The 54,618-nt window shown below is 61.8% G+C and carries 63 protein-coding genes and 1 pseudogene (2 of these 64 running past the window's edge); 40 read left to right on the top strand and 24 right to left on the bottom strand.

The genetic code is table 11. From position 1 onward, the window contains the following. From tolQ to hisB, 9 genes are all read right to left on the bottom strand, one after another. Nucleotides 1-507, bottom strand: the 5' portion of a protein-coding gene (tolQ, locus tag AC2A1F_RS01915) for a protein TolQ (protein WP_484207087.1). It extends 195 nt beyond the left edge of the window; 507 of the gene's 702 nt are visible here — the first part of the coding sequence; its start codon is at nt 505-507; its stop codon lies off the left edge, out of view. Then, entirely contained in the window at nt 504-968 is a 465-nt protein-coding gene (locus AC2A1F_RS01910; RefSeq protein WP_484207086.1) for a YbgC/FadM family acyl-CoA thioesterase, read from the bottom strand. Before AC2A1F_RS01910 ends, tolQ begins: the two co-directional genes overlap by 4 nt. A gap of 75 nt (nt 969-1,043) precedes the next feature. Then, entirely contained in the window at nt 1,044-1,421 is a 378-nt protein-coding gene (locus AC2A1F_RS01905; protein ID WP_292629812.1) for a histidine triad nucleotide-binding protein, read from the bottom strand. Nucleotide 1,422: 1 nt separating this feature from the next. Then, the gene (locus AC2A1F_RS01900; RefSeq protein ID WP_484207085.1) at nt 1,423-1,746 is read right to left on the bottom strand and encodes a phosphoribosyl-ATP diphosphatase; all 324 of its coding nucleotides are present in this window, start codon (nt 1,744-1,746) and stop codon (nt 1,423-1,425) included. Between the two features lie 174 nt (nt 1,747-1,920). Then, entirely contained in the window at nt 1,921-2,085 is a 165-nt protein-coding gene (locus tag AC2A1F_RS01895) for a hypothetical protein (RefSeq protein ID WP_298174872.1), read from the bottom strand. 101 nt (nt 2,086-2,186) lie between these two features. Further along, on the bottom strand, nt 2,187-2,948 hold the full coding sequence (gene hisF, locus AC2A1F_RS01890; protein WP_484207084.1) for an imidazole glycerol phosphate synthase subunit HisF: 762 nt from the start codon (nt 2,946-2,948) through the stop codon (nt 2,187-2,189). 126 nt (nt 2,949-3,074) lie between these two features. Continuing rightward, nucleotides 3,075-3,800: a 1-(5-phosphoribosyl)-5-[(5-phosphoribosylamino)methylideneamino]imidazole-4-carboxamide isomerase gene (gene hisA, locus AC2A1F_RS01885; protein ID WP_484207083.1), complete on the bottom strand. Its 726-nt coding sequence runs from the start codon at nt 3,798-3,800 to the stop codon at nt 3,075-3,077. A gap of 4 nt (nt 3,801-3,804) precedes the next feature. Next, a complete protein-coding gene (gene hisH / locus AC2A1F_RS01880) occupies nt 3,805-4,434 on the bottom strand; it encodes an imidazole glycerol phosphate synthase subunit HisH (RefSeq protein WP_484207082.1) in 630 nt (209 codons plus the stop codon). Continuing rightward, nucleotides 4,427-5,020 (bottom strand): imidazoleglycerol-phosphate dehydratase HisB, encoded by a 594-nt coding sequence (hisB, locus tag AC2A1F_RS01875; protein WP_484207081.1) that lies wholly within the window; start codon nt 5,018-5,020, stop codon nt 4,427-4,429. The genes hisH and hisB overlap by 8 nt, the downstream gene beginning before the upstream one ends. A gap of 85 nt (nt 5,021-5,105) precedes the next feature. On the opposite strand from hisB, the gene AC2A1F_RS01870 reads away from it, so the two are divergent. The 3 genes from AC2A1F_RS01870 to gmk are packed head-to-tail and all read left to right on the top strand — an operon-like array spanning nt 5,106 to nt 6,741. After that, nucleotides 5,106-5,603 carry an SspB family protein gene (locus tag AC2A1F_RS01870; protein ID WP_484207080.1) on the top strand — a complete coding sequence of 166 codons (498 nt, stop codon included), beginning with the start codon at nt 5,106-5,108 and terminating at the stop codon, nt 5,601-5,603. Between the two features lie 37 nt (nt 5,604-5,640). Next, nucleotides 5,641-6,033, top strand: a complete 393-nt coding sequence (locus AC2A1F_RS01865) for a hypothetical protein (RefSeq protein ID WP_484207079.1) — start codon at nt 5,641-5,643, stop codon at nt 6,031-6,033. A 57-nt stretch (nt 6,034-6,090) separates the two neighbouring features. Then, nucleotides 6,091-6,741: a guanylate kinase gene (gmk, locus tag AC2A1F_RS01860; RefSeq protein ID WP_484207078.1), complete on the top strand. Its 651-nt coding sequence runs from the start codon at nt 6,091-6,093 to the stop codon at nt 6,739-6,741. 190 nt (nt 6,742-6,931) lie between these two features. Here the strand turns inward: gmk and AC2A1F_RS01855 are convergent, their stop codons facing one another. From AC2A1F_RS01855 to AC2A1F_RS01845, 3 genes are all read right to left on the bottom strand, one after another. Further along, the gene (locus AC2A1F_RS01855; RefSeq protein WP_484207077.1) at nt 6,932-7,735 is read right to left on the bottom strand and encodes an SDR family oxidoreductase; all 804 of its coding nucleotides are present in this window, start codon (nt 7,733-7,735) and stop codon (nt 6,932-6,934) included. Between the two features lie 128 nt (nt 7,736-7,863). Then, on the bottom strand, nt 7,864-9,003 hold the full coding sequence (locus AC2A1F_RS01850) for an acyl-CoA dehydrogenase family protein (protein ID WP_484207076.1): 1,140 nt from the start codon (nt 9,001-9,003) through the stop codon (nt 7,864-7,866). Between the two features lie 3 nt (nt 9,004-9,006). Next, the gene (locus tag AC2A1F_RS01845) at nt 9,007-10,167 is read right to left on the bottom strand and encodes an acyl-CoA dehydrogenase family protein (protein ID WP_484207075.1); all 1,161 of its coding nucleotides are present in this window, start codon (nt 10,165-10,167) and stop codon (nt 9,007-9,009) included. A 194-nt stretch (nt 10,168-10,361) separates the two neighbouring features. On the opposite strand from AC2A1F_RS01845, the gene AC2A1F_RS01840 reads away from it, so the two are divergent. The 6 genes from AC2A1F_RS01840 to AC2A1F_RS01815 all read left to right on the top strand — a co-directional run bounded on the left by AC2A1F_RS01840 (nt 10,362) and on the right by AC2A1F_RS01815 (nt 16,705). Then, the gene (locus AC2A1F_RS01840; RefSeq protein ID WP_484207074.1) at nt 10,362-11,210 is read left to right on the top strand and encodes an SDR family NAD(P)-dependent oxidoreductase; all 849 of its coding nucleotides are present in this window, start codon (nt 10,362-10,364) and stop codon (nt 11,208-11,210) included. Continuing rightward, entirely contained in the window at nt 11,207-12,634 is a 1,428-nt protein-coding gene (locus AC2A1F_RS01835; RefSeq protein WP_484207073.1) for an MFS transporter, read from the top strand. The genes AC2A1F_RS01840 and AC2A1F_RS01835 overlap by 4 nt, the downstream gene beginning before the upstream one ends. Before the next feature lie 82 nt (nt 12,635-12,716). Further along, nucleotides 12,717-14,009 carry an acyl-CoA dehydrogenase family protein gene (locus AC2A1F_RS01830; protein WP_484207072.1) on the top strand — a complete coding sequence of 431 codons (1,293 nt, stop codon included), beginning with the start codon at nt 12,717-12,719 and terminating at the stop codon, nt 14,007-14,009. Nucleotides 14,010-14,146: 137 nt separating this feature from the next. Continuing rightward, a complete protein-coding gene (locus AC2A1F_RS01825; RefSeq protein ID WP_484207071.1) occupies nt 14,147-15,235 on the top strand; it encodes a Zn-dependent alcohol dehydrogenase in 1,089 nt (362 codons plus the stop codon). Beyond that, nucleotides 15,232-16,308: a phosphotransferase family protein gene (locus AC2A1F_RS01820; protein WP_484207070.1), complete on the top strand. Its 1,077-nt coding sequence runs from the start codon at nt 15,232-15,234 to the stop codon at nt 16,306-16,308. The genes AC2A1F_RS01825 and AC2A1F_RS01820 overlap by 4 nt, the downstream gene beginning before the upstream one ends. 13 nt (nt 16,309-16,321) lie before the next feature. Continuing rightward, the gene (locus tag AC2A1F_RS01815) at nt 16,322-16,705 is read left to right on the top strand and encodes a reverse transcriptase-like protein (RefSeq protein WP_484207069.1); all 384 of its coding nucleotides are present in this window, start codon (nt 16,322-16,324) and stop codon (nt 16,703-16,705) included. 220 nt (nt 16,706-16,925) lie between these two features. Here the strand turns inward: AC2A1F_RS01815 and AC2A1F_RS01810 are convergent, their stop codons facing one another. After that, nucleotides 16,926-18,299 (bottom strand): class II 3-deoxy-7-phosphoheptulonate synthase, encoded by a 1,374-nt coding sequence (locus tag AC2A1F_RS01810; RefSeq protein ID WP_484207068.1) that lies wholly within the window; start codon nt 18,297-18,299, stop codon nt 16,926-16,928. Between the two features lie 210 nt (nt 18,300-18,509). Here AC2A1F_RS01810 and AC2A1F_RS01805 point away from each other — a divergent pair, with 210 nt between their 5' ends. From AC2A1F_RS01805 to AC2A1F_RS01795, 3 genes are read left to right on the top strand one after another with little or no spacing between them, the layout of a single operon-like run. Continuing rightward, nucleotides 18,510-20,075, top strand: a complete 1,566-nt coding sequence (locus AC2A1F_RS01805; protein ID WP_484207067.1) for a TadE/TadG family type IV pilus assembly protein — start codon at nt 18,510-18,512, stop codon at nt 20,073-20,075. Continuing rightward, the gene (locus tag AC2A1F_RS01800; protein WP_484207066.1) at nt 20,072-20,656 is read left to right on the top strand and encodes a TadE/TadG family type IV pilus assembly protein; all 585 of its coding nucleotides are present in this window, start codon (nt 20,072-20,074) and stop codon (nt 20,654-20,656) included. The genes AC2A1F_RS01805 and AC2A1F_RS01800 overlap by 4 nt, the downstream gene beginning before the upstream one ends. Then, the gene (locus AC2A1F_RS01795) at nt 20,653-21,312 is read left to right on the top strand and encodes a TadE/TadG family type IV pilus assembly protein (RefSeq protein ID WP_484207065.1); all 660 of its coding nucleotides are present in this window, start codon (nt 20,653-20,655) and stop codon (nt 21,310-21,312) included. Before AC2A1F_RS01800 ends, AC2A1F_RS01795 begins: the two co-directional genes overlap by 4 nt. A gap of 94 nt (nt 21,313-21,406) precedes the next feature. Here the strand turns inward: AC2A1F_RS01795 and AC2A1F_RS01790 are convergent, their stop codons facing one another. From AC2A1F_RS01790 to AC2A1F_RS01780, 3 genes are all read right to left on the bottom strand, one after another. After that, nucleotides 21,407-21,988 carry a hypothetical protein gene (locus tag AC2A1F_RS01790; RefSeq protein ID WP_484207064.1) on the bottom strand — a complete coding sequence of 194 codons (582 nt, stop codon included), beginning with the start codon at nt 21,986-21,988 and terminating at the stop codon, nt 21,407-21,409. Between the two features lie 220 nt (nt 21,989-22,208). After that, on the bottom strand, nt 22,209-25,103 hold the full coding sequence (locus tag AC2A1F_RS01785; protein ID WP_484207063.1) for a M16 family metallopeptidase: 2,895 nt from the start codon (nt 25,101-25,103) through the stop codon (nt 22,209-22,211). Between the two features lie 48 nt (nt 25,104-25,151). Next, nucleotides 25,152-25,736, bottom strand: a complete 585-nt coding sequence (locus AC2A1F_RS01780; RefSeq protein WP_484207062.1) for an FKBP-type peptidyl-prolyl cis-trans isomerase — start codon at nt 25,734-25,736, stop codon at nt 25,152-25,154. Nucleotides 25,737-25,861: 125 nt separating this feature from the next. On the opposite strand from AC2A1F_RS01780, the gene AC2A1F_RS01775 reads away from it, so the two are divergent. From AC2A1F_RS01775 to AC2A1F_RS01725, 11 genes are all read left to right on the top strand, one after another. Then, a complete protein-coding gene (locus AC2A1F_RS01775) occupies nt 25,862-26,440 on the top strand; it encodes a NifU family protein (protein ID WP_484207061.1) in 579 nt (192 codons plus the stop codon). Nucleotides 26,441-26,461: 21 nt separating this feature from the next. After that, nucleotides 26,462-27,079 (top strand): tRNA (adenosine(37)-N6)-threonylcarbamoyltransferase complex dimerization subunit type 1 TsaB, encoded by a 618-nt coding sequence (gene tsaB / locus AC2A1F_RS01770; protein WP_484207060.1) that lies wholly within the window; start codon nt 26,462-26,464, stop codon nt 27,077-27,079. A gap of 33 nt (nt 27,080-27,112) precedes the next feature. Then, nucleotides 27,113-27,580 carry a GNAT family N-acetyltransferase gene (locus AC2A1F_RS01765; RefSeq protein WP_484207059.1) on the top strand — a complete coding sequence of 156 codons (468 nt, stop codon included), beginning with the start codon at nt 27,113-27,115 and terminating at the stop codon, nt 27,578-27,580. Nucleotides 27,581-27,761: 181 nt separating this feature from the next. Further along, nucleotides 27,762-28,202, top strand: a complete 441-nt coding sequence (locus tag AC2A1F_RS01760; protein ID WP_484207058.1) for a Ros/MucR family transcriptional regulator — start codon at nt 27,762-27,764, stop codon at nt 28,200-28,202. 97 nt (nt 28,203-28,299) lie between these two features. Beyond that, complete coding sequence (locus tag AC2A1F_RS01755; RefSeq protein ID WP_484207057.1) at nt 28,300-28,722, top strand: Fur family transcriptional regulator; 423 nt, start codon at nt 28,300-28,302, stop codon at nt 28,720-28,722. Next, nucleotides 28,706-29,491, top strand: coding sequence for a lysophospholipid acyltransferase family protein (locus tag AC2A1F_RS01750; RefSeq protein WP_484207056.1), 786 nt, complete (start codon nt 28,706-28,708; stop codon nt 29,489-29,491). The genes AC2A1F_RS01755 and AC2A1F_RS01750 overlap by 17 nt, the downstream gene beginning before the upstream one ends. A gap of 34 nt (nt 29,492-29,525) precedes the next feature. After that, nucleotides 29,526-30,857 carry a tRNA (N6-isopentenyl adenosine(37)-C2)-methylthiotransferase MiaB gene (gene miaB, locus AC2A1F_RS01745; RefSeq protein ID WP_484207055.1) on the top strand — a complete coding sequence of 444 codons (1,332 nt, stop codon included), beginning with the start codon at nt 29,526-29,528 and terminating at the stop codon, nt 30,855-30,857. 100 nt (nt 30,858-30,957) lie between these two features. Continuing rightward, nucleotides 30,958-32,010, top strand: coding sequence for a PhoH family protein (locus tag AC2A1F_RS01740; protein ID WP_484207054.1), 1,053 nt, complete (start codon nt 30,958-30,960; stop codon nt 32,008-32,010). A 164-nt stretch (nt 32,011-32,174) separates the two neighbouring features. Continuing rightward, nucleotides 32,175-32,678, top strand: coding sequence for an rRNA maturation RNase YbeY (gene ybeY, locus AC2A1F_RS01735; protein ID WP_484207053.1), 504 nt, complete (start codon nt 32,175-32,177; stop codon nt 32,676-32,678). 19 nt (nt 32,679-32,697) lie between these two features. Further along, the gene (locus AC2A1F_RS01730) at nt 32,698-33,639 is read left to right on the top strand and encodes a hemolysin family protein (protein WP_484207052.1); all 942 of its coding nucleotides are present in this window, start codon (nt 32,698-32,700) and stop codon (nt 33,637-33,639) included. Between the two features lie 9 nt (nt 33,640-33,648). Then, the gene (locus AC2A1F_RS01725; RefSeq protein WP_484207051.1) at nt 33,649-34,530 is read left to right on the top strand and encodes a LysR substrate-binding domain-containing protein; all 882 of its coding nucleotides are present in this window, start codon (nt 33,649-33,651) and stop codon (nt 34,528-34,530) included. Nucleotides 34,531-34,560: 30 nt separating this feature from the next. Here the strand turns inward: AC2A1F_RS01725 and AC2A1F_RS01720 are convergent, their stop codons facing one another. Continuing rightward, complete coding sequence (locus AC2A1F_RS01720; RefSeq protein WP_484207050.1) at nt 34,561-35,094, bottom strand: gamma-glutamylcyclotransferase family protein; 534 nt, start codon at nt 35,092-35,094, stop codon at nt 34,561-34,563. Further along, nucleotides 35,042-35,821, bottom strand: coding sequence for an inositol monophosphatase family protein (locus tag AC2A1F_RS01715; RefSeq protein ID WP_484207049.1), 780 nt, complete (start codon nt 35,819-35,821; stop codon nt 35,042-35,044). Before AC2A1F_RS01715 ends, AC2A1F_RS01720 begins: the two co-directional genes overlap by 53 nt. 199 nt (nt 35,822-36,020) lie before the next feature. Between AC2A1F_RS01715 and AC2A1F_RS01710 the strand changes: the two genes are divergently transcribed. Together AC2A1F_RS01710 and AC2A1F_RS01705 are read left to right on the top strand one after the other, a co-directional pair. Further along, nucleotides 36,021-36,947, top strand: coding sequence for a helix-turn-helix domain-containing protein (locus tag AC2A1F_RS01710; RefSeq protein ID WP_484207048.1), 927 nt, complete (start codon nt 36,021-36,023; stop codon nt 36,945-36,947). Between the two features lie 41 nt (nt 36,948-36,988). After that, on the top strand, nt 36,989-37,336 hold the full coding sequence (locus AC2A1F_RS01705) for a hypothetical protein (RefSeq protein ID WP_484207047.1): 348 nt from the start codon (nt 36,989-36,991) through the stop codon (nt 37,334-37,336). A 229-nt stretch (nt 37,337-37,565) separates the two neighbouring features. Here AC2A1F_RS01705 and AC2A1F_RS01700 read toward each other — a convergent pair whose 3' ends face one another. Beyond that, on the bottom strand, nt 37,566-38,501 hold the full coding sequence (locus tag AC2A1F_RS01700) for a ribose-phosphate pyrophosphokinase (RefSeq protein ID WP_484207046.1): 936 nt from the start codon (nt 38,499-38,501) through the stop codon (nt 37,566-37,568). A 102-nt stretch (nt 38,502-38,603) separates the two neighbouring features. Here AC2A1F_RS01700 and AC2A1F_RS01695 point away from each other — a divergent pair, with 102 nt between their 5' ends. The 3 genes from AC2A1F_RS01695 (at nt 38,604) to gltX (ending at nt 42,165) form a co-directional block, all read left to right on the top strand. After that, nucleotides 38,604-40,271, top strand: a complete 1,668-nt coding sequence (locus AC2A1F_RS01695) for an NAD+ synthase (protein WP_484207045.1) — start codon at nt 38,604-38,606, stop codon at nt 40,269-40,271. A 78-nt stretch (nt 40,272-40,349) separates the two neighbouring features. Then, a complete protein-coding gene (locus tag AC2A1F_RS01690; protein ID WP_484207044.1) occupies nt 40,350-40,790 on the top strand; it encodes a hypothetical protein in 441 nt (146 codons plus the stop codon). A 46-nt stretch (nt 40,791-40,836) separates the two neighbouring features. Then, nucleotides 40,837-42,165: a glutamate--tRNA ligase gene (gltX, locus tag AC2A1F_RS01685; protein WP_484207043.1), complete on the top strand. Its 1,329-nt coding sequence runs from the start codon at nt 40,837-40,839 to the stop codon at nt 42,163-42,165. A gap of 183 nt (nt 42,166-42,348) precedes the next feature. Here the strand turns inward: gltX and AC2A1F_RS01680 are convergent, their stop codons facing one another. Continuing rightward, complete coding sequence (locus AC2A1F_RS01680; RefSeq protein WP_484207042.1) at nt 42,349-42,804, bottom strand: peptidylprolyl isomerase; 456 nt, start codon at nt 42,802-42,804, stop codon at nt 42,349-42,351. Between the two features lie 111 nt (nt 42,805-42,915). Here AC2A1F_RS01680 and mgtE point away from each other — a divergent pair, with 111 nt between their 5' ends. From mgtE to AC2A1F_RS01640, 8 genes and pseudogenes are all read left to right on the top strand, one after another. Continuing rightward, nucleotides 42,916-44,364 (top strand): magnesium transporter, encoded by a 1,449-nt coding sequence (gene mgtE / locus AC2A1F_RS01675; RefSeq protein WP_484207041.1) that lies wholly within the window; start codon nt 42,916-42,918, stop codon nt 44,362-44,364. Between the two features lie 218 nt (nt 44,365-44,582). Next, nucleotides 44,583-44,990, top strand: a complete 408-nt coding sequence (locus AC2A1F_RS01670) for a DUF1489 domain-containing protein (RefSeq protein ID WP_484207040.1) — start codon at nt 44,583-44,585, stop codon at nt 44,988-44,990. An 81-nt stretch (nt 44,991-45,071) separates the two neighbouring features. After that, nucleotides 45,072-45,338: a ribbon-helix-helix domain-containing protein gene (locus AC2A1F_RS01665; protein WP_484207039.1), complete on the top strand. Its 267-nt coding sequence runs from the start codon at nt 45,072-45,074 to the stop codon at nt 45,336-45,338. Then, complete coding sequence (locus AC2A1F_RS01660; RefSeq protein WP_484207038.1) at nt 45,322-45,651, top strand: type II toxin-antitoxin system RelE/ParE family toxin; 330 nt, start codon at nt 45,322-45,324, stop codon at nt 45,649-45,651. Before AC2A1F_RS01665 ends, AC2A1F_RS01660 begins: the two co-directional genes overlap by 17 nt. 41 nt (nt 45,652-45,692) lie before the next feature. Then, nucleotides 45,693-45,843, top strand: a pseudogene (locus AC2A1F_RS01655) (DUF1489 family protein); the annotation flags it as partial. An 82-nt stretch (nt 45,844-45,925) separates the two neighbouring features. Then, on the top strand, nt 45,926-46,204 hold the full coding sequence (locus tag AC2A1F_RS01650) for an antitoxin of toxin-antitoxin stability system (protein ID WP_484207037.1): 279 nt from the start codon (nt 45,926-45,928) through the stop codon (nt 46,202-46,204). Further along, entirely contained in the window at nt 46,201-46,485 is a 285-nt protein-coding gene (locus tag AC2A1F_RS01645; protein WP_484207036.1) for a type II toxin-antitoxin system RelE/ParE family toxin, read from the top strand. The genes AC2A1F_RS01650 and AC2A1F_RS01645 overlap by 4 nt, the downstream gene beginning before the upstream one ends. A gap of 19 nt (nt 46,486-46,504) precedes the next feature. Continuing rightward, nucleotides 46,505-46,876 (top strand): helix-turn-helix domain-containing protein, encoded by a 372-nt coding sequence (locus AC2A1F_RS01640; protein ID WP_484207035.1) that lies wholly within the window; start codon nt 46,505-46,507, stop codon nt 46,874-46,876. Here the strand turns inward: AC2A1F_RS01640 and AC2A1F_RS01635 are convergent. Genes AC2A1F_RS01635 through AC2A1F_RS01620 form a run of 4 tightly spaced genes read right to left on the bottom strand, consistent with a single transcriptional unit; the run spans nt 46,873 to nt 50,815 of the window. After that, a complete protein-coding gene (locus AC2A1F_RS01635; RefSeq protein ID WP_484207034.1) occupies nt 46,873-47,559 on the bottom strand; it encodes a DsbA family oxidoreductase in 687 nt (228 codons plus the stop codon). The two genes, AC2A1F_RS01640 and AC2A1F_RS01635, sit on opposite strands and share 4 nt — an antisense overlap. Continuing rightward, on the bottom strand, nt 47,556-48,452 hold the full coding sequence (gene nudC, locus AC2A1F_RS01630) for an NAD(+) diphosphatase (protein ID WP_484207033.1): 897 nt from the start codon (nt 48,450-48,452) through the stop codon (nt 47,556-47,558). Before nudC ends, AC2A1F_RS01635 begins: the two co-directional genes overlap by 4 nt. Further along, entirely contained in the window at nt 48,452-49,747 is a 1,296-nt protein-coding gene (locus AC2A1F_RS01625) for a serine hydrolase domain-containing protein (protein ID WP_484207032.1), read from the bottom strand. The genes nudC and AC2A1F_RS01625 overlap by 1 nt, the downstream gene beginning before the upstream one ends. A gap of 3 nt (nt 49,748-49,750) precedes the next feature. Next, nucleotides 49,751-50,815, bottom strand: coding sequence for an A/G-specific adenine glycosylase (locus AC2A1F_RS01620; protein WP_484207031.1), 1,065 nt, complete (start codon nt 50,813-50,815; stop codon nt 49,751-49,753). A 29-nt stretch (nt 50,816-50,844) separates the two neighbouring features. Between AC2A1F_RS01620 and AC2A1F_RS01615 the strand changes: the two genes are divergently transcribed. The 4 genes from AC2A1F_RS01615 to smc form a co-directional block, all read left to right on the top strand. Continuing rightward, the gene (locus tag AC2A1F_RS01615) at nt 50,845-51,435 is read left to right on the top strand and encodes a DUF721 domain-containing protein (protein WP_484207030.1); all 591 of its coding nucleotides are present in this window, start codon (nt 50,845-50,847) and stop codon (nt 51,433-51,435) included. After that, a complete protein-coding gene (locus tag AC2A1F_RS01610; protein ID WP_484207029.1) occupies nt 51,432-52,127 on the top strand; it encodes a DsbA family protein in 696 nt (231 codons plus the stop codon). Before AC2A1F_RS01615 ends, AC2A1F_RS01610 begins: the two co-directional genes overlap by 4 nt. A gap of 319 nt (nt 52,128-52,446) precedes the next feature. Continuing rightward, nucleotides 52,447-53,196, top strand: a complete 750-nt coding sequence (locus tag AC2A1F_RS01605) for a thioredoxin domain-containing protein (RefSeq protein ID WP_484207028.1) — start codon at nt 52,447-52,449, stop codon at nt 53,194-53,196. 29 nt (nt 53,197-53,225) lie between these two features. Then, on the top strand, nt 53,226-54,618 hold the 5' end (the start) of the coding sequence (smc, locus tag AC2A1F_RS01600; protein ID WP_484207027.1) for a chromosome segregation protein SMC. The gene runs 2,048 nt beyond the window's last position; the window shows 1,393 of its 3,441 coding nt (coding positions 1-1,393); it begins with the start codon at nt 53,226-53,228; the stop codon falls past the right edge of the window.

Here is a 54,618-nt window from a genome sequence, read left to right as displayed (position 1 = left end):
CTGCGCGCCGATATTGAAGAAGCTGTCCATGATGCCCCACACCGTGCCGAACAGGCCGACGAACGGCGCGACCGAGCCGACCGTGGCAAGGAAGTTCAAGCGGCTGGCCAGATTGTCGGTTTCCTGTACCACCGCGCCATCAATCGCTGTGGTGAGCCGCTGGCGCGTGCCTTCGCGGTCAATTGCCTTGCCCGCGGTGGAGCGCCGCCATTCGGCAAGGGCCGCGTTGGCCACGCGCATCGAGGGCAGGTCCTTGCCTTTGTGCTCCTTCTGGAACGCATCGATATCGCGCGTTTCCCAGAATTCCCGCTCATACTTGTCGCAGGCGCGCTGGGTGCTGACCATTTTCAGCGAAAAGCCGATGATGATCGTCCAGGTCCACACGCTGGCCAGCACAAGGCCGACCATCACGGCCTGCACCACGTAATCGGCATCAAGGAACAGTTGCACCGGGTTCAGCGAGGTGGGCGCGAAGGAAACGCCATTGGCGAGCATCGGGAGAATCATGCGGCTACTGGTCCTTCAGAGGCGGTAGTGATGGTTTGAAAGGCTGCCACCCATTCGCGCGGCTGGCGGCGCGGGCGGCCATTGGGCGCAACGAACGCAACGCGCACCTTCGCCTCGCACAGAAGCGTGTCTTCCCTGAACGCACGCTGCACGATGCGGCAGGTGGCGGGCGAAAGTTCGGCCACATGGCTGCGGATCAGCACATCGTCGTCCAGCTTGGCCGGGCGGAGATAGCGCAGGTCCATGGCGCTCACGGCATAGGCCCCCTCGCCCGCTTCGTGCGCGGCGCGCTGGTCTATGCCCAGCAGGCGCAGCATTTCGGACCGGGCACGTTCGAACCAGCGCAAGTAGTTGGCATGATAGACCACGCCCGAAAGGTCCGTGTCCTCAAAATAGACACGGACCGGGTAGAGGTGCTGCGGGCCATCGAACAGGCCGGAGGGAGGCTGAGGCAAAAGCATTTGCGCGCGACTCTACCCTTGCGAAGAGTCGTAGGGCAAGGGTTGGTTAACCGCTTACCCCCGCAGTGGTGCTTTTCAGCGCAACAGCATGGGACCGAGCGGCTGCCCGGCGAAAAGATGGACGTGGAGGTGCGGCACTTCCTGATGACTGTCGGTGCCCGTGTTGGCCAGCAGGCGATAGCCGGGCGCAACAAGGCCCAGATCACGCGCCACCTTGCCCACCGCACGAACGAAGCCTGCAATTTCGGCGTCCGAGGCCTTGGCGGAGAAATCATCCCAGCACACGTAAGCGCCCTTGGGGATCACCAGAATGTGCGTGGGCGCTTGCGGGTTGATGTCATGAAAGGCTAGCGCAAAGTCGTCTTCATAGACGGTGCGGTTGGGGATTTCGCCGCGCAGGATCTTGGCGAAGATGTTCTGGTCATCATAGGGAAGCGTTGCATCAACGGCCATTTTACGCGCTCCGGCTGGCTTTTTCAGCGATACCTGATGTGCCCTCGCGGCGTTCGAGTTCGGCCAGCACTTCGGCCAGCGGCACGTCCTTGGCCGAAAGCAGCACCATCAGGTGGAAGATCAGGTCTGCGGCTTCGCCCACCAGTTCCTTATGGTCTCCGGCAAGCGCGGCGATGACGGTTTCGGTGCCCTCTTCGCCCACTTTCTGCGCGATCTTGGCGATGCCCTTGGCGTTCAATTTGGCCACATAGCTGGCCGATGGATCGCCCGCGCGGCGCTGGGCTATCGTGGCTTCGAGCCGGGCGAGGATGTCACCGTGTTCCATGCCGCACGCAATGGCGCGGATGGGGGGCGGTGGTCAAGTGGGGGGCGATTTACCCACATTAGTCATTCCCGCGCAGGCGGGAATCCAGTCCAACAAAAAAGCCGTCGCAGGGCGACGACTCTCTGGGCGCTGGATTCCCGCCTTCGCGGGAATGACGAAGACTGGAAGTTCGCTTCAGCCCCGCCGCTTGGCGATCTGGCGGCCGACGATCAGGCCGACCACGCCCAGCGCAAACAGCGCGCCATCAGTAGGTTCGGGAATGGAAATGCCGCCCGACTGCGCCGCAGCGGGCGCGGCCGTTGCAACAAATGCGAGAAGGGAAGAGACCAGACGTACCACGAGCAAGAGCGACCTTTGCGGTTGTTAACGCCGCAGCCTTGCCAGAAGCCTTGATTCGGTAAAATCCCTTATAACAGATGGTTAATGACCCATCTTGGGACTCAAGACCGCGCGGGCAGCCCCGCAGCGCGCAAGGCGGCGTGCGCCTCTGCAATTGAGTGCGTGCCGAAATGGAAGATCGAAGCCGCCAGCACCGCGCTGGCATGGCCTATAATCACGCCTTCCACCAGATGATCGAGCGAGCCGACGCCGCCGCTGGCGATGACCGGCACCGGCACGGCGTCGGCAATCGCGCGGGTCAATTCAAGGTCATAGCCCTTTTGCGTGCCATCACCATCCATCGAGGTGACGAGCAATTCGCCCGCGCCCAGTGTGGCGAGGTTCACCGCGTGGGCCAGCGCATCGATGCCGGTGGCCTTGCGCCCGCCGTGGGTGAAGATTTCCCACTTGCCCGGCGCAACCCGCCGCGCATCGACCGAGCCGACCACGCATTGCGCGCCGAATTTCTCGGCAATGTCGCGCACCAGTTCAGGCCGAGCGACGGCGGCGGAGTTAACCGCGACCTTGTCGGCCCCGGCCAGCAGAAGAGCGCGGGCATCTTCCACCGCCCTCACCCCGCCGCCGACGGTGAGCGGCATGAAGCAGACCTCTGCGGTGCGCGCCACGACATCGAGCAGCGTCCCGCGCCCTTCGTGGCTGGCAGAGATGTCGAGGAAGCACAGTTCGTCCGCGCCTGCCTTGTCATAAGCGCGGGCCTGCTCCACCGGATCACCTGCATCGCGCAGATCGACGAAGTTCACACCCTTGACCACGCGGCCATCGCGCACATCAAGGCAGGGGATGACGCGGACGCGGACGGTCATATTGTCTGGCTCCGGTAGGGCGTGGGGCTGGCATGCTTCGACAAGCTCAGCATGAGCAGAGTTTTTGCGGTGGGGTTACCCAAAACCCGCTCATCCTGAGCTTGTCGAAGGATGCCCCGCACCATTTCAGGCCTCAGCCATCGCAATGGCAGCAGCCAGATCAAGCCGACCTTCGAATAGGGCGCGGCCAGTGATGACGCCCTCGATCCCGTCAACCTCGTGAATCTTCAGCATGCGGATATCATCGATGCCCTTCACACCGCCGCTGGCGATCACCGGAATGTCCACGCGGCGCGCCAGTTCAACCGTGGCATCGAGGTTCACGCCCTTGAGCAGGCCATCGCGACCGATGTCAGTGAACAGCAGGCTGGCAACCCCCGCATCCTCGAACCGGCGGGCGAGATCGACCACTTCGACGTCGGAGACATCGGCCCAGCCTTCGGTCGCCACCATGCCATCGCGCGCATCGACTGCCACGACGATACCGCCGGGGAATTCCTTGGCCATGTCACGTACGAACTGCGGGTCTTTCAGCGCAGCGGTGCCCATGACAACGCGGCTCACGCCAAGGTCGAACCACCCCGCCACCGCGTCGCGCGTGCGGATGCCGCCGCCCAGTTGCACGTGCCCGGGAAACGCCTTCAGGATGCCTTCCACCGCCTCGCGGTTTTCGGCGCGGCCTGCGAAAGAGCCGTCGAGATCAACGACGTGGAGGAACTTACTGCCAGCTTCAGCAAACAGTGTGGCCTGATGCGCGGGGTTGTCTCCATAGACCGTCGCGCGGTCCATATCGCCTTCAGCGAGACGGACGACTTGCCCGCCCTTGAGATCAATGGCCGGGAAAACGATCATATTTTTATGGCTTCCATTCAAGAAAACGGGCGAGCAGCGCAAGGCCGTAGGCCTGGCTCTTTTCCGGGTGAAACTGCACGCCGAGGATGTTGTCGCGCGCCACGGCGGCGACAATGCCGCCGCCATGATCGCTCATCGCCGCCACGTCTGCGCCCTCTTCGACTACGAAGTGGTAGGAGTGGAGGAAGTAGGCCTCGCCCGCGTCGAGCAGTTCCGCGCCGCCTTTGTGGGGCATGGGGGCAACGTCATTCCAACCCATGTGCGGCACTTTGATGGTGGGGTCCGCCGGTTCGATCGCGCGCACTTCGCCGCCGATCCAGCCGAGGCCATCGGTCACGCCATGCTCCACGCCGCGATCAGCAAGCAGTTGCATTCCCACACAAATTCCAAGGAACGGTGCGCCGCCAACCAGCACGCGCTCCTCCATCGCCTCGACCAATCCTGAAACGCCTCTAAGCGCACCTACGCAGGCCTTGAACGCACCAACGCCGGGCAGAACGATCCGATCTGCGGCGCGAACAACACTGGGATCGGCGGTCACGACAACGCCCTGCGCACCTGCCGCCTTCAGCGCGTTTTCGACCGAGCGGATGTTGCCCGCGCCGTAATCGACCAGCGCGAGGGTCTCAGCCACCGAGGATGCCCTTGGTGGAGGGGACCGCGTCGGCCTTGCGCGGATCGATTGCGATGGCTTGGCGCATCGCGCGGGCGAAGCCCTTGTAGATGCCTTCGATGATGTGGTGGTTGTTCGAGCCGTAGAGGCTTTCGATGTGCAGCGTGATCCCGGCGGCTTGGCTGATCGAGGCGAACCAGTGTTCGAACAGTTCGGTGTCCATCTCGCCCAGGCGGGCTTGCGTGAACGCAGCCTTCCAGATCAGCACCGGGCGGCCCGAAATGTCGAGCGCGACGCGGCACAGGGCCTCGTCCATTGGCGAATAGGTGTGGCCGTAGCGGGTGATGCCCTTCTTGTCGCCCAGCGCCTGCGCAATCGCCTGACCCAGCGCGATGGCGCTGTCTTCGGTTGTGTGGTGCTGATCCACGTGCAGATCACCCTTAACGCGGCATTCCACATCGATCAGCGAGTGGCGGCTGAACTGTTCGATCATGTGATCGAGAAAGCCGATGCCGGTCTCCACCTTGTAGGTGCCGGTGCCATCGAGGTTTACCGACACGGCAATGTCGGTTTCCTCGGTCTTGCGGGTGATTGATCCGGTGCGCATGGGATGCGCCTATACGCCCCTCTTCTTGAGAATCAATGTCCGTCACCCCTTGACCCACGCGGCCTGTGCGGTCAGGTGTGGCGGCATGAGCGATGCACCTGACAGTCTGATCCCCTACGACGAAATCGTGCAGGAGGCGCTGCGCGCTGTTGTCGGCCGGGTTCTGGGGCAAGTGGCGGCAGGCGGCGGGATGCTGCCGGGCACGCACCATTTCTACATCACGTTCAAGACCGGTGCCCCCGGCGTGGACATTCCGCAGCGTTTGCGGGAACGGTTCCCCGACGAAATGACCATCGTGCTGCAGAACAAGTTCTGGGATTTGCGCGTGGAGCCAGACCTGTTCAGTGTGGGCCTTTCGTTCAACCAGATCCCGTCGACACTGGTGATTCCATTCTCTGCGATCACCGCCTTTGTCGATCCGGCAGTCGATTTCGGCCTGCAGTTCCAGGCTGTGGTGGACGATGAGGCCGAGCCGGTGGAGCCTGCCGAAAACGATTCGCCGGAACAAGCCGACAAGACTGCCGTTGAGCGTGCCGACGACGGATCGAATGTCGTCACCGTGGATTTCGGCAAGAAGAAGTAAGGGGCACCCGGCGTGCCGCCAACGTAAAGGCAAGGGCATGGCGAAGAGTGGCAAAAAAGTGATTGCGGCAGCCAAGCCAGTTTCGGCCAAAGTCGCTGGCCCCAGCCCCAACCCGATGACCAACCTGATTTTGGCCGATATCGCGCTGCGCGCCGGAAGCGTCCTGCTGCGGCGTGGCGTGGAAAAAGGGCTTATCGGCACCTCGCTGGGTGCGAAGAAGGCAGGACGGATCATCAAAGGCCGGACGATGATCCAGACGTTGGTAGGGACCGCATTGGCCCGGGTCGCCATAAGCTCCGTTCCCGGTGCAATCGTCGTTGGCGGCGGTCTGGTGGCCAAATCGCTGTATGACCGCAATCGTGCGCGCAAGGCTGAAGTGGTCGGGACTGAGGCGATCGAGGAACAGGCAGAGCGGGGAAAGAAGGATTGATCCGCTCTTGAAAGTTCGAGACTTGACCGGGCAGGAACCAATACGCCACTAGCGCGCATGGTTCACGAGTCTCACGATGACGATACCCTGCACCGTCGGGGCCTGATGTTCATTCTTTCGTCGCCTTCGGGCGCAGGGAAGACCACCATCGCGCGCAAACTGCTTGAGCAGGACGATGAAATTGCAGCGTCGGTTTCGGTCACCACGCGCCCGATGCGCGAGGGTGAAGTTGATGGCAAAGATTACTGGTTCGTCGAAAAGCCCGAGTTCGACCGCATGGTCGATGAAGGCGAGTTCTATGAATGGGCAGTCGTCTTCGGCAATTGCTATGGCACGCCCAAGGGCCGCATCCGCGACCGGTTGAAAGCGGGCGGCGACGTCCTGTTCGATATCGACTGGCAGGGCACGCAGCAGCTTTACCAAAAAGCGCAGGCCGATGTGGTGCGCGTGTTCATTCTTCCGCCCAGCCTTGAGGAACTACACCGCCGCCTGACGGGGCGTGGCACGGATAGCGCGGAAGTGATCGCCGCCCGTATGGCCCGCGCGCAAGCCGAGATCAGCCACTGGGACGGGTATGACTACGTCGTGATCAACGACGAGGTCGAGGGCTGTTTCGACAAAGTGCGCGAGATTCTGGCGGCAGAGCGGATGAAGCGCACGCGGCAAACTGGGCTGATTGATTTTGTGCGTGGGTTGATGCGAGGGTAGCTTGTATTGCGCCTAACGAGAGGTGCGTCCCCGCGAAGGCGGGGACCTCAGGCCTTTTCCACTGAACTTCCGTAACAACACCGAGGCCCCCGCCTTCGCGGGGGGGCAGAATTTTTTGGAGAATCAAAATATTCCGTTCGGGTCGAGCCCCTCGACACGAACGGGTATAGGATGCAGCGCTATTCGTGGGTCAATGCCCGCTAGGATCAATTGCGTTTTCCGGCATCCAGCCGTTGACGATGCCGCCATCGATGGGGAGCGGGGTGCCGACCACGTAATCGCCTGCGCGGCTGGCGAGGAAGATTGCGCCGCCAGCCATGTCTTCAATGGTGCCCACACGCTTTGACGGGATGCCCTTTGATGAGGCTTCGGGGTTGCGCGCAGCGGCTTTGTTCATTTCTGACGGGAACGCACCGGGGCAGATGCAACTGACCACGATGTTATCGCGGATCAGGCGCGCAGCCATGCGCTTGGTCAGGTGGACCAGCGCCGCCTTTGAGGCCTGATAGCTGTAGGTTTCCCACGGGTTGATCCGCAAGCCATCGATCGAGGCGATGTTGATGACTTTGGCGGGCTGGCCCGTGCTGGCTGCGGCCTTGAGCAAATCATGCAGCTTTTGCGTGAGGAAGAACGGGGTCTTGACGTTGAGGTCCATGACCTTGTCCCAGCCCACTTCGGGGAAGTCTTCAAACTCTGCGCCCCATGCGGCGCCTGCGTTGTTGACGAGGATATCGATCTTGTCCTCACGCGCGGCGAGATCGGCGGCGAGTTGTTCGATCCCGGCGACGTTGGAGATGTCCCCGGCGATGGCGATGCAGCGTTCGCCGAGGCGGGCGGCGGTTTCCTCAACCACCGACACCTTACGCGCAGTGATGTAAACGCGGGCGCATCCGGCGGCGATGAAGCCTTCGGCGATCATCTCGCCGATTCCGCGCGATCCGCCGGTGACGACCGCGACGCGGCCTTCGAGGCTGAAGAGTTTGCTGAAATCCATTGGTTCGTTCCCTTGCTGGCTCCGACCGTTGCGCGAGCGTCCTTCGACAGGCTCAGGACGAGCGGAGTAGGGATGGCACCCGAACCCGCTCATGCTGAGCTTGTCGAAGCATCACGCGCTTCGTCAGATCAATACCCGCTGAGCTGGGCTACGCGTTCGGCGTGGTAGTACTGGTCGCCCATGAATTCGGCCAAGGACCGGTCGCGCTTCATGTAGAGGCCGATGTCGTATTCGTCGGTCATACCCACGCCGCCGTGCATCTGCACGCCTTCGCGGACCGAGAGGTTGCACGCCTTGGCGGCCTTGGCCTTGGCGACCGAGACCATCAGGTCGGCCTTTTCCGAACCGCCATCGAGCAGTTGCTGGGCCTTGATCACGGCGGCTTCGGCAATTTCGAGTTCGGAATAGAGGTGCGCGGCGCGGTGCTGGAGCGCCTGAAATTCGCCGATCAGCTGGCCGAATTGCTTGCGCGTTTTGAGGTAGGCGGTGGTGATGTCGAACGCCCCCTGCCCTACGCCGGTCAGTTCTGCCGCAGCGCCGATGCGGCCTGCGTTGATGACCTTGTTCAGCAAGGCGCGACCGCCATCGACTTCACCGATCACGCAATCGCCATCGAGTTCGACGTTGTCGAAAGTGACGTTGCTGGACATGGCGCTATCAATCAGGCGCAGGTTTTCGTGGGAGACGCCTGCCGCATCCTTGGGCACGGCAAAGAGCGTGATGCCATCGGCGTCGGTATCGCTGCCCGAAGTGCGCGCGGCGACGATGATTGCGTCTGCCGAGGCACCGTGGACTACGAAAGCCTTGCGGCCCTGCAGACGGAAGCCGTTGCCAGCCTTCTCGGCCTTGCAGGCAATGCGTTCGGGGCGATGCTTGGGGCCTTCGTCGATGGCCAAAGCCAGCACGCTATCGCCTGCGAGTACGCCGGGAAGCCAGCGGCCGCGCAGGTCATCTGATCCGCCGGAAAGCGCAGTAACGCCCATGACCGAGGTGGTCAGGAACGGCGATGGTGTGAGGTTGCGGCCGATTTCGCGCAGCACGATCCCGGCTTCGACATGGCCCATGGCGAGGCCACCGTCAGCCTCTGCCGCCAGCATGCCAGTGAGGCCCATGTCGGCAAATTGCTTCCACAGCGCGTGGCCGAAGCCGTCCTGGCAATTGATGTCGCGGAAGTGGCGCAACTGCTGCTTGATCGCACCTTCATCGGCCATGAAGCCGGTGACGGTATCGGCCAGCATGGCCTGATCTTCGGTGTGGTACAGGGGCATCGATCAGGCTCCCGGCAGTTCGAGAATGCGTTTGGCAACGACGTTCAGCATGACTTCGCTGGTGCCGCCCTCGATCGAGTTGGCCTTGGTGCGCAGCCATGAGCGTGACGGCGTGCCGCCGCTGGTGCGCTCGCTATCCCATTCGAGCGCAGTGGCGCCGCCTGCGGCCATCAGCAATTCGTGGCGGCGCTTGTTCAATTCAGTGCCGACATACTTCATCATGTTCGGTTGCGCGGGGTGCGCCTTGCCGACCTTTGCTTCGTCGAGGAACTTTTCGCCCATGCAGGCATAGGCCAGCGCATCGACATCGAACTGGGCGAGTTCGGCGCGCAGGATCGGGTCTTCCAATCCGTTGCGCGCAACGACCGCGCCGATGGCGTTGAGCCGATCCCCGCCGCCTGCGCCCGAGATCATCTCGCGCTCATGGCCGAGCAGGTATTTTGCAACGTCCCAGCCGCGATTTAGTTCACCCACGATCTGGTGCTTGGGCACGACCACATTGTCGAAGAAGGTTTCGCAGAAGGGCGAATTGCCGCTGATCAGCTTGATCGGCTTGGTGGTGACGCCGGGTGTGGTCATGTCGAACAGCAGGAAGCTGATGCCCTGATACTTGTTCGCCTTGTCGGTGCGGACGAGGCAGAAAATCCAGTCGGCCTTGTCGGCATAGGACGTCCAGATTTTCTGGCCGTTGACGACCCAGTGATCGCCCTTGTCTTCGCCGAAGGTCTGCAGGGACACGAGGTCCGAGCCTGAGCCGGGTTCGGAATAGCCCTGGCACCAGCGGATTTCACCGCGCGCGATCTGGCCGAGGTAGTGGACCTTCTGCTCTTCGGTGCCGAACTTCAGCAGCGCGGGGCCGAGCATCCAGATGCCGAAGCTGGACAGCGGCGGGCGCGCGCCGATGCGGGCGCCTTCCTCGCGCCAGATCTTGGCCTGGGCCGGAGACATGCCTGCGCCGCCATAAGCCTGCGGCCAATCGGGCACGGTGTAGCCCTTGGCCACGCAGCGTTCGAGCCACGTCTTCTGGGCCTCGTTCTTGAACTGGAAGTTGCGGCCGCCCCAGCAGACGTCGGCTTCGTCGCGAGCAGGCTCACGCATTTCTGCGGGGCAGTTTTCTTCAAGCCAAGCGCGGATTTCTGCGCGGAAAGCATCATGGTCAGACATGGTTGTACTCCTCTCTTAATCGACAGGTTAAGGCGAGTCGCGCCTTGCTGGCAAGCGCCGAATTTCGGGGCGTTGCCTGCGCTTTGGGGCAAGCCAAGCATGCCGTAGCGTCAAGTGGTGAAGCATTGACGCGGCACCTTTCGCGCCTAAGCTGACGCAAACGTAAAACGATAATGATTTCGCTGGAGAGTGGGATGCGATTCAACGGGAAGACGGTCGTCGTGACCGGCGCGGCTTCGGGTATTGGGCGCGCAGCGGCCATCGCTTTTGCCACCGAAGGGGCGATTGTTTACGCCGCCGATATCGATGAAGTGGGGCTGGCAGAGACGGCCAGCGCTTCGAACGGCAAGGTGGTGACCGCGCGTTGCGATGTGACGCAGTGCGAGGACATCAAGGCGCTGATGGACCGGGCCGCTGCAGAGACCGGTGGCATCGACTGCGTGTTCAACAATGCCGGTGCTGGCGGGGATCGCGCCCCGATTGACGAGATCGAGCCCGAGGGCTGGGACCGGACGATGGACTTGCTGCTGCGCTCGGTCGCGTTCGGCATCCGTTATGCCGTGCCGCATATGATCGGGCGCAAAGGCGCATCGTTTGTCAACACATCGAGCGTGGCCGCTGTCGGCCCGGGCTATTCGCCCACCGCTTATGCCGTGGCCAAGGCGGGCGTGCTGCATCTGACCAAGGTGGCGGCGGCGGACCTTGCCAAGCACCAGATCCGCGTGAACGCGGTGCAGCCGGGCTTTATCAACACCAACATTTTCACCAGTTCGCTGGACATGCCCGACGAACTGGAAGTGCAGGCCAAAGGGGCCATCGCCATGATGTCGCAAAGCGCGCAGCCAGTGGCGCGCGGTGGGCAGGCCGATGACATTGCGCAGGCCGTGCTGTTTCTGGCGAGCGAGGCGGCGAGTTTCGTCACGGGCACGTCGCTGATCGTGGATGGTGGCATTACCATTGGGCCACGGCACAGCTGGGACCCCGCCATGCCCGGCCTGTTCGACGCGCTGCAACAAATGGCGGATGGCGCGAAAAACGCATGACGCCCATCGCGGGCAAGGTTCCCACCCGCCTCGCCCTGTTCAACGGGCTGGGCAGCGTGGCCTATGGCGTGAAGGACAGCGGCTTCGCCACGTTTCTGCTGCTGTTCTACAATCAAGTGCTGGGCATGGATGCGCGGCTGGTGAGCCTGGCGCTGTTGATTGCGCTGGTGTTCGACGGGCTGATCGATCCGGTGGTGGGCCATTTCAGCGACCGGACGCGTACGGCATGGGGGCGACGACTGCCCTTCCTCTACCTCGCGCCGATCCCGCTGGCTTTGGCATGGGTGTTCCTCTGGTCCCCGGTGGGCGAGCCAAACTTCTGGGTGCTGCTGGGATCGGCGATCATGGTGCGCGCGCTGGTGGCGATGTGCGAGGTGCCCTCGGCAGCGCTGATACCTGAGATTACCCGCGATTATGACGAGCGCACACGGCTGACGCGGTTCCGGTTTCTGTTTTCTTGGGGTGGTGGGCTGATCATGCTGCTGCTGGCCTATGGCGTGTTCCTGCCCAATGCCATGCTGGCACGCGAGGGATATCGCAATCTGGGCCTGTTTGGCGCAGGGCTGATGGCGGTGGGCGTGCTGGTTTCAGCCGTGGGGCAGCACCAGTGGGTCAAAGGCTGGCCACCGGAGCGCGCCACCGGCGGCAAGGGCGCGTTGGCCTCATTGGGGGACATCCGCGAGAGCTTTTCGCACCCCGCCTGCCTGATCGTGATGGGCGGGATTGCAGCGGCGCTGACGGCCCAGGGAATAACCTTTGCACTGTCGAACTACCTTTATTTATATATCTGGAAGTTCACGTCCACCGCGTTGCAGATGTTTCCGTTCCTGTTGTTTGCCAGCGTGATCGGCGCGTCGCTGCTGGTCGGCCCGGCGCAGAAGCGCTGGGGCAAAGTGGGCACGGTGGTGCGGATGGCACCGCTGGGCATGGTCTTCTGGGCCGGGCCGCTGCTGCTGCGCTGGCAGGGGCTGTGGGCTCCTGATGGGACGACCACTGCCTTCGCAGGGATGTTTGCCGGAACGCTGTTGTCCAACATGTTCACCGTCACCGGCACGATGACATTGTGGTCGATGGTGGCCGATGTGACCGAGGCTTCGGAAGAACAGACCGGGCGCAGATCGGAGGGTACGCTTTCGGCTGGGGCGTTTCTGGCCAGCAAGTGCGCAGGCGGGCTGGGCGTTTTCATTGCGGGGCTGCTGCTGAGCTTTGCCGGGCTGGAGGCCAATACCCCGCCCGATTCGGTCTTGCCCGAGGTGACCTACCGGCTAAGCCTTGCCTACGTGGCGAGCATTGCGGTGCTGGCGATCCTTACGGCATTGATTGTGCGCCGGTTTCCGATTGACCGCGCGGCGCACACGGCGCGGGTAGCCCGGTTAGACCAAGTCGCGCGGGCCGACCCCGATGCATCTGGACTGCATCCATAGCACTACTTAACCGAACGCTTAAGTTTCCGCTTGAATTCGCACGTGGCCCGTTGAACAGTGCCGGGCAACAAGGAGAGGCCTCATGGATTTCGAACCGACCGACCGCCAGAAGTACTGGCGTGACCGCGTCCGCCAGTTCATCGAAGACAACGTCCGCCCGCGCCACAAGGATTACAAGGCGGAGCAGGCCACGGGCGAACGCTGGAAGGTTCTGCAAACGGTTGAGCAGGAAAAGGCCAAGGCCAAGGCTGCCGGCATCTGGAACCTGTTCATGCCCCCGCGCAATGGCGGGCACCACCATGTTGAAGAGACGTTCGAGTTTGAAGGTCCGGGCCTTACCAACCTTGAATATGCGCTGTGTGCCGAGGAAATGGGCCGCATCGGCTGGGCCAGCGAAGTGTTCAACTGTTCAGCGCCCGATACCGGCAACATGGAAGTGTTCCACCGTTATGGCACGCTGGAGCATAAGGAGCAGTGGCTGCGACCGCTGATGAACGGCGAAATCCGATCGGCGTTTCTGATGACCGAACCGGCGGTGGCATCGTCTGATGCGACCAATATCGAAACCTCGATCCGCCGTGATGGCGATAGCTACGTGATCAATGGCCGCAAGTGGTGGTCATCGGGCGTGGGCGATCCGCGCTGCAAGATTGCCATCGTGATGGGCAAGACCGATTTCGAGGCCAAGCGCCACCAGCAGCAATCGATGGTGCTGATGCCGCTCGATGCGCCGGGCGTGGAGATCGTGCGCCACCTGCCGGTGTTCGGCTATGACGATGCGCCGCATGGCCACATGGAAGTGGTGATGAACGACGTGCGCGTGCCCGTATCGAACATTCTGCTGGGCGAAGGGCGCGGGTTCGAGATTGCGCAAGGACGCCTCGGGCCGGGCCGCATCCACCACTGCATGCGCACCATCGGCGTGGCCGAAGAAGCGCTGGCCAAGATGGCCAAGCGGCTGCAATCGCGCGTGGCCTTCGGCAAGCGCGTGTCCGAACAATCGGTGTGGGAATGGCGCATCGCGCAGGCCCGCATCGACATCGAGATGACGCGCCTGTTGTGCCTGAAAGCGGCGGACATGATGGACACCGTGGGCAACAAGGCTGCTGCGCTGGAAATCGCCATGATCAAAGTGCAGGCCCCTCAGATGGCGCTACGCATTATCGACGATGCGATACAGGCGCACGGCGGCGGTGGTGTTTCGGAGGACTTCGGGTTGGCCGAAGCTTACGCTCACCAGCGCACGCTGCGGCTGGCCGATGGGCCGGATGAAGTGCATGCGCGGTCCATCGCGCGGATTGAGTTTGCGCGTCATGCGGATATGCCGAGCGGGGATCGCGGGTTCAGTTCGGGTGATGTGGGGGTGGCTAGATAACAATCAGCACTGGCGCGCCCCCGCGAAGGCGGGGGCCTCAGGCCATTTACGCCACGGGTCAGTAACAACACCGAGGCCCCCGCCTTCGCGGGGGCGCACATTACTTTGATGGTTCATCCTGTTTCTGGAGTTGTCGCATGAAAGCTGCCGTCCTTGTCGCACCGGGTAGTCCGCTTGAGATCCATGATCTGACAGTCTCCAAGCCCGGCCCGCATGAAGTGCTGATCCGCACCGCCGCCTGCGGGCTGTGCCATTCGGACTTGCACTTCATCGATGGAGCCTATCCGCACCCCGTGCCAGCCGTGCCGGGGCATGAGGCTGCAGGCATTGTTGAAGCGGTGGGCAGCGAAGTGCGCACGGTGAAAGTGGGGGACGCGGTTGTCACCTGCCTTTCGGCGTTCTGCGGGCACTGCGAATATTGCGTGACCGGGCGCATGGCATTGTGCCTTGGAGCAGAAACGCGGCGCGGGGCGGGCCAGCCCCCGCGCCTGACGCGCAGCGATGATGGCAGTACGGTCAACCAGATGCTCAACCTTTCGGCCTTTGCCGAGCAGATGCTGGTGCATGAACACGCGTGTGTGGCGATCAATCCCGACATGCCGCTGGACCGCGCCGCCGTGATCGGCTGCGCGGTGACGACCGGCGCGGGCGCAGTGTTCAACGCGGCCAAGCTGGTGCCGGGCGAGACGATTTGCGTGGTCGGCTGCGGCGGGGTGGGCCTTGCCACGATCAACGCGGCAAAGATTGCAGGAGCTGGCCGGATCATTGCGGTCGATCCGATCGCCGAAAAGCGCGAACTGGCCATGAAACTGGGCGCGACGGATGTGATGGATGCAGGGCCGGATTCCGCCGCACAGATCGTGGAAATGACCAAGGGCGGTGTGCATCACGCCATCGAAGCCGTAGGCCGTCCGGCATCGGGCGATCTGGCCGTGGCAACACTGCGGCGTGGCGGCACGGCGACGATCCTTGGCATGATGCCGCTGGCCCACAAGGTAGGCCTTTCGGCGATGGACCTGCTTTCGGACAAGAAGCTGCAGGGCGCGGTAATGGGGCAGAACCGCTTCCCGGTGGACCTGCCGCGTCTGGTGGATTTCTACATGCGCGGGCTGCTCGATCTCGACACGATCATTGCCGAGCGCATTCCGCTTTCGGCCATCAACGATGGGTTCGAAAAGATGAAGCAGGGCCATTCCGCCCGTTCGGTGATCGTGTTCGACCAATGAGCGAGGCTCCGATGGATGCCCAAACGGCCTTCACCGGGACGGTAACGCCCGAGGGAGCGGACAAGCTGGACGAAGCGGCGCTGACCCGCTGGTTCGAGGAACATGTCGAGGGTTTTGCGGGGCCGCTGACGGTTTCGAAGTTCAAGGGCGGGCAATCGAACCCGACCTACAAGATCGAAAGCCCGTCCGGCCCTTATGTGCTGCGGCGCAAGCCTTTCGGCAAGTTGCTGCCCTCTGCCCATGCAGTGGACCGGGAATACAAGGTGCAAGCGGGGCTGCATGGCGCCGGCTTTCCGGTGGCGCGGCAATATGGGCTGTGCACCGACGAGAGCGTGATCGGATCGTGGTTCTATGTGATGGGCTGCGTCGATGGGCGCACGATCTGGGACGGGGCGATGCCGGGCGCGACGCCCGAGTTCCGCCGCGCCACGTACGACGCGATGGTCGATACGCTGGCGGCGTTGCATGCGGTGGATGTCGAGGCGGCGGGGCTTGGCGATTATGGTAAGCCGGGCAACTATTTCGGGCGGCAGGTGGACCGCTGGACCAAGCAGTACCACCTGTCCGAGACCGAAACGATGCCCGAGATGGAGCGGCTGATCGAATGGCTGCCCGCCACCTTGCCCGAACAGACCCGCACCAGCGTGGTCCACGGCGATTACCGCATCGACAACATGATCTTCCATCCCGCCGAGGCGCGCGTGGTGGCGGTGCTCGATTGGGAGCTTTCGACACTGGGCGATCCGCTGGCGGACTTCACCTATTTCTGCACAGCGTGGGTGCAGGACAATGCGGGGCGTTCAGGCGTGCAGGATGTTGATCGCAAGGCATTGGGCATTCCCGAACTGGACGAGGTTGTAGCCCGCTATTGCGCGCAGACCGGGCGCGAGGGGCTGCCGAACCTTGATTGGTATATCGGCTACAACTTCTTCCGCCTTGCCGCGATCATTCAGGGGATCAAGAAGCGGGTGATTGATGGCACGGCATCGAGCGCCCATGCCAAGGCGATGTCGGAACGGGTGAAGCCGCTGGCCGAACTGGCGATGTGCTTTGCGGTGAAGGCTGGGGCCTGATACGGGCAGCCCGATGGAACGGCGGCTGAAAGTCTATTTCGATGGCGGCTGCCGCCCCAATCCGGGCCGGATCGAGGTGGCCGCTGTGCTGCGCGGTGTGGCGCACGTGCGCGATGATCTGGGTGACGGCACAAACGGTGATGCTGAGTGGCTGGCGCTGATTCATGCACTGGAATGCGCGCTGGCAAGCGGCGCGGTGGCGTTCGATCTAATCGGGGACAGCGTATCGGTGATCGATCAGGCTAATGGGCGCATGAAGGCGCGGTCGGGGGCGGATCGGGCGCATCTGGCGCGGTTTCAGGCTTTGGCTGCGAGCCGTGCGCCTGTGCGCGTGCGCTGGATCAAGCGGGCGCAGAACCTTGCCGGGATTGCGCTGAACGCGCGGCATCCGAGGTAACGCCCCCTCCGCCCCGCAACTCCGCTCAACCTGAGCCTGTCGAAGGGTGGATGAATGCACGCGCTGCGCCTGCGTCCTTCGACAGGCTCAGGGCGAGCGGGATTGGGGAGACTTGGTGTTCAACCTCTGATTTCGTCATTCCCGCGCAGGCGGGAATCCAGCGCGCAAGCGTGGGAACTGGATTCCCACCTTCGCGGGAATGACGAAGTTTCAGGTCAAATCAAGCCGCTTCGGCCTTCGCCTCCGCCCGCTCTGCATTCAATGCTTCGGCCAGCAGGAACGCCAGTTCGATGGACTGGGCTGCGTTTAGGCGTGGGTCGCAGTGGGTGTGGTAGCGGTCGGCGAGGCCCTCTTGCGTGATCGCGATGGCGCCGCCGGTGCATTCGGTCACGTCCTGCCCGGTCATCTCGATGTGGATGCCGCCCGCGTGGGTGCCTTCGGCGCGGTGGACGGCGAAGAAGCCCTTCACTTCGGTCAGGATGCGGTCAAACGGGCGCGTCTTGTAGCCGTTGTCGGCCTTGATCACGTTGCCGTGCATCGGATCGCAAGACCACACCACCGGGTGCCCTTCGCGCTTTACCGCGCGGACAAGCGGGGCAAGGCCGGCTTCGACCTTGTCATGCCCGAAGCGGCTGATCAGCGTGATGCGGCCTGCCTCGCGCGCGGGGTTCAGCGTATCGAGCATCTTAAGCAGCGCGTCCGGCGTCAGCGACGGGCCGCACTTCATGCCGATGGGATTGTGCACCCCGCGCAAGTATTCGACATGCGCCGACCCTTCAAAGCGCGTACGGTCACCGATCCACAGCATGTGCGCGCTGGTATCGTACCAGTCACCAGTCAGCGAATCCTGCCGCGTCATCGCCTCTTCATAGGGCAGCAGCAGAGCTTCATGGCTGGTGTAGAAGCTGGTGCCCTGAAGCTGCGGCACGGTACGGGGATCGACGCCGCAGGCTTCCATGAAGTCCAGCGATTCGCCGATCTTGTCCGCCATTTCGGCAAACTTCGTGGCCCACGGGCTCTTGCCGATGTGATCGAGCGTCCACTGGTGAACCTGCCGCAGATTGGCATAGCCGCCGGTCGAGAAGGCGCGCAGCAGGTTCAGCGTGGCCGCTGCCTGGCTGTAGGCGCGCAGCATGCGGTCAGGATCGGGGATGCGCGATTCCGGGGTAAAATCGATGCCGTTGATGTTGTCGCCAAGATAGCTTGGCAATTCAACGCCGCCGATGGTTTCGACCGGCGAGGAGCGCGGCTTGGCGAACTGGCCAGCCATCCGGCCGACCTTCACCACCGGTTGCTTGCTGGCAAAGGTGAGGACCACAGCCATCTGCAGCAGCACGCGGAACGTGTCGCGAATGTTGTTGGGGTGGAATTCGGCAAAGCTTTCAGCGCAATCGCCGCCCTGCAGCAGGAAACCCTTGCCAGCAGCCACTTGCGCCAGATCGGCCTTCAGCGCGCGCGCTTCGCCCGCAAAGACCAGCGGCGGAAAGCTCGTCAGGGTCTGCTCGACCTCGTTCAGCTTTTGCGCGTTGGGATAGGTCGGCAGATGCCGCCCTTCATATCCGCGCCATGATCCCGCAGTCCAGTTCTGTGCCACTTGTGCTTCCTTTCAAGGGGCAGGCCTTTACGCCGCCAAACCGCGAATTGCAAAGGCAGCGTTACGTTCAGGGTGATCGAGCAAATTGCTCAGGTCTTACGGGGTTTCCCTTAAGCGGCCTGACTGAAACTTTTGGTGGATCGGCGGTTAACCCCGATCATCCACCATAAGGCCGCCCGCATTCAACCCATGATCGCCTTTTGCCGTTTCTTGAGCGCGCTTTTCGGCTGCCGGTCTGGCAACATTCTGCCGTTGTCGGCGTTGGCGATCTTTGCGGTGGCCGCGCTGATTGGCGGCGCGGTGGACATTAGCCGTGGCTGGCGGGTGCAAACGCGGTTGCAGGCGGCGTGCGATGCCGGAGTGCTGGCCGGGCGGCGTGCCGTTACCTCCAACGGGCTTGATGCGACGGCTACCGCGCAGGGCGAAAACTACTTCCATGCCAATTTCAATGCCGACAAGCAGGACGCTGGGGAAACGACGTTCCAAATGACAACGGCAGACCGCGGCAGCACGATCGAAGCAGTGGCGACGACCACACTGCCGCCGATCATGATGCAATTGTTCGGCTTTGCCGGATTTGATCTGCGATCAACCTGCACTGCCTCGATGGAAGTGGGCAACAGCGATATCATGATGGTGCTCGACACCACCGGATCGATGACAGCAGCGCTCTCTGGCAGTTCGCAGACGCGCATACAGGCGCTGCGCGCGTCGATGGTCAGCTTCTACGATACCGTAACGGCTGCCGCATCAGGCACCAGCGCGCGCATTCGTTATGGCTTTGTCCCTTACAGTTCCAGCGTGAACGTGGGCGCCCTGATCCGCGACCGCGATCCTGACTATCTGGTTGATAGCTGGACCTACCAGTCCCGCCGCGCGATCCGCCGGACCGACGGATCGTTTCGTCAATGGGAATATCGCCCGCTGACATTCGATGTCAGCCAATACAAGAACTTCGCCACGGCAAGCACCAATACCGGCACCAACGGTGCCGCCGTTTCCTCACGCTGGAAAGGGTGCATCGAGGAGCGATCAACCGTTTCGGAAGAATCCTTCACGTGGTCCTCTCAGGCGGGGTTTACACCGGAAGGGGCAAACGATCTTGATATCGACAATGCACCCGATGGCACCAACGCCACACGGTGGGCACCGATGTGGCCGGAAGTCGCCTATATCCGCACCTTCACCGACTCGCGCGGCAATGTTTACATGAACAACGCGCTGCCTTCACCAACCGGGCAACAAGCGCTTTCGTTCTGCCCGTCCCCCGCCCGGCTTTTGGGAGAAATGGAGCGGGCTGCCTTCTCTGCCTATGCCGACGCACTCGTGCCTGAAGGGGCCACCTATCACGATATCGGGCTGATTTGGGGGGCGCGGCTGATGTCGCCCACAGGCATATGGTCGGACAATGTGCTCGAACGCCCGCTCAATGGCGGCGAGGTTTCTCGCCACCTGATTTTCATGACCGATGGCGAAATGGCGCCCAACTGGTCGATCCAGTCATCGTGGGGCATGGAGTATCATGATCGCCGCGTGACCGACGATGGCGTGAGCAACCAGGCACAGCGGCACAACTCGCGCTTTCTGGCGCTGTGTGAAGCGGTGAAGGCCAAGGGCATCCGCTTGTGGGTGATCGCCTTTGCCGCCGGGATGACCGCAGAGCTTGCGACATGCGCGTCCACCGACAGCGCCTTTACCGCATCGAATGCCAGCCAGCTTGAACAGGCGTTTCAGGATATCGCCAAGCAAGTGGGCGAACTGCGGGTGGTGAAATGATCCGGCGCGGCCTGATACGTAACAGCGATGGCGCGACGATTGTGGAATTTGCCATCGTTTTGCCGCTGTTCCTGGTGTTCCTGATCGGCATCATGGACGTGGGCCAGATGGTCTATGGCAAATCGGTGCTGACTGGCGCGGTGCATCGCGCCGCCCGCGCCTCTGCCACGGAAACGCGCAACATAAAGCTGGCCGATGATTCAGTGCTCGATGCCATCAGACCGGTCCTGCCCGGAGTGACCATCGAGACAAAGCGCACCAGCTACTACGATTTTGCCGACGTGGGCCGGTCGGAAAAATGGAACGATGCCAACGGCAATTCGCGGTGCGACAACAACGAAGTCTACACCGACGAAAATCGCAACGGCCAGTGGGACGAAGATATTGGCAAGGCCAACGATGCGGGCAATGCCAATGATGTGGTGGTTTACCGTGTGACCGCCCGGTTCGACCCGGTGTTCAAGGTGCCCTTCGCGCCGCAGCGCTGGTCACAGCGGAGGCTCACGGCCACGGCAGTGGTGAAGAACCAGCCCTTTGGCAATCAGACAGACTATGGATCGACTGCAGGGAGTTGCGCATGATCCGGCGCTTTCGCCAAATCCGCCCACTGGCCGACATTGTCGGCGATACGCACGCGGTCTCGGTCATGGAATTTGCGCTGGTGATGCCGCTGTTTATGACGCTGGGCATGTATGGCGCAGAAATCGCGTGGCTGAATGCAACGGCGCTGGAAGTGAGCCAGGTGGCGGTATCGATGGCCGACAACGCATCGCGCATCGGCCAGACCGACAATAGCGGCGTTACGCCCACAATCAGCAGCAGCGATGTAGAATCCGTGCTCGATGGCGCGCTGGAAGAAGGTGCTTCGGCCAATATTGATGACAATGGCCGGGTGATCCTGTCCAGCCTTGAGGGCCACCCAGTAACCGGCAAGCAATACATCCACTGGCAGCAATGCAAGGGCAAAGGCAAACAGAAATCTAAGCGCGGCAAGGCGGATGCCAGCGGTGAGCTGTTTTCATCCATAAAAAACGGCCTGCTGATGGGCGGCAAGACCATCAAGGCACCCAACGGTGGCGCGGTGATGGTGGCTGAAGTTTGGTACGAATACAAAGGCCTGTTCGGCACGCTGTTTATCGACAAGATCATGATTCACGAAGAAGCAGCAGTCATCGCCCGCGACGACCGCAGCGTGGACAACGGCCTGACGGGGAACGACAAGAAAAACGCTTGTTAGGTAGAGGGTGGGGCCGGGCAGCCGGGGCGATAGCTTTTTGCCGACTTCGAGAGTGACTTTTATGGCAGAAAATGGGGGAAACTGACGTTTGCGTTCAGTCGCAAGGGCCGGTCATGGGGCAAACTCGTAGCGAGATAAACTGATCAACGATTATCTCGTGGCCAGACATTCCAAAGTGGCCGTAAGCGCCCGGAAACATCGTCTGGCGTCCGACAAACTCGATGAAAAACTGGGTTGCATCGGGGCGCGATGGCCGGGCAAATTCGGTGCGGCTCACATCCAGCCAGATCGTCGAAAGCCGCGCCTGCTCGAACTGCTCCCGCCATCCCGGTGAGCCGAAACTGTTCTCCGGCCAATCGGGAGGCTTTGTACCCTCGGGAATGAACTTCTGCCCTTCGAACTCGTCAATCCACACACCGCGATAACGGCGAGGCGCGTCCATCTTGTAACATTCGTCGGTTGGCAAAAATCCGATAGTGTTCTTGTCGATGCGATAGGTACAAGGTGATTTCCGAATCAGGACACCATTCTCGAGATCGCATCCACGCCCATTGTCCGCCTCCGCGCATGGCGTCCGGATCAATCGTGCGCGCTCCCGATCTTCGGCACGCGCATAGACCTCCGGATCAGGCCGATCGAACAGCCCGGCGCGCGCAGGACCGATAGCTAGCGGCATGACAGTCAGCATCAACGCAAAAAACCATCGAACCAACCGGGTCTCCTCCCTCGCGCGTTGACCGGGTCCTCGTGGCGATCCGATCCATGCCAGAATGCCGCAATTTTCTTAAGATGTCAGCAATTGATCGTTCCCGGAACGGCTGCATTCGCTTTACCAGAGGCTGAGACGCAACCCGGATCAAGCCCGCAACATCCCGCAACCCACCACTCAAACCCGATCAGGGCTGCTTTTCGGGCACCACTTCCAGCCGCCAGCTCTTGTCCTTCACCAGATAGCGTTGGGCCAATGCCTGCATCCGCTCAGGCGTGGTCTGGCTGTAATCGTTGAGGATCGTGCGGATTGCGGCGATCTTGCGTGGGTCGCTCGCGGCGCCTTCGAGTTGGAACATGTAGAAGCCGTTGCCGGTGCTGGCGCGGGTGATCAGTTGCTTGAGCGGTTCGGTCACGCGGCCGATTTCATCGGCGGTGGGCGGACCTGCGGCAAGGTCGGCAGCAATCTTGTCAGCCGCGGCGAAGAACGTGTCGAAATCGCCGGGGCGCAATTGCACCATGGCTGAAAGGTAACCGCCCGAGGGCAGATCGAGCGGCCAGCTTGAGCCGACTTGCGGCGCATAGCTTGCCCCGACCTTTTCCCGCATCGCATCGAACAGGCGGTTGTTGAAGATCTGTGCAAGGATTTCGAGCTGGCGGCTTTCGCGCACGCCCTGCTGCCCACCACCGGTTGGCCAAGCGACGACCGCCGCTGCCTGCGAGGGATCACCACGATGGGTCAGGACCAGCGGCTCGGCATTGTGGGCAGGGATCGTGGGCGTCAGCGGCGGTTGCTGCACGGCAGGGCGCGCGGGCAGTGCGCCAAAGGTCTTTTCCAGCGCGGCGATGGCCTGTTCGCGCGTGAAATCGCCGAACATGTCCACTTCGATCGGGCCTTGCGCCAGCAACGGCTCCCACGCCGCACGGAATCCTTCGGGTGTTACCTTTTCCAGTTCGGCCGGATTGGGCGTGGCATAGCGCGGATCGCCATCGCGCAGCAGCCAGTTCAGATCGCGGTTCAGGACCGACATCGGCGCGGAATTGTAGCTTTCGTACTGGAGCCTTGCCGCGGCCTTGGCGCGCAGAACCGGGTTGGGCTCCCACCGCGGCGTGGCCAGCTTTGCCGCCATCAGATAGAGCTGATCGGCAAGGTCGGCGGGCCGGGTATCGGCGGACAGCACGAAGGCAGTGTCATCGATGCTGAAATCAAGGCTCAGCTTGCGCCCCGTGGCCAGACGATCAAGATCATCGCGGCCCAGTTCACCAATGCCGCTATCCATCAGCGCCACTTGCCCGATGGGGCCATAGACCGCGTTCTGCGGACTGATCGCAGAATAGCCACCGCCAAAGCGTGCTTTCAGGATGATGCGCCCGGGTTCGGCATCGTTCGGCCATAGCAGAACCTTCACCCCGTTGGACAGTTCGATCTGCTCGATGCCCAAAAGGCCGATGGGCCGCGCGCTGGCCACAGTTCCGGGCGTGCCGACTGGCGGCAAATCTGAAAACTTGATCGAATTGGCCGCAACGCGGCTGCCTGATGCAGCCTCAACCGGCGCGGTCAGCACGGTGCGCAGCGCGGCTTCATCAGCCTCGCCCGCCTTTGGCGTGATCATCATCGGGCGGATCACCGTGCCGGCAAACAGCTCGCGCGTGCTTTTCAATATCGCGTCGGGTTTGAACAGCGGGATCGTGCTGCGGAAGATTTCATAGACGGTATCGGGATTGGCCACCGTTTCACGGATATCGACCGCATTGACGATATCGTCTGCCGCACGCGATCCGGCGATGGTGGATTGCGTTTCCACGCCCACCTTGAACGCCACTTCGAATTCGGCCACTTCACGGTCAATCTCTTCCTGCGAAGGCGGGGTAGCCAGCGCATCGGCGATCACGCTGCGCACATCGGTGACGGCGCTTTTCCAGTCTTCGCCCAGCGGCGTGACGGTGACGATGGTGGCATCGGCGGAGCGCGAAAGCTCTTGCTTCATCTCGTCAACCGAGGCGGCAAGATAGCTGCCCCCTGCCCGCGCGCGTCCTTCGAGACGGCGGTTGATCAGCGCCAGTCCCAAACGGCCGATCATCAAGCTCTGGTTATAGGCAACGGTATCATTCACCTTTTTCCATGGCCGCAGGATTGCCCAGTTGACGATGCGCGGCAGGTCAGGCTCCACCATCACGCGCGCTTCACCCACCGGGTTTTTCGGATCAAGCCCGGCGGGGGCAACGGGCTTTCCGAAATCAGGCTGTGGCGATTTCCTGCCCGCCACTTTCCAGCCGCCGAACCACTGTTCGATCCGCGCAACCAGTGCGGCAGGATCGGCATCGCCTGCGACCACGATCACAGTGTTGTCGGGCCGATACCACTTGTCGTGGAACGCCTTGACCTTGGCCCCATTGGCCGCTTCCAGTGTGGGCACAGTGCCGATGGGAGAGCGCGAGGACAGCAGCTGACCCTTGAAGAACAGGTTGCGCGTTTCATCCAACACGCGTGACTGGGCGCTGGTGCGCTCCCGCATTTCAGCCAGCACGATCGGCACTTCGGTCTTCACGCCGCGGTCGGTAAAGATCGGCGCGATGATCATCCCGGACAGGAGCCGGAACGTTTCATCCAGCTTGGCCGGATCCGCCTGTGGAATGTCGAGCTTGTAAACGGTTTGGGTCGGGCTGGTTTCGGCGTTGGTATCGCTGCCGAAAGTGGCGCCAAGGCGCTGCCACGTGGGGATCGTCTCGCCTTCCTTCAGATACTTCGATTCGCGGAAGGTCAGGTGTTCGAGAAGGTGGGCGTAACCGCGCTGGTCATCGGTTTCGTACATGGACCCGGCATCGACCAGCACACGGATCGAGACCTGCTCTGGCGGCACCCCGCTGTGGCGCACGGCATAGCGCAGACCATTGGACAGGACGCCAAAGGTCCACGCCTTGTCCTGCGGCACGTCCGATCCCTGATAAAGCCACGGAACCGCGGCTTTCGTGGCGGTGGCGGCCGGTTTCGCAGGGGCCTGTGCAATGACAGGCGCCGTCGAAACCAGCAGGAGGGAGAGGAACAGGCCAAGGCGCCGGGCGCGCGGATTAAGAGATTGCATCGCCCGACTATAGGAAGCCTTCGGATGAAGGACCAGTGAATAGACCCGTTATTGTTGCGGGGTTGATGGCTGTTGCGGCGCAGCCTGTTGCGCTGGTTCTGTCTGCGATGCTGCCTGGGCAGCGCGCATCGCCTCGATTTCGGCGACGGTCTTGAAATCCACCAGTTCAACCTGAAACACGAGATCAGAGTTTGCCGGGATCGGACCAGAAGATTGCGCACCGTAACCGAGCGCCGAAGGCACGCAAAAGCGCCAGATGCTGTTCTTGGCCATCATCTGCAGGCCTTCTGAGAAGCCGGGAATTACCCCATCGACTGGGAATGCGGATTGCATGCTCTGGTCGAAAACGTCACCGTTGGCGGCAAGGTAACCGATGTAATTGACCAGCACATAATCGGCCTTGGCCGGCTTTGCGCCATCAGCAGGCTTGAGCACGAGAGAGCCAAGGCCGCTTGGCCCAGTCGATCCACACAGGCGCTGCGAGGCCGCCACAACCGGGTTGAGCGGCAAGGGTATGGCCGTGGTCGAGGGCGCTACCGGCTTTGGCGCTGGTACAGTCGCTGCTTGGGCAGGCGCTGCAATGGCAAGAAGGACAGGAGCGATGCGGCACAGGGCGCGAAGTTTTATTATCATGCCGAAGCCATAGCGGCCCTGCAACGTCTTCGCCAATGCTCAGTTTGCCTCGCTCCCAGTCCCTCGGGCCACTTGCAGTCACTTGGGCCACTTGACCCTTGGCGTGACGGGCCTACATGCAAGGCATGTTCATAGAAACCGAAACTACGCCCAACCCGGCAACGCTGAAGTTCCTGCCCGGCGAACAGGTCATGCCCACTGGCACGCGCGAGTTTACCTCGCCCGAAGCGGCTGAGGCCTCGCCTTTGGCACAGGCCCTGTTCGATCTGGGCGATGTGACGGGCGTGTTCTTCGGGCGCGATTTCGTGTCGGTCACGGCGGCTCCCGGTGTTGAATGGGCCTCGCTCAGGCCGCAGGTGCTTTCGATCCTGCTCGATCACTTCGTATCGCAGGCCCCGCTTTTTGCGCCCGGAAGCGCGGGTGACATCGCCGTTCCTACCGAAGGCGACGAGGACTTTGCCGATGATCCGGCCGATGCCGACGTGATCGAGCAGATCAAGGACCTGATCGAAACACGTGTTCGGCCGGCCGTCGCCAACGATGGCGGCGATATCATCTATCGCGGCTTTCGCGAAGGCGTGGTCTATTTGCAAATGCAGGGTGCCTGCTCGGGCTGTCCGTCGTCCACGGCTACGCTCAAGAACGGTATCGAAAGCCTGCTGAAGCACTATGTCCCCGAAGTCAGCGAAGTGCGAGCAGCCTGAATGATGCGCGTCGGGGCCTGAATGCGCAAGCTGGCGATCGACTGTGCGACGGAAGCCTGTTCAGTCGCCCTGTTTGAAGACGATGTACTTATCAGCGGCGAATCGCTTACGCTGGGCCGCGGTCATGCAGAGCGACTTGTACCGATGATTGCCGCGCTCCCCGAAAAGGGCCGTGCCGACGTGATCGCCGTGGATATTGGCCCCGGCAGCTTTACCGGCATCCGCGTGGGCCTTGCTGCAGCGCGCGCACTCGGGCTGGCGTGGAATGCGCCAGTTGCAGGGTTTGAGAGTCTGGCTTTGGTGGCTGCGATGGCAAAGTTGCAGCATCCCGGCAAAGCAATCGATGTCTGCATGATCGGCGGTCACGGCGAATGGTTCTTTCAACCCTTCGACGCCGCCGGCGTAGCTATGGCCGCGATAGTTTCGGTTCTGCCCGATGATGCCGCCTCCCGAAGCACAGCTGGCATTATTGCCGGTAGTCAATCATTTGGATTGGCACAGTATCGGCCCGAAGTGGTCGCGTTGGACCTTCGCCCTGATGCGCGTTGCTTAACACTGCTGCCGCCCGACGCATTTCAGGCTGATCCGCGACCGAGCTATGGGCGTGCCCCTGATGCGCGCCTGCCAACTGCCGCCTGACCCGGCCCGACTCCTGCGAAGAAGCTAGAGCCCATGGACGCGCCTCTTGACGATATCGACCGGATTATGGCCGTGATGGAAAGCGCCTTTCCCCCTGAATTCGGCGAAGCTTGGAACCGACGTCAAGTCATCGACGCTCTGCTTGTCGGCAATTGCCGCTATGGCCTGATCGGGGTGGACGGCAGGGCTCAAGTACCGCCAGGGCAAAATGCTGCAGGCTTCTTCATGAGCCGTGCGATTCTGGACGAAGAAGAACTACTGTTGTTTGCGATCATGCCTGAACATCGCCGCAAAGGTCTGGGACACTTGTTGCTCTCACGATATCTTTCCACTTCGAAACAGGCGGGTGTGTCGCGCGTTTATTTGGAAATGCGCAAGGGTAATCCTGCAGCTTTTCTTTATGCATCGCATGGGTTCCAACATATAGGCACGCGACCGGGTTACTACCGGACGCCTGATGCAGGTCGAATCGATGCAATCAGTCAGGAATTGACGTTCTGATAATGTGACAGGATTTGACCGATACTTGTGCCATTTCTCACATTAACCATAATTCCTTAGAAATTTTCCGGTGATAATGGTTGTGTCTTTCGTTAGGAAGACTATGAAGTGTGTTCTGGATCACCTAATCCAATCAAGGCACAGGTGACACAAAATCATTATCAAAGAAGGCCGGTTCGCAATGAGTGAAATCCAAAACGATATGCGGGAGACACTGATCACGCTAACTTCTGATATCGTCGCAGCACATGTCAGCAACAATAGCGTATCAGTAAGCGATCTGGGGACGTTGATCACAAACGTCTATTCGGCACTGGCTGGGTTGGATCAGCCCGCTCCCGTCGAAGAGCCAGCACCAGAACCTGCGGTTTCGATCCGCTCGTCTATCAAGAACGATCACATCGTCTGCCTTGAAGACGGCAAGAAGCTGAAAATGCTCAAGCGTCACCTTGCAACGCGCTATAACATGACCCCGGATCAGTATCGCACGCGGTGGAATCTGCCCGCAGACTATCCGATGGTGGCTCCTGCTTATGCTGAAAAGCGTCGCGAGCTGGCCAAGAAGATCGGTCTTGGCCGCAAGCCAGCACCGAAGCGCGGCCGCAAGCCTGCTGCTGTCTGACAGGCACCGATCTGCCCGCAATACGATTGCGCGCAGTTGAAGATTTGGCCCGTCAGTCTATAGACTGGCGGGCCGATCCTTTTTTGATGAGTAGACAGTGCACCAGGCGATCGACATTGAAGCTCTCTGCGCCGAGCGTGGCCTGCGCATAACGGACCAGCGCCGCACGATTGCGCGCGTCTTGTCTGAAAGTGAAGATCACCCTGACGTGGAAAAGCTGCACGAGCGCGCATCAGCAATCGATTCGCGCATTTCAATCGCGACAGTCTACCGCACGGTTCGCCTTTTCGAAGAAGCTGGCATTCTTGATCGTCACGATTTTGGTGATGGCCGTGCCCGCTATGAGGCTACGCCCGAAGCGCATCACGATCATCTGATCGATGTCGAAACCGGCAAAGTGATCGAATTCGTCGATCCCGAACTCGAACAGCTCCAGCGCCAGATTGCCGAAAAGCTTGGCTATCGGCTCGTCGATCACCGCATGGAGCTTTACGGCGTTAAGCTTGAACGCGACAACTGACGCCTTCGGCCGCCCCACCATCTCGCTTCGTGGACGGCTGCGTATTGGCGTGCGGCTTGCTGCAATGCTGCTTTTGCTGATCGTCTGTGTGCCGCTTTACTATCTGTGGCGCATAACCCGGCTACACAACCCATGGCCGCGCCTGTTTCTGGGCGGCATTGCATGGATTTCTGGCGCCCAGATCCGCATCAATGGCCAGAAAGTGCGTGGAGGGGCCTTCCTGCTTTCCAACCACGTCAGTTGGCTCGATATTCCCGTCATTGCTCACGCCAGCGGCAGTGCCTTTATTGCACATTCCGGGCTTGCGGAAATCGGCTTGCTCAAATGGCTGTGCGAAATGAATGATACGGTGTTCGTTGCGCGAAATGACCGGCGCACCGTTCACACGCAAGTTGCCGTGGTCCGCGCTGCGCTAACCGATACTGGCGCGTTGACCGTGTTTCCAGAGGGCACCACCAGCGATGGGCTTGGCCTGCTGCCGTTCAAGTCTTCGCTACTCTCTGCGCTTGATCCCCCGCCACCGGGTATAGCCATTCAGCCGGTATGGGTAGATTACGGACCTGATGTGGCCGGTATGGCTTGGGTGGGAGAGGAACATGGCGTCGACAATTTCCTGAAGATACTTGCCCGCCGCAAATCCATCCCCGTCACAGTCTGCTTCCTACCGCCTTTGTCCGAACAGGAAACCGCCAACCGCAAGACCATGGCCGCCGCCGCACGCGAGCGTATTCTTGGCGCAATGGGCAATCCAACCGGAGCGGCGCGTTAGACAAAGCGACCCAAATCCAGTATCGGCCCGGCCCATGGCCACCAATCCTGCCCCCAAGACCTTCCGCGTCAAAAGCTTCGGCTGCCAGATGAACGTCTATGACGGCGAGCGCATGGCCGAACTGCTGGGCGCCGAAGGCATGACAGCGGCGGCAGAGGGCGATGACGCTGATCTTATCGTCCTTAATACCTGCCATATTCGCGAAAAGGCGACCGAGAAGGTCTATTCCGACATCGGCCGCATCAACAAGGAATGGCGCCGCGATGATGGCACCAGCCCGATGATCGCGGTGGCGGGCTGCGTCGCTCAGGCAGAGGGCGAGGAGATCATGGCCCGCGCGCCCAGCGTCAAGGTCGTCGTCGGCCCGCAGTCCTATCACCGCCTGCCCGAAATGGTGGCAGACGCTGTATCGGGCAAACGCTCGACCGAGACCGATATGCCCGCCGAGGCCAAGTTTGCCGCGCTGCCCAAGCGCCGCAAATCCGGCCCCACCGCGTTCCTGACGGTGCAGGAAGGCTGCGACAAGTTCTGCACTTATTGCGTGGTGCCCTATACCCGTGGCGCGGAAATCAGCCGCCCTTTTGTGGATCTGGTTGAAGAAGCCAAACACCTGATCGCAGGCGGCGCGCGGGAAATCACGCTGCTGGGCCAGAATGTGAATGCCTGGACCGGAGAGGATGACCGTGGCCGCCCGGTCGGGCTGGAAGGCCTGGCCCGCGCGCTTGCGGCAGAGCCGGATCTGGCCCGGATACGCTATACCACCAGCCACCCCAACGACATGACCGATGCCCTGATCGCGGCACATGGCGAGGTGGATAAGCTGATGCCGTTCCTGCATCTGCCGGTGCAAGCGGGCAGCGACCGCATTCTGAAAGCGATGAACCGCAGCCACACCGTGGACAGCTATTTGCAATTGCTCGAACGGTTCCGTGTGGCCCGTCCCGACATTGCCTTGTCCGGTGATTTCATCGTCGGTTTCCCCGGCGAAACTGAGGCTGAATTTGAAGAGACGCTAAAGGTTGTGGATGCCGTTGGCTATGCGCAGGCCTTCAGCTTCAAATATTCGCCCCGCCCCGGCACGCCTGCCGCCACCATGGCCGACCATGTGCCAGCGAGCGTGATGGACGAGCGGTTGCAGCGCCTTCAGGCTGCCCTAAACCGCGATCAGTGGGCCTTCAACAAGGCCAGCGTGGGCAAGACTTGCGAGGTTCTGGTCGAACGCAAAGGCAAGCATCCCGGCCAGTGGCTTGGCAAATCGCCGTGGCTGCAATCGGTCCATTTCTTCGGGGATGCACACATCGGAGCGCTGGTCTGGGTCGAACTGGTTGAAGCTGGTCCCAACTCGCTTTCGGGCCGTCTCGTCTAATACCCCTGTGGAATAATCGCGCAGCGTCTTGTCTGCGCAACATCCGCTCTTATGCTCTGATTCAGGCCTTCTTCTGCAAGGCCCAACGCATAAGGAGCGCATGGCCCGAAAACTCCCCCGCGTCCAAGATGAGGCGCATCACCGGCCCGATCAGCAACGCCTGGCGCAACAGCGCGCTGGAGCCGACAGGCGCGCAAGGGTGGAAGTCGAATTTGACGAACAGACCGTGCTGGGCGCGCTGTTTGGCCAGTTTGATACTAACCTTGTCCATATCGAGAACCGGCTGGGCGTTTACATTTCGGCGCGCGGCAACCGTGTCGTGATCGAAGGGCCGGACGATTCAGTCGCCCGCGCTCGCGAAGTGCTCAAAGGCATGCACCAGCGTTTGCTGTCCGGGCTGGACCTTGATTCAGGCGCCGTCGATTCGCTGATCGCGATGAGCGTGGAGCCAACGCTGGAGGGCATCATCACTGGCGCACCGGGCGGCGCTCCTCCGATCATGATCCGCACGCGCAAGAAGACCATTGTCCCGCGCTCTGCCACGCAGATCGAATATATGCGGGCGCTGGTCAGCAACGATGTGATCTTTGCGCTTGGGCCAGCGGGCACCGGCAAGACTTATGTCGCTGTGGCGCAAGCCGTGGCCCAACTGATGTCAGGATCGGTCCAGCGGCTGATCCTGTCGCGCCCGGCGGTTGAGGCGGGTGAGCGGTTGGGCTTTCTGCCCGGCGACATGAAGGAAAAGGTCGATCCCTATCTGCGCCCACTCTACGATGCGCTATATGATTGCATGCCGCCCGAACAGGTGGAACGCCGCATCGCCAGCGCAGAAATCGAAATCGCGCCAATAGCCTTCATGCGTGGGCGGACGCTCGCCGATGCGTTCGTTATCCTTGATGAAGCGCAGAACACTACGCCTGCCCAGATGAAGATGTTCCTCACCCGCTTTGGCCAGAACAGCCGCATGGTGGTGTGCGGCGACCCCAAGCAGGTCGACCTTCCGGGCGGCACGGCAGCCAGCGGACTAAACGATGCGGTGCAGCGGTTGGAAGGCGTGGAAGGCATCGCCACCGTGCGCTTCAACACCGCAGACGTGGTGCGCCACCCGATCGTGGGCCGGATTGTCGAGGCGTATGAAGGGAAGGATTCCTGATTTCGTGCGTATGGCCAGCATCCTTCGACGGGCTCAGGATGAGCGGGCTTCGACGGGCTCAGGATGAGCGGGCTTCGACGGGCACAGGTTGAGCGGGTCTCGCTTTGATTTTCTTTTTCCGCTCGTGCTGAGCTTGTCGAAGCACCCAAGCCAAGGCCTGCTTTATGACCGCACCCACACTAGAAATCGATATCGATCCCGTCTGGGGCGATGAAACCGATTGGGAGGCTCTCGCCAACCGCGCTGCGGAGGCTGCCGGCGAGATTGCCCCTGAACTCGCGCATGAAAACCTGCTGGTCAGCCTCGTGCTAGCCGACGACGATGACGTTCACACGCTGAACAAGCAGTGGCGCGCGAAGGACAAACCGACCAATGTGCTGTCGTTTCCCATGCTTTCGCGCGAAGAAGTGCTGCACGCTGCGGCCGACGAAGGCGCACCCGGTATGCTGGGCGACATGATCCTCGCCCATGGCGTCTGCACGCGCGAAGCGGCGGAAAAGGGCGTCTCGATGCAAGTCCACGCCACGCACCTGATCGTTCACGGCCTGCTGCATCTTGCAGGGTATGATCACGAACTGGGCGAGGCTGAGGCGGAGGAAATGGAGGAGTTGGAGCGGAAGACGCTTGCACTGATGGGCATTGCCGACCCATATGCAGTCGAAGATTGACCGCAAGGAGATTTGAGTAGTGCCCGAGGGCAATGAGTCCACTGGCGAAAGCCGGTCGGGAGACCCAGACAGTAGCAATCGCACGCTATGGCGTGCGATCAGAGCGTTCTTCAAAGGGCCGGACCACGACCAGTCCCTGCGCGCGCAGATCGAAGAAGCGATTGATGAGCATGAGGGCGACAAGCCCCATTCCGGCCCAAGCAACGGCGATCTGGTGCCGCTTGAACGCCAGATGCTGCGCAATCTGCTCCATTTCAGCGAACATGATGCCGATGACGTAGCGATCCCGCGCGGCGAGATAATTGCCGTTCCGGCCTCGGCAACCTTCGACGAAATCGTCGCCGCCTTTGCCGACAATGGCCACAGTCGCCTGCCGGTCTACGGCGAATCGCTCGACGAGATCATCGGCATGATCCACGTGAAGGACGTGTTCGTGATTGTTGCCGGCATGCTCCTGTCCAACAAGCCTGCGCCCAAGGACTGGACCAGCCTAATGCGCCAGCCATTGTTCGTGCCGCAGGCGCGGGGCGCGCTTGACGTATTGGCGGACATGCGCAGCAAGCGTACACATCTGGCTGTGGTTATCGACGAATACTCCGGCACGGATGGCATCATCACCATCGAAGACCTCGTCGAGGAAATCATCGGCGAGATTGAGGATGAGCATGATGATGCTCCGCAGGAACTGCTGCAACGCATTGATCCCGATACGTGGGATGCCGATGCTCGCGTCGAACTCGATGATGTTGCCGAAACGATCGATCCGCGTCTTGCCGAAGTGGAAGAAGACGTGGATACGCTCGGAGGGCTTGCAGTGGTATTGGCTGGCGAAGTTCCGAAAGTGGGGCGTGTTCTCGAACATGCCAGCGGTTGGCGGCTTGAAGTGACAGGGGGCGATGAACGCCGCCTAACCCGGCTACGGCTGCATGCTCCGCGCGCCACCACGGCGATTGAAGAATAGGACGATAAGATGATTCGCCGCCTTCCCCCTTTGCGATCGCTCGAGGCGTTCATTCGCGTCGTGCGCGCAGGGTCGGCCAAAACCGCCGCGGCAGAACTCGCGCTAAGCCCATCGGCTCTGTCACGCCGCCTTGGCGCGCTTGAAGATTTTATCGCCAAGCCGCTTTTTGAACGCAAACATCAGGCGCTGAAGCTGACCGAAGAGGGCCAGCAGCTTTATGATGCTGTGGCGCCCTTGATCGATGAGATGGCAGACCGGGTGGACCGCCTGATCGATACCGGCAAAGTCATGCGCCTGCGCCTTGGCGTGCTGCCGCTGTTCGGCAGCCAGCGCCTGTTCCCGCGATTGGGTGAATTGCGCCGCCTGCACCCGCAATTGCACATCGATATCGATTCGGGCCACGCCGCCGAAACCAAGCTGGGCGATACCATTGATGCGGCCATCGTCCTGTCCGAAGGGCCGGACGCTTCGCTCCATTCGGTCCGGCTCGATCACAACCGTGTACACGCGATCACGTCGGTCGCAATGGCCGAGGAACTGGGTGATCGGCCTGATATTGCCAAGCTTTCGAAACAGACGTTCCTTGTCCACAACGATTTGCCGATGAGTTTTGAGGCGTGGAAGAAAGCCCTCCACCTTGAAAAGCTGGAGCCAGCCGCCATCGACCACTTTGATTCAGGCCAGCTGATTCTTGAAGCCGCTGCGCAAGGCCTCGGCATCGCGATCATGCATGACGATCACTACACGCGCAGCCATGATTCCCGGCTTGCCCGGCTCTATGACATCGATGTCGACAGCCCCTATTCCTACTGGTTCGTCTGCCGCCCCCGCGCCTTGCAATCACGCCCGGTGCGGCTGTTCCACGAATGGATGCTCAAAGCCGGGCTCTGATTTTCGCTGATTGACTGCTTGAGCTGGCTTTTATACTGGCCCACTTGCCCCGGAACTGAACGCGCGCAAGCCGCGCTTGCGCTGCCAGGCTGCAAAGTTTCCGCCTGCAACAACCGTCAGTCCCGGATGGCATGGCAGGTTGTAAACATAGGCCTGCGCCATGACCCAGCCCCTGCCTGTGACCCGCACCCTGATAGCGCGGCGCACATATTCCGACCGTCCGCGATTGCGCGGATTGTACGTTTCATAGGTATCAAGGGACCTCAAATGACGCGCCGAAAATCGTGGTCCGCTACGATATAGGCGCCCCGCAACTCTACCACGGCCTGCACATAGCACCGGATACCAGCCATCGGCGCACCGCGCCGCGCGCAAGGCTCCGCGAACCGTTGCTCGCAAGCCGCCCTCCATCAGAGGCAGCATGGTGCGGTTTACCGGATTGTCGTGATCCTCGCTGAGCGTTCCGTAGAAAAAGAACCACGTTCGGTGCATGGCCGCGTTCTGGCTGGCGTCAGTGGTGGCAAGCCAGCGCTTCGACCACGTCTTCGAGCCGGGCCGGATCACCCACGGCGATTACATGGCCGTCCGATCCAGCGTGAAGCGGATCGCCGTTCCAATCCGCCATCGTTCCCCCTGCCCCTTCAACGATAGGAACGAGCGCGGCCCAATCATGCAGCTTCAGGCCCGCTTCGCACACCACATCAAGCTGCCCGGTGGCCAGCATGGCGTAGTTATAGCAATCACCACCCATCACCATGCGCTTGTGATCGGTCTTCGCCGCAAGGCCCATGAAGTGCGCACCATCATGGTCGTCAAAATAATGCGGCCCGGTGGTTGCCAGCGTGGCATCAGACAGATCACGGCAAAGGCGCGTGCGCACCGGGTTGCCGTTCAGCGTCGTGGGTTTGCCCATCGCCCCAACCCAGCGTTCACCGGTGATCGGCTGATCGAGCACGCCGAGCACCGGAAACCCTTCCACCACCAGCGCAATCAGCGTGCCGAAGATTGGCCGACCGGCAAGGAAACCGGCCGTGCCATCAATCGGGTCGAGCACCCAGCTACGCCCTGATGAGCCTGCGGTCGATCCGAACTCTTCGCCGATCACCGTATCGCGCGGCACTTCTGCGGTAAGGATGCGGCGCATGGCTTCTTCGGCCTCACGATCCGCCAATGTTACCGGCGTAGCATCGCCTTTGCGCTCTGCCGCAACAGTGCGGAAATGCGGGCGGATGGCCGCAGCTGCCGCATCGGCGAGCCGCATGGCGATGGCGATATCCTGATCAAGCTTCATGGCACGGCTGTGCATCCCACCCTTGGCAAGGTCAACCCGAAGTGGATAAATTGCAGCATGGACAAGACGCCAACCACCAATTCAGACCGTAGTGACTTCAGACACAGATGCGACGGCTGATGATCCCTAGATCGTCACCAGTAACAATGGTGGGGGCACCTTCGCAGTGGCACGAAGCAGCAGGTGGAATGCGGATAGATTGCCCGGTGTAGATCGCGCCATCGCTTCACCCAATGCCACGCGCGACGGGCAGCCCATTTCCTACAGTCGCGCCCCGTCGGCCGATCTCGAACGCTGGATCGGTCGCTTTTATGTGACCATCGTCGATACACCAGCCGACCATCAGCTCGATTGCGGGCTGTTGAGCGATTTTGCCTGCATCCGCATTCAACTGCGCGGGCAGTGGCAGGCGAAAACCGCCGATGGGATCAAGACCGCTGATAACGCCGCGCTGCTGTTTGGCCCGCAATCGCACCGCATGCCGGTCAGCGTGGCGGGCAGCTTTACCAGCGTGGGCGCCTTTCTGCGGCCGGGCGTGTGCCATGCGCTGAACGGTCCGAAACTGGCGGATCTGGTCGACCGGCTTGAGCATTTTGCAGATATCGGCATTCCGGGCCAGCGCTGGCTGAGGATGTTCGATCCCCAAGGTTCGCCTGAAGACTGGGTGCAGTCGATGGAATATGAAATGCGCTGCCTGATTGCAGAACGCGCCGTGCGCGAGCCTGATCCGATCTCGGCGCGGTTTGAGGCCGCAGCCTTTTCCGATCCGACCATCAGCGTTGCCAAACTGGCCGAGGATTTCGGCGTGGAGCAGCGCCGCCTTGAACGCATCGTTCGTCGCGATTTTGGCATGGCACCCAAGCAAGTGCTGCGGCGTGCGCGCGCGCTGGATATGGCTAGCCACTTGCGCGGCGTGGCCGATCATGCCGAGGCCGAAGCGATTGCGCTGCGCTATTACGATCAGAGCCACCTGATCCGCGAATTCACCGAACTGTTCGGGATGAGCCCGCGCCAATTCGTTGAACGCCCGCAACCGCTGATGACATTGGGCCTGGAAACGCGGCAGGCGCGCAGGCTGGAAACGATCCGCAGGCTGGAGCCGGGCGAGGTCAAGCCTTGGGAATGATGACTGTTGCGCGTTCCGGGCCTGCCGCCTAGGCCAGCGCCATGGCAAAGGCTGACCGTCTCGAACGTCTCGACAAGCGCCGCTCCGAACTGGAAGCGGACTATCTGGCTGCGCTGATCGCCGCGCTGGAAGTAACGGCAGCGGGCAAATGGGGCCTGTTCGATCACAACGCCGACAAGATCATGCGCGCCGCCACCGCCCCGGTGATCGCAAATCTCACGGAATTGACGGACGAGATTGCCGAAGCACGCGAGCAATTGTTCATGGAACCGTTCGCGCTGCATGATGAATTCATGGCCGCGCGGGGAAAACCGCCCGCTAACGCTGTGGGTGAGCCAAAACAGGCGCGCGCATGGCTAGAGCGGTTGAGGTTGCCTTCGAAAGAATGAAACGCCAAGCGTAGCCTATCCCAAAACGCCGCTCACTTTCAGGCTGTCGAAGGGGGCACATACAGCGCTAAATGCTTCGACAAGCTCAGCATGAGCGGATTCTGGGTTGAAACTTGCCCCAAAACCCGCTCTTCCTGAGCCTGTCGAAGGACGCACTCACAACGTCTGATGTTTCGAGAGGCTCAGGCTGCGCGGGCTTTGGAAAGCGGGACTCCGGGCCTTCGCTACCTTAATCAAACAGGCTGGAAACCGAGCTTTCATCGGCAATGCGGCGCACGGCCTCACCGATCAGCGGGGCAATCGTCAGCACGCGGATGCGGTCGGACAATGTCGTTGCCTCGGTCGGCATGATCGTATCGGTGATCACCAGCTCCTTCAGCGCCGAATTGCTGACACGCGCCACTGCGCCGCCCGAAAGCACGCCGTGGCTGATGTAGGCTGAAACGCCAGCGGCCCCAGCATCCATCAGCGCTTGCGCGGCGTTGCAAAGTGTACCGCCCGAATCGATGATGTCATCGATCAGGATGCACATACGGCCTTTTACATCGCCGATGATGTTCATCACTTCGGACTGTCCAGGCCGGTCACGCCGCTTATCAACAATCGCCAGGGGCGCGTTGTTCAGCCGCTTGGCCAAAGACCGCGCGCGGACAACACCGCCCACGTCAGGCGATACGACCATCAATTCCTGCGTGCCATAACGCGTCTGGATATCTGCAGCCATCACGGGCGCGGCAAACAGGTTGTCTGTCGGGATGTCGAAGAAGCCCTGAATCTGCCCTGCGTGCAGATCGACTGCCAGCACGCGGTCGGCGCCCGCTTCGGTGATCAGGTTCGCCACCAGCTTGGCCGAAATCGGCGTGCGCGGACCCGGCTTGCGGTCCTGCCGGGCATAGCCGAAGTATGGCACCACCGCCGTGATCCGCTTGGCCGAGGCGCGGCGCAGCGCGTCGATGCAGATCAACAGTTCCATAAGGTTGTCGTTGGCGGGGTAGGCCGTGGACTGCACTACGAACACGTCTTCGCCGCGCACATTCTCGTGGATTTCCACGAAAACTTCTTCATCGGCAAAGCGGCGCACGCTGGCATCGGTCAGCGGAATTTCGAGATAGGCCGCAATGGCGCGGGCGAGCGGCAAGTTTGAGTTGCCAGCCATGATCTTCATGCGTGCGATTCCCTCGAATTCGATCCCCAAGCGGCCCTTAGCCCAAGATGACAGGTTTGCAACTCTTGCGGGCAATGGGCTTTGCCGCCTAGTGATTATCCTATGGCCGAAACACTCCGCATCACCCTCGCCCAGCTCAACCAGTCGGTTGGCGATCTTGCCGCCAATGCCGCGGCCATGCTCGCCGTGCGCGAAAAGGCTCGCGATGCCGATCTGATCGTCTTTCCCGAGCTGCAGCTGATAGGATACCCGCCCGAGGATTTGATCATGAAGCCCGCGCTGGTGGCGCGCGCAGCGGTGGAACTGGAAAAGCTGGCCAAGGTAACGGCAGATGGCGGCCCGGCCATGCTGGTCGGGTCGGTCTTCGTGCGCGATGGCGATTTGCACAATGGCGTTTCGCTGCTTGATGGCGGAAGCATCGTGGCCACGCGCTTCAAGTATGAACTGCCCAATTACGGCACCTTCGATGAAAAGCGCTACTTCATGCCCGGCCCCTTGCCCGAACCGGTGCTGTTCAAGGGCGCGATGCTGGGCCTGCCGATCTGCGAGGACATCTGGCACCCCGATGTCTGCCGCCATCTGGCAGAGCAAGGCGCGGAAATCTTCATTTGCGTCAACGGCAGCCCATATGAGATCGACAAGGACGTGCTCCGCATCGATGGCGTGGCCAAGCGCCGAGCGATCGATACCGGCATCCCCTTGGCCTACGTGAACCGCGTGGGCGGGCAGGACGAGCTGGTTTTTGATGGTGCCAGTTTCGTCGTCGGTCCCGAAGGCGCGCTGTGGGTGCAGATGCCCGATTGGGAGGAATCCATCGTCTCTACGGTCTGGACTCAAACCGCGCGCGGCTCAGGCTCGCGCTGGCGGTGTGAGGCGGGCGAAGTCCACGATCTGGCCGAACATCCCGAGGACATCTACTGCGCCATGGTTCTGGCCCTGCGCGATTATGTGAACAAGAACCGCTTCTCGGGCGTGGTGCTCGGCCTTTCGGGCGGCATCGATTCGGCCATCTGCGCGGCCATTGCGGTCGATGCGCTGGGCGCGGATCGCGTGTGGTGCGTGATGATGCCCAGCCGCTATACCAGCACGGAAAGCCTTGAGGACGCCGAAGGCTGCGCCAATATGCTCGGCGTGCGGCTTGATACCGTGCCTATTTCCCCCGCTGTCGATGCCTTCGATGGCATGCTCGCCCCGGTCTTTGTCGGCAAACAGCCCGACCTTGCCGAAGAGAATATCCAGTCACGCATCCGCGGCGTCACGCTGATGGCGTTGTCGAACAAGTTCGGCCCGATGCTGGTCACCACTGGCAACAAGAGCGAGATGAGCGTGGGCTACGCCACGATCTATGGCGACATGAACGGCGGCTACAACCCGCTAAAGGATGCCTACAAGACCACCGTCTTTGCCGTGTCCGAATGGCGCAATCACAATCGCCCCAAGATCGGCCTCGGACCTGATGGCCCGGTGATGCCACAGCGCATCATCACCAAGCCACCCAGCGCCGAACTGCGCCCGGACCAGAAAGATTCGGATTCGCTGCCACCCTATGATGTGCTTGACGCGATCCTGCTGGGGCTGGTGGAAAACGAGAAGAGCGTCGATCAAGTCGTTGCCGAGGGGCACGACCGCGCCACCGTGGTCCGCGTGGAACGTCTCCTCCACCTTGCCGAATACAAGCGCCGTCAAGCTCCTCCGGGCGTGAAGCTGGGCGCGCGCAACTATGGCCGTGACCGGCGCTATCCGATCACTCACAGCTTCCGCACGGGCTGACCTATTTGCGAACGATTCTCATTGACGCATCGGAGCGCCTGACTTAGCTTGCGAATCGTTCGCAACAAAGGATGCGCCATGCCTGCTCAAAACCCGCCCAGCGAAACCTCCGCCCGCTTCTCGTCCATGATCGAAAGCATGGCCCGCCCCCACGATGTGCGCGGCCTTTCGCTCAAAGGCCTGCACATGGTCATGGCCATGCGCCTGTGCGCCCTGTTCGATGCAGCAGGGCAAGACCCGGTGCCCGATCTTGCGCGCCGCTATCGCAGCATCGAAGCTGCTTTTGCAGTCCACGGCCTTGTCCAAACGATCAAGCAGGTCTGGCCAGAACCGTTTTTGGTCAATCGCCCCTGCTGCCACGCGATGACCCCGGATGAAGTGACGCTGGCGGCCCTCGCCCGCACAACCCGCGCCGGAAACCGCGATGCCTTCACCGCCGCCATAGCCGGATTCGTCCGCGCCGAACGCCACGAAGCGCTTTACAACGCCACGATCCACGCGGTGGCTCTCCTGCCATAAGCGCCCGCCCTTCCCCTGGAACGCCGCCCGCGCTAGGGCGGCAGGCATGACCACGGTAACCCGCTTCGCACCCTCACCCACCGGCAAACTCCACGTGGGCAACGTCCGCACCGCGCTGCACAACTGGCTGCTGGCCAAGAAGAGCGGCGGCAAATTCCTGCTGCGCATCGACGATACCGATGCAGAGCGCAGCCGCGAAGAACACGTCGACGCCATCCGCGCCGATCTGGCATGGCTGGGCCTTGATTATGACGGCGAAGAACGCCAGTCCCTGCGCACCGACCTCTACGAGCGTGAATTCCAGCGCCTTGTCGAAGCAGGCCGCATCTACCGCGCCTATGAAACCGCGCAGGAACTCGATCTCAAGCGCAAAGTCCTGCTCGGCCGTGGCCTGCCGCCGATCTATGATCGCTCAGCGCTCAAGCTGACCGAGGCCGACCATGCCACCAAGGCCACCGCCGGCGAACGTCCCCACTGGCGCTTCCTGCTCGATCACGATCAGCCGATCACCTGGGACGATGGCATTCGCGGGCCGCAAAGCTTCGACCCACGCCAGATGTCCGATCCGGTCATTCGCCGCGCCGATGGCTCATGGCTCTACATGCTGCCTTCCGCGATTGACGACATCGCCATGGGCATCACAGATGTGCTGCGCGGCGAAGACCACGTGTCGAACACCGCCACGCAGATCCAGATGTTCACCGCATTGGGTGCAACGCCCCCACGCTTCGCCCACGAAGCGCTGCTGACCGGCAGCGAAGGCAAGCTCTCCAAGCGCCTCGGCGCACTCGGCATGGCTGATTTCCGCGAACAGGGCATTGAACCCGAAGCCATCGTCACGCTATTGGCGCGCCTCGGCACATCCGATCCGGTTGACCCCTCGCTTGATGCCACCGCGCTGGCCGCCAGTTTCGATCTGTCCCGCTTCGGTCGTGCACCAGCCCGCTTTGACGAAGCCGACCTGCATCGCGTCAACGCCCAGATCGTCCATCGCCTACCCTACGCCCGCGTCGCGCATCTTCTGCCGCAAGGCATGGGCGAGGCCGCTTGGGACGTAATCCGCGCCAATGTCGCCCATATCAACGAGGCGAACGACTGGTGGCAGGTGCTCACCGGCCCGGTCACCCCGCCCGCGTTTGATGACGAGACGCGCGCATTCCTTGCGCAAGCGGCGCAGGCTGCAACCACGCTGGATTGGAAGACCGATCCATGGCGCGCACTCACTTCGGCGCTCAAGGACAGCACTGGCCGCAAGGGCAAGGCCCTGTTCTTGCCCCTGCGTCAGGCTCTCACCGGGCAGGACCACGGCCCCGAAATGGCCGCCCTGCTCCCCCTGATCGCGCAGGATGAAGCCGTGCGGCGGCTGTCCGCTTAAGGCCCCCCACCCCACCTCAACTGCGTCCCCGCGCAGGCGGGGACCTCGTGCCTGTTACAAAGCTTCTCGTAAACGGCCCGAGGCCTCCGCCTGCGCGAGGGGGCAAAGCGTCGAAGGACGCAACAAGCAAAAGGGGCGGCAGCCCATCGGCCCCGCCCCTTCAACTCAAACGCTAAAACCTGTTCAGGCAGCGACGATCTTCGCTTCCTGAATGACGCCCGGCGTCTTCGGCGGCTCACCCTTGGGCAGCGCGTCCACGTGTTCCATGCCGCTCTCGACCACACCCCACACGGTGTACTGCTTGTCGAGGAAACGCGCATCGTCAAAGCAGATGAAGAACTGGCTGTTGGCCGAATGCGGCGCGCTGGTGCGGGCCATCGAGCATACGCCGCGCACATGCGGTTCGGCGTTGAATTCGGCCTTCAGGTCAGGCTTGCTCGACCCGCCCATGCCGGTACCATCGGGGCAGCCGCCCTGCGCCATGAAGCCGGGGATCACGCGGTGGAACTTCACGCCGTTGTAAAAACCTTCACCCACCAGTTCCTTGATCCGGTCCACGTGGCCGGGGGCAAGATCGGGGCGCAGCTTGATCACAACGTCACCGGTTTCGAGTGTCAGTACGAGATTTTCGTCAGCCATTTGTCGCAGTCCTTGTTGTCTTGCAGGCCGATATAGTGGTTCGCGAAATAAAGTCACGCATAGCTCGCCCGAGCGGTTGCAATTGACGCCTCAGTGGGTAACCCCGCCCTTATGCAGCGCGACGAAGACATCATCGAAACCCTGCTCCCCGAAGCGGCCACCGACGCGCCGACAGCAGAACCTGTCCGCAACGCTGAAAGCCTGGACGAGGAATACAATACCCTGCGCCCCGGCTTCGTGCGCAAGGTGGTCGATGCGCTGGAATCAGGTGACGACGAGAAAGTCTACAACCTCGTCGAACCGCTGCACCCGGCAGACATCGCCGACCTTTTCGAACTGATCGACCAGCAGGACCGTGTCTTTCTGGCGCGCGCCATTTCGGATTTGCTCAGCGGCGAAGTGATCGCCGAACTCAACGATTATGTGCGCGAATACCTCGTCGAGGAGCTGGAACCCGAAGAGGTTGCCGAACTTGCCGAGCAGATGGAGACGGATGACGCCGTCGCCCTGATCGAGGACATGGACGAGGAGGACCAGCAGGCCGTCCTCGCCGAGATGGAGCCGGAAGACCGCGCCGCCATCGAATCCGCGCTGTCCTACCCCGAAGAAACCGCCGGCCGCTTGATGAGCCGCGATCTGATCGCCGTGCCCGAAGCGATGACCGTGGGCGATCTGATCGATTACATGCGCCGTGACGACAACCTTCCCACCGAATTCTGGGAAGTGTTCATCGTCGATCCCAAGCACCACCCCATCGGCACCTGCAGCCTGTCATGGATCTTGCGCGCCCCGCGCAGCATCCCGCTGGCCGATGTGATGAAGCGCGATCAGACCTTGATCCCCGTCAGCATGGATCAGGAAGAAGTCGCGCTGCGCTTCCAGAAATACGCGCTGATTTCTGCCGCCGTGGTGGACGAAAGCGGCCGTCTGGTCGGCCAGATCACCGTCGACGATATCGTCCACATCATTCAGGAAGAGGCGAGCGAGGATATCCTGCGCCTGTCGGGCGCAGGCGATGGTGACATCAACGAGCCGATCCTGCTCACCGTGCGCACCCGCCTGACCTGGCTGGTGGTGAACCTTGGCACCGCCATGCTCGCCGCATCGGTCGTCGGCATGTTTCAGGGCGCGATTGCCCGGTTTGCGCTGCTGGCGGTGCTGATGCCGATCGTTTCGGGCATGGGCGGCAATGCGGGTACGCAGACGCTGGCCGTGGTCGTGCGCGCGCTGGCCACCAATCAGCTGACCAGTTCCAATACCGTGCGCATGATCCTGCGCGAACTGCGCATCGCGGCCACCAATGGCTCTGCACTGGGCCTGCTGGTCGGTAGCGCCACCGCGATCCTGTTTTCCAACCCATTGCTGGGCGCGGTGATCGGCACAGCCATGGTCATCAACAATCTGGTCGCAGGCCTTGCCGGAATCCTTGTGCCCGTTACGCTCGACCGGCTGAAAGTGGACCCGGCTGTCTCATCTGCCGTATTCGTGACCATGGCCACCGATGTCATGGGCTTCTTCTCGTTCCTCGGCCTTGCGGTGTTGAGCGGGCTGACGGGTTAGCATTCGGGTGCTTCGCCCTTCGGCAAGCTCAGGATGAGCTCAGCATGAGCGGAAATTGGAGCTGTGCCTCACCCCACCCCGCTCGTCCTGAGCCTGTCGAAGGACGCAGAACCCACCCCACCCCGCTCGTCCTGAGCCTGTCGAAGGACGCTGGCGCAACGCAAGATGCTTCGACAAGCTCAGCATGAGCGGACAATATTCGGATTTCAGGATCACCCATGCCCCTCAACATGACCAAAGTCGCCTACGGAGCCCAATCGCTGGCAGAAATCCACGAATGGTTTTCTGCCGAAGGCCGCAGGGGCGGCGCGAAATACGCCTACCTCACCACCCGCAACCGCCCCAAGCGCGCCGAAGAAATGATCGGCGGCTCGCTCTACTGGATCCACAAACACCAGCTCGTCGCCCGCTCCGAAATCGTCGGCTTCGAAGAAGCCGAAGGCGGCTACACCAACATCGTGGTCAGCACCAAACTGATCGACGTCCACCCCAAACCCAAACGCGCCCACCAGGGCTGGCGCTATCTCGAACCCGCCGACGCCCCCGCCGATCTGGCCGAGGGCGAAACTGGCGAAGTCCTGCCAGCGCAGATTGCGTCTGATCTGGCGAAGCTGGGGTTGGTTTAGGACGCGAATGCCGTGACGATACCTTTCGCGCATTGAACGACGGCCCATCTTGGGGCATGATCAGGCCATGGAGATGTCGTCATGTTGAAGGTTTCGTTTGCTCAGGTCGATGAGACCTATTTGCGCAGCAAGGTCGAAAATGGCTTTTACAGCAGCGTATCCGAAGCGATCCGCGACATGGTGCGCAAGCAGCGTGAGCGCGAACAGTCGAGTTTGCTAGCCGCACTGGAAGCTGGCGAACAGGCAATCCGTGACGGGCAGGTGTTCGACTACGATGCCGCAGCTTTTGAAAGCGCAGTAAGCCGTGGCGTAAAGGCGGCACAGGTTCCTGATGTCGGACCGCAATAAGCCCCGTCTGAAAATCACCACTCCGGCCCTTGCCGACATCGAGGATATCGCCGCTTACACCGTCAGCCAATGGGGAGAGGCGCAGGCACGGACATATCTTGCCCGGATCGACCAGACTATTCTCGCAATTGCCGATCAGCCGGAATCTGGCACACCCCGCTTTGGTGTTCCCGCCGCGATAAAAGGCCAAAAGGCCGGTTCCCACGTTGTCTTTTACCGGCTCGAAAGGCATGCCACGCTCTACATTCTGCGCATCCTGCACGAGAGCATGGATCACGGACGGCATTTGGGTAGCGAAGGATCCGTCAAATAATAACAAACCAGCTCGACGAATATCAGGCCCTGCGCCATGCAGCCGAGCAACTGATGGACGTCCACCCCAAACCCAAACGCGCCCACCAAGGCTGGCGCTATCTGGAACCAGATGATGCGCCTGTGGACCTTGGCGAAGGCGAGACGGGTGAAGTGGATTGCATCGGATCTGGCGAAGTTAGGGTTGGTTTGATCGACCATCTGCGGTCGCCCGACTTGCCGTAATTATAATGACGTTGTATATACCATGTCATTACCGCAATGGAGCTGCGATCATGGCGAAGGAAGCCGTCTTCACGATGAAGCTGGAAGCCGATCTGCGGGCGGATTTCATTGCTGAAACAGATGCCCTGCATCGCCCCGCTTCACAGGTCGTGCGCGAATTGATGCGCGAATTTGTCGAACGGCAGCGCCTGAAACGCGAACACAGCGCCTTTGTCGAACGCAAGGTGGAGTTGGCCCGCACTTCGATGCAAGCGGGCGAAGGCTTCGACAATGACGAGATTGAAGCAGAATTCGCCAACCGCCGCGCGCGCGTTACTCATCAGGCGTGAAAGTTCGCTGGACGCCAGAAGCGCGCCAAGACCGCGCCGATATCTGGGACTATCTTTCGCAGCACGACATTACCGCCGCCGTCAGGATCGATGACCAGTTCGGCACCGCCGTTGCTCGGCTTGCCGATTACCCGATGCTGGGCCACGAAGGCGAAGTGCCCGGAACCCGAGAACTCACGCCGCACCCAAGTTACCGCTTGGTCTATGAGATCTACGGCGACACCATCTGGATTCTCACCATCGTTCACACCAAACGCCAATGGCCGCCGCTGCGCGATTGAACTAAATGGATCTGGCGAAGTGGGGCTGGCAAATAAAATCAACAAACGGTATATTTGGCTTTATATGGTGTCCGAAACATCGAAAGATCAGTTGCCCAACCGCGTTAGAGAGTGGCGAAAACGTCGTGGACTGACGTTGCAAGAGCCCGCGCCGATAATAGGATTCGCGTTTGCCAGCTTGAGCCGCATTGAAAAAGGACAGCGCGACCTTAATCAAAAATGGATGGAGGCAATTGGAGCTGCATTTGATTGCTCACCTGAAGATTTACTTTCGGTTGAAATGGGAGGTCTTACAGATGATGAACGTAGTGCTATCGAAACTTTGAGGCGTGTGCCTGAAGCCAGCCAAGCGATGTTGTACGCAGCAATAAATAGCCAAAAAAAGCTTTAACCCGCCGCCTCGCGCGCCAGCACCTTGCGTATCAGATTGGCATAAACCTCCGGCTCCTGCGCGCCCGGTACGATCAGCTTGCCGTTGATCAGCACGGCAGGAACGCCAGATACGTTCAGGTCCCAAGCCTGCCGCTCACCCGCTATCACCGTGGCTTCGATCTCCACATCGATCATGGCCTGCAAAGCACCTATGCGCGGCAGGCCCACGCTTTGCGCCACATCGGCCAGCACTTCCGGGTCCGCCACATTGCGCCGCGCCTGAAAGTGCGCGTCGAACAGTGCGCGCTTTAGCCGCACCTGCTGCTCCGGCCCGAAATCGCGCAAGGTCCACGTCAGCAGCCGGTGCGCCAGCCGCGTGTTCCACATCATTGCGGGCGGTGCCTCACCTGCTCCGGTGTAGTCGAATGAATACCCCGCACGGTTCCCCGCCTGCCGCAACGTATCGCGCACCCCAGCCGATTGCTCTGGCGTGCGACCATACTTGCGCTGGATGTGCGCCGCCTGCTCCTCGCCCTCCTCGGGCATATCTGGGTTCAACTCGAACGGGTGGAACCGCACCATAGCGTCCACCTCTCCCGCCATTCCGGCTAGTGCCCGATCCAGCTGGTTCAGCCCGATCACGCACCACGGGCACATCACGTCCGACCAGATATCGAGCATGACTTTGGCGGGCGCGCTCACTGCTCCAGCCACCACTTCAGCAAGTGGTGCGCCACGGCGAACGGCGGTGGCGCAATGAACGCCCCGTCCTCTTCGCCCCGCGCCAATGCATCCATCGCATATTGCACCTCTTCGCGCGTGAACCAGCGCGCATCGTCCAGTTCGGTCGTGTCGATGGTGATCTCGCGCTGCGTCGTGAACGCATGGCATGCGATCATCAGCGAGGACGGGAACGGCCAGGGCTGGCTCGCCACATAGTTGACCGCGTCCACCTTGACGCCCGCCTCCTCCATGATCTCGCGCCGCACCGCATCCTCCAGCCCCTCGCCCGGCTCCACAAAGCCCGCGAGCGCCGAATAGCGCCGCGCCGGAAAGCGCGGCTGGCGGCCCAGCAGCAACTCGCCCTCGCACTCCACCGTCATGATCGTGACAGGATCAACGCGCGGGAAGTGCTCGGCCTTGCACGCATCATTGGTGCAGGTCCGCTGCCAACCGCCCTTGCGCAGGACTGTGGCCGAACCACATCGCGCACAGAACCGATGCCGCGCGTGCCAGTCCACCAGACTGCGCGCGCCGCCATAGATCGAAAGATCAGCGGGCGAGAGCATGCCCATCGCCCCCCAGAGCCGAGGGTTGGGCGGAGCCACGCTGCCGATGATCGCAGGCGTCACTTGCGCAAAGCAGCCGCGCCCATCCTCGCCCAGCCCCAGAAACACCAGTTCTGCCTCAGGATCGGCATCGGCCAGCGTGCCCCAATCCAGCCCGCCATCGGGCGCGATCACGGGGTCGATCCCATCGAGCTTCAGCAGCCGCGCGCGCCAGTTCATCAGATCGGCCAGCCGGTCCGCATCGGCGCGGATATGGTCCGCGCGGTCGATCATCCCGCCGGCAAAAGCAATCGTCGTCGTATCCATCACGCTGCTGCCTTCATTCCTGTAACATCGGCCAGCACGGCCTGAGCAAATTCCCTGTGCACCGGATAGGCCTCTGACGGCATGTACTGCGTATAGCACCCCGCCCGCAGCCCCACGCGGAAGTTGACGAAGCCAACGGTCCCCGCCGCGCCTGCCCAGCCATACGTGCCGGTGTCCTCACCCAGCCCAACAGAGCCGCCCGCGCCAAAGCCGTTGCCCTTGATGAACGCCTTCGAAAGGTCCGTCCCCACCGGCAGCAGATTGCTCGTCCCCAGCCGCACCGCCGCCTCGCTCATTACCTGCCGCCCGTCGATTGTGCCAAAGCCGAGCAGCATCCGCTGAAACCGGTCATAATCACGCGGAGACGACACCAGCCCCGCCCCGCCGAACGGATAGGGCGGCTGATCCAGATAGATCGAATTGCGGCCCGGATCGACCGGCAGCAGCATCCCGCCCACCGCCGCATAATTGGTCGTCATGCGCCCCACTTCGCCTTCCGGCACGCGGAACCACGTGGATGTCATGCCGCAGGGGCCAAACACTCGCTCGGCCAGAAAAGCATCGAACGGCTTGCCCGATGCCACCTCGATCACGCGGCCCATCAGGTCCAGCCCGGTCGAATAGCTCCACACCGTTCCCGGCTCATAGACCAACGGCATCGTGGCCAGCACATCGGCAAATTCGGCAAGGCTGCCCAGCGGCTTGAACCCGGCCATCCCCGGCATCGGCAACCGACTGGCCTGCCCCGGCACCAGCCCGGCCTTGATGAAAGCGGCGGCAATCGGCCCTTTCTGCACGATCGAATAGCCCAGCCCCGCCGTATGCGTCAGCAGGTGCCGCACGGTGATTTGCGTCTTGGCCGGGCGCAGATCGGTAATCGATCCATCGGGCGCGGTCTGCACCATCATCTTGCCGAACGCAGGCAGCAGATCGGCAATCGGCTGGTCCAGCCGCAGCTTCCCTTCATCCACCAGCATCATCGCGGCCATGCCAGTGATCGGCTTGGTCATCGAATAGATGCGAAACAGGCTGTCCATGTCCACTGGCTGCTCAGAGCCCTTGGCCAGCGTCCCGCGCGCAATATCCAGCGGCGCTTCGGCAGCGCCCCAGCCCATCGCTGCGATCATCCCCGGCAGCTTGCCCGCCGAAACATAGCCATCCAGCATCCGCGCGACAGCCGGAAACCGCGTTTCTGCCGCCGCCGATGCCCAAACCGTGCGCGGCAGGAACGCCGTGCCGCCCAGCGCGCCAATTGAACCCAGCAAACCCCTGCGCGAAATCTTCATGCGCTGCATCTCTCAGCCGTTCCTCTCAGCAATGGCCATCCTCGCCGCCTTGGCAAAGACGGTGGGCAGCCCGGCAGCTTCGATGTCTTCCACCGGCCACCACTCTCCGCCTTCATGACTAACCGCTTCTGATGACAGGCAAAGCATCAATTGCAATTCAAGATCGAAATGCGTGAAAGAATGCCGCACCACGCCGCCACTGTGCCACTCCCCATCCAAAGCCGCCGCGCCATCCCCCTTGGCCGACCAGCCATCATCAGGCAGCGCACGCATCCCGCCCAGCATCCCGCGTCCGGGCCGCGTCACGAGCAGAACCCGGCTCTCCAGTTCAATCCAGTAAGCGCGCCCCTGCCGCACCGGCTTGGCCTTCTTCGCGGCCTTCACCGGCAAGCGTTCAGGCGCGCCCTCCGCCTTCCCCCGGCATTGCGACCGCAACGGACACAGCATGCATCGGGGAGACCGAGAGGTGCAGATCGTCGCCCCCAGATCCATCATCGCTTGGGCAAAGTCCCCGGAGCGCCCGTCCGGTGTCACCTGCCCCGCCGCAAAACGGATCGCACTGCGCCCGGCAGGCAAAGGCTCGTCGATGGCAAACAGCCGCGCCACCACCCGCTCGACATTGGCATCCACCACCACCGCGCGCCGTCCAAAGGCAATCGCCGCCACGGCTGCCGCCGTATACTCACCCAGTCCCGGCAGTGCGCGAAGGCCCTCTTCAGTATCGGGAAAAGCCCCGCCCAGCTCTGCCACCGCCCGCGCACAGGCCAGCAGATTGCGCGCGCGGGCATAGTAACCTAGCCCCGCCCAGGCGGCCATCACATCGGCATCATCTGCTGCAGCAAGATCGCCCACTGTCGGCCAGCGCTCGGTGAACTTCGCAAAGTATGGTCCCACCGCTGCCACCGTGGTCTGCTGCAGCATCACTTCCGAAAGCCACACCTTGTATGGGTCCTGCCGCGCTTCTCCGGGCAACATGCGCCATGGCAACCTGCGCGCATGAACGTCATACCAATCCAGTAACACGGGCGCGACGGCCTTGGGATCGAACTTGGCGGTGGCTTCCTCTCTGGCTTGCATCGCCCACCTATGGCATGGCGCATGGCGATATGAAAACCACCCCTTCTGACGCGGACAAACCAAAGGCGCAAAAGGCCGGAAAGCCATCTGCCAAGCCTGCGCCAAAGCCCGCGCTTAAGCCTTTTGAACGCCCGCGCGGTGGCGAAGCGCGCCAGATCGCCGATCTGATGCCTGCCATCGGCCGCACCGCCTTCCGCCGTTTCGGATTCGTGCAATCCAGCGTCGTCACGCGCTGGCCGGAAATCGTGGGCGATCGCAATGCGCGCAATTGCATGCCCGAATCCATCCGCTTTCCGCCGGGCGAAAAGTCCGAAGGCATTCTGCAACTCGTCGTCAGCCCCGCCCACGCGCCGATGATCCAGCACGTGATCCCCGAAATCATTGATCGGGTGAACCGCTTCTTCGGCTACAATGCCGTGGTCAAGGTCAAGATCCGGCAAGGCGCGGTTCAGGCGCCAAAGCCGAAAGGAGAGCCGCGCACCGCGCCGCCCTCGCTCAAACCGATCCCCATGGAACTGGGGGATTCCTTGCGCGATATCGGCGATCCCGAACTGCGCACCGTGCTCGAATCACTGGCGCGCAGTCTGGAAACTGCAAGCAAGGGGACGAAACAGGGATGATCCGCAAATTTGCCACCTCAATACTGGCCCTTGCCGCCACGCTCACGCTGACCGGCGCAACCAAACCGGCGCGCCCCGCTGGCCCCACCCCAATCGCGACCGTTACGCCAGAAGGCCACCACCTGCTTGGCAATCCCAAGGCTCCGCTGCGTCTGATCGAATTTGTCAGCTACACTTGCCCGCATTGTTCGCAGTTCGAGGTGGAATCCGAAGCGCAGTTGAAGCTCGGCATGGTCGGGCCCAACAAGGGCGCGGTCGAAGTGCGCAATTTCGTGCGCGATCCGATCGACGTCACCGTTGCCCTGATCACCAATTGCGTGCCTGCCAACCGTTTCTTCACTCTGCACACTGCTTTCATGCGCAGCCAACCTCAGTGGATCACGCCACTCACCAAGGCAACGGCGGCACAGCGCCAGCGCTGGTCAACCGGTCCCTTCGCCAGCCGCACACGCGCCATCGCCGCTGACTTCAAATTTTACGAATTCATGGCCGCGCGTGGAATGGACCGCTCCACGTTGGACCGCTGCATCGCCAACGAAGCGCTCGCAGGCAAGCTGGCACAGCAAACAAACGACGCCGCAGAGAACCTTGGGGTCACCGGCACCCCCAGCTTCATGATCGACGGAATCCTGCTTGCCGGAACGCACAATTGGGATGCCCTGCGCCCGCAACTGATGGCCCGGATAAAGTAAACGCGCCCTGTCACAGCACTCTCTTCTACCCTCCCGCCTGTGGGAAGGGCCGGGGGAGGGCATGTTCCCACCAACACCTCCCCACCAACAAGCCGCTCGTCCCGATCTTGTCGAAGGACGCCAGCACTGCGCCAGATGCTTCGACAAGCTCAGCATGAGCGGATAGGGAAACATACCCCGCTCATCCTGAGCCTGTCGAAGGATCATCCTGAACCCGTCGAAGGATTGATCCACAAACCCACACTCCACACCCCTTCAAACCCCGCCAACAATCCGCTAGCGTTGAAGCCAGATCGCCAGAAACAGGAATATCCACCTGATGAAGTTCGCCCGCGCCCTCCTGCTTGCCGCCCTGCCCCTTACGCTCGGCCTCGCCGCTTGTGATAACAAGGACGCCGCCGCCAGTGGCGAAGTCGCCAGCAGCGAACCCATCGCCAAGATCCCTGCACCGGTTGGCAAATCGTGGACCGAAACCTTCACCACCACGCCCGAAGGCGGCTATGTGATCGGCAATCCTGATGCGCCGATAAAGGTCATGGAATTTGGCGCGCTATCCTGCTCGCACTGCGCGGAATTTTCGGAAAAGGGCTTCCCCAAACTGCGCGATGAATACATCGCTTCGGGCCGCGTCTCTTTCGAACTGCGCCTGTTCCTGCTGAACGCGCTCGATATGCCATCGGTCCTGCTGGCTACGTGCAGCGCGCCCGAAGCGGTCATTCCGCTGTCCGAACAGTTCTGGGGCTGGCAGCCGCAGATGTTCACCAACTTGCAGGCCAATGAAGCCGCCCTTCAGCAAGTGTCCACCCTTCCCCCGGAAAAGCGCTTTGGCGGCATCGCCCAGGTTTCGGGGATGAGCGAATTTTTCGCCTCGCGCGGCGTCGCCGCAGCGCAGGGCGCATCGTGCCTGGCCGATACGGCGCGCGCCACCAAACTTGCCGAAACGAACGAAAAGTGGAGCAAGGAGTTCGATATCACCGGCACGCCCACCTTCTTCATCAACGGCAACAAAACCGGCGTTGCCGATTGGGCAGCATTGGAACCCATGATCCAGAAGGCCGGGGCACGCTAAGGGCCTAGCGACCGCCGGGGGCCACAGGCATGCTGTTCAAGCGTTTGAAACTGTCCGGTTTCAAAAGCTTTGTGGAGCCTGCCGAACTGCGCATCGAACCGGGCCTTACCGGCGTGGTCGGCCCCAACGGCTGCGGCAAATCCAACCTGCTCGAAGCGATCCGCTGGGTCATGGGTGAAAGCTCGGCCCGGTCGATGCGTGGCGGCGGAATGGAAGACGTGATCTTCGCAGGCACCGCCACCCGCCCCGCCCGCGCTTTTGCCGAAGTCTTGCTGACGGCTGAAACCGATCCATCCGGCGCATTCGGCGGCGAACTGGAAGTCGTCCGCCGGATCGAACGCGGCGCAGGCAGCGCCTATCGCGTCAATGGCAGGGATGTGCGGGCCAAGGACGTCGCGCTCGTCTTTGCCGATGCTGCCACCGGCGCACACAGCCCGGCGCTGGTCAGCCAGGGCCGCATCGCTGCCGTCATTGCGGCCAAGCCTACCGAACGGCGCATGATGCTCGAAGAAGCCGCAGGCATCGCAGGGCTTCACGTGCGCCGCCGCGATGCCGAACAGAAGCTGCGCGCCACCGAAGTCAACGTCGCAAGGCTGGAAGATCTGCTTTCCGGCCTTGAAAACCAGATCAACACCTTGCGCCGTCAGGCCCGCGCGGCCGAACGCTACAAGGCCGTTAGCGAAAAGATCCGCCTGTCCGAAGCGCGCCTTGTCTTTGCTCGCTGGCGCGATGCTGCAGCCGCTGCCGATGCTGCGCGCAAACAGGCCACTGCCGCAGATGAAGCGGTAAGGGCCGCCGCACTCCTCGCCAATCAGGTGCAATCCGCCCAGCACAAAGCCGCCGCTGCGCTATCCGAAGCGCGCGATGAACTGTTTGATCGCAGGCAGGATGCTGCCGCCCACGGCCAACGCATGGCCTCGCTCACCGCGCAATTGGAAGCTGCCGAACAGCGGGTGCAGGACATTGACCGCCAACTTGCCCGGATCGAACAAGACCGCGCCAGCGCAGACAAGCTGACCGAAGACGCAGCCGCCGCGATGGCAAAGCTGGAACAAGACCTCACCGCCGCAGAAGTCGCATTGGCCGAAGACACAGCCCGCCGCCCCGTTCTCGCCGCCGCAGCCGACGATGCCGACCGCGCAGCCCGCGCCGCCGAACTGGCCTTGGCGCAGCGCGTGGCCGAACAAGCCGGGATCGATGCTGAATGGCGCGTGGCCGAAGCTGCCGTTGCGGCTGCGCGCCAGCGGCTTGCGCGGCTTGAGGCGGATGTTGCGCGCGTCGCTCAGCAGGCTGATGCTTTGGCGCGTGAACCTGATCCCGCAATGCAAATCGCTGATGCAGAAGCGAAAAGAGCGAATGCCTCTGCCGCAATCGCATCAGCCGAAGCCGAACTCGTCACTCTCACCAGTCAACGCGAGGCAC

Source organism: Novosphingobium sp. HNCC26BN242 (genome assembly GCF_057180525.1).
The sequence above is the reverse complement of the archived record's forward strand: the minus strand, read 5'-3'. Positions and strand labels throughout refer to the sequence as shown.

Bases quoted from the DNA above. Each gene is read 5' to 3' on its own strand.
- hisA (WP_484207083.1), bottom strand. From the start codon at position 3,800: ATGATCGTTTTCCCGGCCATTGATCTCAAGGGCGGGCAAGTCGTCCGT.
- hisB (WP_484207081.1), bottom strand. From the start codon at position 5,020: ATGCGCACCGGATCAATCACCCGCAAGACCGAGGAAACCGACATTGCC.
- AC2A1F_RS01650 (WP_484207037.1), top strand. From the start codon at position 45,926: ATGGCGAAGGAAGCCGTCTTCACGATGAAGCTGGAAGCCGATCTGCGG.
- mgtE (WP_484207041.1), top strand. From the start codon at position 42,916: ATGCAGCGCGACGAAGACATCATCGAAACCCTGCTCCCCGAAGCGGCC.
- AC2A1F_RS01825 (WP_484207071.1), top strand. From the start codon at position 14,147: ATGAAAGCTGCCGTCCTTGTCGCACCGGGTAGTCCGCTTGAGATCCAT.
- AC2A1F_RS01780 (WP_484207062.1), bottom strand. From the start codon at position 25,736: ATGATAATAAAACTTCGCGCCCTGTGCCGCATCGCTCCTGTCCTTCTT.
- AC2A1F_RS01790 (WP_484207064.1), bottom strand. From the start codon at position 21,988: ATGCCGCTAGCTATCGGTCCTGCGCGCGCCGGGCTGTTCGATCGGCCT.
- nudC (WP_484207033.1), bottom strand. From the start codon at position 48,452: ATGGATACGACGACGATTGCTTTTGCCGGCGGGATGATCGACCGCGCG.
- AC2A1F_RS01830 (WP_484207072.1), top strand. From the start codon at position 12,717: ATGGATTTCGAACCGACCGACCGCCAGAAGTACTGGCGTGACCGCGTC.
- AC2A1F_RS01625 (WP_484207032.1), bottom strand. From the start codon at position 49,747: ATGCAGCGCATGAAGATTTCGCGCAGGGGTTTGCTGGGTTCAATTGGC.
- AC2A1F_RS01865 (WP_484207079.1), top strand. From the start codon at position 5,641: ATGGCGAAGAGTGGCAAAAAAGTGATTGCGGCAGCCAAGCCAGTTTCG.
- AC2A1F_RS01740 (WP_484207054.1), top strand. From the start codon at position 30,958: ATGGCCCGAAAACTCCCCCGCGTCCAAGATGAGGCGCATCACCGGCCC.
- AC2A1F_RS01690 (WP_484207044.1), top strand. From the start codon at position 40,350: ATGCCTGCTCAAAACCCGCCCAGCGAAACCTCCGCCCGCTTCTCGTCC.
- AC2A1F_RS01610 (WP_484207029.1), top strand. From the start codon at position 51,432: ATGATCCGCAAATTTGCCACCTCAATACTGGCCCTTGCCGCCACGCTC.
- AC2A1F_RS01705 (WP_484207047.1), top strand. From the start codon at position 36,989: ATGGCAAAGGCTGACCGTCTCGAACGTCTCGACAAGCGCCGCTCCGAA.
- AC2A1F_RS01725 (WP_484207051.1), top strand. From the start codon at position 33,649: ATGATTCGCCGCCTTCCCCCTTTGCGATCGCTCGAGGCGTTCATTCGC.
- gltX (WP_484207043.1), top strand. From the start codon at position 40,837: ATGACCACGGTAACCCGCTTCGCACCCTCACCCACCGGCAAACTCCAC.
- AC2A1F_RS01845 (WP_484207075.1), bottom strand. From the start codon at position 10,167: ATGTCTGACCATGATGCTTTCCGCGCAGAAATCCGCGCTTGGCTTGAA.
- AC2A1F_RS01670 (WP_484207040.1), top strand. From the start codon at position 44,583: ATGCCCCTCAACATGACCAAAGTCGCCTACGGAGCCCAATCGCTGGCA.
- AC2A1F_RS01840 (WP_484207074.1), top strand. From the start codon at position 10,362: ATGCGATTCAACGGGAAGACGGTCGTCGTGACCGGCGCGGCTTCGGGT.
- AC2A1F_RS01615 (WP_484207030.1), top strand. From the start codon at position 50,845: ATGAAAACCACCCCTTCTGACGCGGACAAACCAAAGGCGCAAAAGGCC.
- ybeY (WP_484207053.1), top strand. From the start codon at position 32,175: ATGACCGCACCCACACTAGAAATCGATATCGATCCCGTCTGGGGCGAT.
- hisF (WP_484207084.1), bottom strand. From the start codon at position 2,948: ATGACCGTCCGCGTCCGCGTCATCCCCTGCCTTGATGTGCGCGATGGC.
- AC2A1F_RS01905 (WP_292629812.1), bottom strand. From the start codon at position 1,421: ATGGCCGTTGATGCAACGCTTCCCTATGATGACCAGAACATCTTCGCC.
- AC2A1F_RS01815 (WP_484207069.1), top strand. From the start codon at position 16,322: ATGGAACGGCGGCTGAAAGTCTATTTCGATGGCGGCTGCCGCCCCAAT.
- AC2A1F_RS01605 (WP_484207028.1), top strand. From the start codon at position 52,447: ATGAAGTTCGCCCGCGCCCTCCTGCTTGCCGCCCTGCCCCTTACGCTC.
- AC2A1F_RS01855 (WP_484207077.1), bottom strand. From the start codon at position 7,735: ATGGATTTCAGCAAACTCTTCAGCCTCGAAGGCCGCGTCGCGGTCGTC.
- AC2A1F_RS01900 (WP_484207085.1), bottom strand. From the start codon at position 1,746: ATGGAACACGGTGACATCCTCGCCCGGCTCGAAGCCACGATAGCCCAG.
- AC2A1F_RS01775 (WP_484207061.1), top strand. From the start codon at position 25,862: ATGTTCATAGAAACCGAAACTACGCCCAACCCGGCAACGCTGAAGTTC.
- AC2A1F_RS01665 (WP_484207039.1), top strand. From the start codon at position 45,072: ATGTTGAAGGTTTCGTTTGCTCAGGTCGATGAGACCTATTTGCGCAGC.
- AC2A1F_RS01700 (WP_484207046.1), bottom strand. From the start codon at position 38,501: ATGAAGATCATGGCTGGCAACTCAAACTTGCCGCTCGCCCGCGCCATT.
- AC2A1F_RS01715 (WP_484207049.1), bottom strand. From the start codon at position 35,821: ATGAAGCTTGATCAGGATATCGCCATCGCCATGCGGCTCGCCGATGCG.
- gmk (WP_484207078.1), top strand. From the start codon at position 6,091: ATGGTTCACGAGTCTCACGATGACGATACCCTGCACCGTCGGGGCCTG.
- AC2A1F_RS01620 (WP_484207031.1), bottom strand. From the start codon at position 50,815: ATGCAAGCCAGAGAGGAAGCCACCGCCAAGTTCGATCCCAAGGCCGTC.
- miaB (WP_484207055.1), top strand. From the start codon at position 29,526: ATGGCCACCAATCCTGCCCCCAAGACCTTCCGCGTCAAAAGCTTCGGC.
- AC2A1F_RS01910 (WP_484207086.1), bottom strand. From the start codon at position 968: ATGCTTTTGCCTCAGCCTCCCTCCGGCCTGTTCGATGGCCCGCAGCAC.
- AC2A1F_RS01835 (WP_484207073.1), top strand. From the start codon at position 11,207: ATGACGCCCATCGCGGGCAAGGTTCCCACCCGCCTCGCCCTGTTCAAC.
- AC2A1F_RS01760 (WP_484207058.1), top strand. From the start codon at position 27,762: ATGAGTGAAATCCAAAACGATATGCGGGAGACACTGATCACGCTAACT.
- tsaB (WP_484207060.1), top strand. From the start codon at position 26,462: ATGCGCAAGCTGGCGATCGACTGTGCGACGGAAGCCTGTTCAGTCGCC.
- AC2A1F_RS01680 (WP_484207042.1), bottom strand. From the start codon at position 42,804: ATGGCTGACGAAAATCTCGTACTGACACTCGAAACCGGTGACGTTGTG.
- AC2A1F_RS01800 (WP_484207066.1), top strand. From the start codon at position 20,072: ATGATCCGGCGCGGCCTGATACGTAACAGCGATGGCGCGACGATTGTG.
- AC2A1F_RS01870 (WP_484207080.1), top strand. From the start codon at position 5,106: ATGAGCGATGCACCTGACAGTCTGATCCCCTACGACGAAATCGTGCAG.
- AC2A1F_RS01785 (WP_484207063.1), bottom strand. From the start codon at position 25,103: ATGCAATCTCTTAATCCGCGCGCCCGGCGCCTTGGCCTGTTCCTCTCC.
- AC2A1F_RS01695 (WP_484207045.1), top strand. From the start codon at position 38,604: ATGGCCGAAACACTCCGCATCACCCTCGCCCAGCTCAACCAGTCGGTT.
- AC2A1F_RS01765 (WP_484207059.1), top strand. From the start codon at position 27,113: ATGGACGCGCCTCTTGACGATATCGACCGGATTATGGCCGTGATGGAA.
- AC2A1F_RS01820 (WP_484207070.1), top strand. From the start codon at position 15,232: ATGAGCGAGGCTCCGATGGATGCCCAAACGGCCTTCACCGGGACGGTA.
- AC2A1F_RS01850 (WP_484207076.1), bottom strand. From the start codon at position 9,003: ATGCCCCTGTACCACACCGAAGATCAGGCCATGCTGGCCGATACCGTC.
- AC2A1F_RS01795 (WP_484207065.1), top strand. From the start codon at position 20,653: ATGATCCGGCGCTTTCGCCAAATCCGCCCACTGGCCGACATTGTCGGC.
- AC2A1F_RS01660 (WP_484207038.1), top strand. From the start codon at position 45,322: ATGTCGGACCGCAATAAGCCCCGTCTGAAAATCACCACTCCGGCCCTT.